The organism is Methanobacterium sp. CWC-01 (genome assembly GCF_030323845.1).
Classification (GTDB): domain Archaea; phylum Methanobacteriota; class Methanobacteria; order Methanobacteriales; family Methanobacteriaceae; genus Methanobacterium; species Methanobacterium aridiramus.
This window is the reverse complement of the sequence record NZ_CP040735.1, coordinates 115,343-172,622: the sequence shown is the minus strand read 5'-3', so window position 1 is coordinate 172,622 and position 57,280 is coordinate 115,343. Positions and strand designations below refer to the sequence as shown.

The following is a 57,280-nucleotide window of genomic DNA, read 5'->3' as shown; positions in this document are numbered from 1 at the left end:
GAAGGTTGGTGGTGGTGGTTTTGCCATTGGTGCCAGTAACCAGTATCTTCTTCTGGCAGCGCTGGTTAACAACCTGGAGGATGTGGGGATCAATTTTCATGGCCACTTTACCCGGCATGGCACTGGCCTCACCTTTTAAGACCTTTTTTAAAATGAAAGAAGTTGTTTTTCCAGCCAAAACTGCCATGTGATATCTTAGGGAATTACCCACGATCTTCCCACCTCTTGGTGATATAAATTGAATGATACCTCTTAGGATAAGTTGGTGATATTAATTGTGTTATGTGAATTAGTATTCCAGAAAGTTCTTTAAAAATAGATAGCCTTCCAGAAGTCCCTGCGAACCTTTTTCCACCGAAAATTCGTGGTAGGAGTCCACCTCATCCTTCAAGCCACCGGATTTGAACATGGCGTAGGGTACTGGTTCTGGGGTGTGGGTCTGTACCGAAAGGGGAGTAAAGTGGTCCGGGAGAATGGCCATGGCAAAATCATGGTGTTGGGGAAGTTCCTTCCATAACTTGCCCAGTATGCGTTTGTCAATTCTTTCAATGGCCCTGATTTTTTCCTCCAGATCACCAGCGTGACCCGCCTCATCCGGGGCTTCTACATGTATGAACACCAAATCATGTTCCTCCAGGGCATCCAGGGCATAGTTTGCCTTACCACAGTAATCTGTGTCATAATAACCGGTTGCTCCGGGCACCTTAATGTTGGTGAGGCCCAGATAAACGCCAAGACCTTTTATAAGATCCACACCGGTAATGGTGGCCCCTTTAAGACCATATTTTTCTTTAAATGATGGCATTTGGGGTTTGAGTCCCTGGCCCCACAACCAGATCATGTTGGCGGTTTTTTGACCCTCCCTGGATCTTTTCTGATTCACCGGATGATTTTCCAGTTTAGCATGGGACTGATCCATGAGTTGATTCAATTCTCGAGCCAGCTTATCATCTTCTGGCTTTAGCAGATGCTGAGAGAGCGGTTCTCCCACCACATCATGGGGGGGAATGGATTGTAAATCTGCAGCCTCTTTTTTGGGAGAAACGAAGAGGTGTCGGTAACTGGTACCCAGATAGAACTTCCCGTACTGGTGGAAGGACTGATTAAGGTATTCTATGATCTCCGAGGCTTCGGCAGTGCTGATATGCCCGGCATTGAAATCGGATAGAAGCCCTTCTTCGGTGTTTATCAGGTTACATCTGAATGCCACTTCTTCCCTACTAAGTTCGGCTCCCATACTGGCGGCTTCCAGAGGTCCCCTGCCGGTGTAGTATTCATGGGGGTCGTAACCCATGATGGAAAGGTTGGCTACATCCGAACCGGCTTCCATGCCTTCAGGGACGGTTTTAAGCAGACCGCAAGCGCCTTTTCTGGCAATTCTGTCCATGTTGGGGGTTTCTGCCTTCTGTAGGGGTGTTTTGCCCTCCAGTTCTTCCTGGGGATAATCGGCCATACCATCCCCTATAACCACTACGTATTTCATGAAATCGCATCTTCAATTGATAGTTAGATTTGATAATTGATTTTATTTAAAAAGATTTTATAAAGTCTATAAAGTCATCCACCGGCTTTCCAGATGTTCAACAGATCACTGAGGATGGCGGATGCGGTTTCAATGGATCCGGCTCCCTTGCCCACCACGGTAACGTCTTCGGCCAGGTCGGTTTTAAGGGTGGCCACGTTAAGAGTTCCCTCTACAGCAAAGGGAGAACCTTCCTTAACCAATCGGGGGGAAACCTCCAGAACATCCTGGGATGCCTCACCAATTAATTTTATCAGGTAACCCTCCTTTTTAGCCAGAGCCATGGCTTCCGGAGTGATCTTGGATATGCCCTCCACCTTCACATCTTTCAGGGTGCTCTTCAGGTTCAAAACCGAATTGGCCAGTATAACTATTTTACAGGCAGCATCCCAACCATCCACATCCTGACTAGGATCAGTTTCGGCTATACCCAGTTCCCGAGCCTCGTTAAGGGTTTGTTCATAGGATGAACCCTCCTTGGCCATTCGGGATAGTATGTAGTTGGTGGTTCCGTTTAATATCCCATAAACAGATTCAATATTACTACCAGCCAGTGTATCATGGGCCAGGTTAATGATGGGCATGGCTCCACCCACCGAAGCCTCATACTTAAAGTTAGCCATGGTCTTATGGGCTGTTTCAGCCAGTTGGGTGAATGATAGTGCTAAGGGGCCTTTATTGGAGGTAACCACGTCTTTACCATTCTCCAGGGCCTTCAGCATATGGCTCAGGGCTGGTTCTCCATCTTTGATGTTGGTGGGAGTTACTTCCACCAGACAGTCATATTCAACTTTATCCAAGAGTTCCAAACCGGAAACACCCTCCACCCCATACTCCGGGTACTTTGATAGTTTCCCGGTTTCTGCCTTGGTTTCTAGAAGTAATTCTGGATCAAGTCCCTTTTCTGATACTGCAGCTCCAGAACGATCTGCGGAAGCCACAATATCCATCTGGAGCCCGTATTTATCCAGCAAATATTCATGCTTAAGGGATATTACCCGGGCTACTCCCTGGCCCACTGCACCAAAACCCAGTATAACTATTTTCATAATAATCACTTAAATTAAATCTCATTTATAACTAAAAAACCCTTCAAGTCCCCTATTTCATTTAGTTTCCTGAACACGTCTTGTTTAAGCCCTTCCCTGGCTTCCATGACAATCTTGGATGCGGATCTTTCTGGTGGATCTGACATTTTAAGGTCCAGATCAGCCACCCGTACTCCGGGAAGCTGATTCAGGAGGTTCACGGTATCCTTAAGGTCCTGGTCCACGATGTTACCCACCAAGATGGTGGTGATCTTCTCCCGGCGCAGGACGCCGTCTACTTCCATTACTTGGATCCCACTTCCCTCCAGATCGTCAATTACCCGATTTAAGGTTTCTTCATCCCCCTCAATGGTGATCTGAACCGGAACTTTTCCTTCATCAGTTTTAACATCTCTTTGATGTATTACCGCCACAATGTTGGCACCAAGGCGTCCTATAGGTTTTAAAACGTCTAATAATTGTCCTGGGACGTCTAAAAGTTCTAAAACAAGATTAAGTCTCATAATATCAACCTAGATTTATTTTAGGGTCTTACCCGGTCCATTTGCCCTTCTCAACTACGACGTTGCCATCCTCGTCTACCTGGGTGTTTCTGAGGATTTTGGTACTGTCCTTTTCCTGGGCCTGATCTTCACGTTCCCGGTTGAGGTTGTCCACAATGTAGTAGGTTTCCTCTAGTTCCGGAATATCCTGGAGTGCCTTACTGAATTTTTTTAATATTTCCTCGGCTTCCTTTTCAATCTTCAAAATAATTCCTCCACCCTGCATTGGATAACGTTGCTTCAAATTGGCTCAGATAATATGTGTAGGAGTTACTTTTCTATTAATTTTAACGAATCTTTCAGTTCATCTACGTAACTTTGATCCTTTAAAACTCTCTTTACAAGTAACTGATGGATACCCGAACCATATTGTGCTGCCTTTTTGGGTCGTTTAACAATAAACTGTGGAACATTTAACTCTGCAGCCACTTCCCGGAGGATGCACTTTCGCAGTTGGTCGGTATGATCACGTATCTTATAGTGAATAGGTATATCCATGGCCCTATTTATAACTTGGAGGTCCAGATAAGGGACCCGCAGTTCCACGCTATGGGCCATGGTCACCGCATCATCCCGTTCCAGGTTCACCTCGTAAATCTGTAGAATGTCATTCCATAATTCATTCTGAAGGGCAGCACCCCCTTCTCCATATATCTGCAGATAACGGTGATAACCACCGAAAAGTTCATCAGCTCCCTGGCCAGATAGAAGAACCCTTAAACCAGTTTTTGCCGCCTGTTCTGCAGCCATATAGACGGTCATTCCCACCCCCAGCTTCATGATGTTCCATTCCTCGATGGCCTCCAGGACCAGGGGAGTGCATCTTCGCACCTCAGATTCAGTTACCTGGTGGGTGTGAAGGGCAAGACCCATTATATCTGCTGCTTTGCGTGAAAATTCAGTATCAGGGGATCCTTTTTTTCCTACTGTATAAAGTTCCGGCTCAACACCAAGCTTCAGACATATCTGGGCCAGGATGGTGCTGTCTACTCCACCAGAGAATACAATACCCACCCTTTCCAGGCCCATAACTCTTTTTTCCACAGAACATATTAGATCATTTTTTAATTGAGATTTAAGGAAATCATGGGATGAATTATCTGCCGGAACCTCGGCTATGGCTGGTTTTTTTATTCGTCGAGGCAGTGAAGTCAGTTCCTGATTGTAGAGCATGAATCCTGGGTCTAAACTTTCTACCTCTCTGATTCCTACCTTCCATAGAGCTTTCCTCTCAGATGCCACTCCAAAAAGATCCTTTTGGGGATGTTTACCAAAAAACAAAGGTTTAACTCCCACCGGATCCCTCACTGCAGCCCAGTTTTCACCGTCTGATACCACAAAGGCGTAGTCGCCATCTAAATAGCTGACTAACTTTGGTAGGGCCGGGAGTAGCTGGCCATCATATTCATCCAGCAGGGAAAGTATCACTTCACAATCAGAGTCGGTCTTAAAGTCGTAACTTGAATTCTCCTTCAATTCTTTGAAGTTGTAGATCTCCCCGTTGGCTACCAGAACTCTTTTTTCATCCATAAGGGGTTGTTGAACTTCAGAGCCCACTATGGAAAGTAAATTCTGGCCCAGAGCCAAGGTTCCATTCACGGGATTGATCTTCCCGGTGGCACCGTAAAATAAATGACCATCGACATAGGCCCCGGAACCGTCTGGGCCACGGTGTTCCAGTCTTTTTAGCATTTCATTAATACTGGAACCAGTTACATCTCCAAATAACCCTGCAATGCCACACATAGAATCTTAATTATCCTCTAATCCAAATCCTAAATCCTTTAACTGACTTCTTATTTTATCAGATAGTTCCCATTCTTTTTTTTCCCTCAGCTGGTTACGAACATCCAGCAAAATGTTTAGAACATCATCAGTCCGTTCCTGTTTTTCTCCAGGCAAGAAATTTATACCCAGAATCTCTCCCCACTCTTCAAAAAGGATCTTAATTCTAGTAATAGACGATTTTGTAAAGATTTCATTCTGCATCTGGCGGTTTATGTTTCGGACGATCTCGAATAATACCGATAGGGCCTGGGGAGTGTTGAAGTCATCCTCCATGGCTTCTATGAATTTCTTATGGGCTTCATCCCAAATTTCAATATTTTTCACGTTGCTGGATCCCTCATCATCTAAATTGCTTTTAAGGAGTTCATCCAATTTTTTGAGAGTTTTCCTGACTCTTTCCAGACTATTATGGGCCTGGATCAGTGCCTCCTCACCAAAGTCAATGGGGCTGCGGTAGTGAGTGGATAACACCAGGAAACGGAAAACATCACCATCCCACCTTTGGAGTAACTCCCGGATGGTGATGAAGTTGCCCAGTGATTTGGACATCTTCTCTCCCTTGACATTTAAGAACCCGGTGTGCATCCAGCAGCGTACCATGGGCTTCAATCCCGATGCTGATTCCATCTGGGCTATTTCTGCTTCATGATGGGGAAATATGAGATCCAATCCTCCGCCGTGAATGTCGTACTGGGATCCGAAATATTCCTCGGTGATGGCCGTGTCCTCAATGTGCCACCCCGGCCTTCCCCTCCCCCAGGGAGAATCCCAGGAAGGTTGCTTATCTATTTTTTTCCATAGAGCAAAATCTCCAGGACTTCTTTTACTGGGATCCGGGTCCACCCGGTGCACAGTCAAGTCTTCCAACTTGCGGCGGGATAGCTTACCAAAATCAGGGAACTTTGATTCTTCAAAATAGACTCCAGTTTCAGTTTCATAGGCGAAACCTTTCTCTAGAAGAATTTTTATTTGAACTATTATCTCCGGGACGTGTTCAGTGGCACGAGCATAGAGATTGACGTTTTTCACGCCCAGGGCCTTCATGTCGGCCAGATATCTTCTTTCATATTCCCGGGCCAGAACGAGGGGATCTGTTCCTTTTTCCCGGGCACGTTTGATTACTTTATCGTCCACATCGGTTATGTTTTGAAGGTAGAAAAGACTGTAACCTTGATAACGAAGGAAGCGGGCTATACAATCAAAGGCAATGTAAGTACGTCCGTGGCCTATGTGACTGTCATCATATACGGTGGGGCCGCAAACGAAGAGTTTAACTCGATTAGGTTTGATAGGATTAAATTGTTCCTTACTCCGGCTCATGGTGTTGTAGATAAACATGATATCAGGTGGATCGATTTTTTAAGCAATATTAAAAAAGGATTAAAGGCCGAGATCGGGATTTGAACCCGAGTATCATGGTCTGCAGCCACGCACCTAGCCGCTCGGTCATCTCGGCACAGTCACTGTTTATTGGATATCAAATTTACTTCTTATAAATCCGAGTGTTATTATTTTCGTTATGCTAATTTCCTTATGGTAATTCTATTCAATACTCAATTTTGTGAATTCCTATTCTTTTTAGATTTCCTCTTAACAGCTTCATCAAACAGGAATATTGATTTTTCCAGGACTAACTTAGTTGCATAGTGACAGTCTTGGCGTAAATTAATAATATGGTGTTCTTTACCTTCAGAGCCAATTAGCATCAGAGGATAGTTCTGGCAAACCTGGGGGCGAGTATCGTAGATCCTACACCTTTTCTGCTCCCAATCGTGGAATTTACAGGGTTGGTCTTCTTTGAACCGGAAATGTTCCTGATAACGATGGTTAGGAATAATTTCATCCTTTAGAGATGGATTGAGAGTGATGATTGCCTTTAATTCGTCCCGGTGGATGAAAATAGGTGATGATTGGGTGCAGCATTTTCCACAGTGATTACACCATTCTGAATGTATCTGGGCCAATTCCAGATTGGAAGGGCCCTGGAAAAGTTTTAAACTGCTTATATCTGCCAGTTCTATTATTTCTTTAAGGTCCAACTTTTTAATACTAAATTTTTTGTATCTTTTCACCGGTCTTTTCTTGCGCATCCACTGCAGAACGTTTTTTTCAAACCGCTTCACTTCATCCTGTTTATCTTCATCCCACGCTTCTTCTTGTAAAGCGGCATTTCGGATACTTTCAAATAGTTCCCTGTCAATTAAATAATCCCTTAATCGGAATTGGCTCACCCCGCTCTATGAATTATCTCACCTTTTTCAGTGCATCAGTAATCTTAGAAATATCTTCAAAATCCAGGTTTAAGCTTGAAGGTAGGCTGAGTCCTTTTCTCGACAATTCCTCAGCATGGGGTAATGACACCTTTTTGTAGGGTTTCATAATAGTTATGGGGTAAAAGAAAGGCCGAGTATCTATTCCTTTTTTCATTAATTCATTTATTATACCGTCCCTTTTCAGATTAAACTCATCCTCGATCAGAATACAGTAAATCCAGTATACACATTTGGCCCAGGGCATCTCGGGATGTAAAGAGATCAGCCCATCATCCCGAAGATCCTTTAGCATACGGTGGTAATAACTGGCGTTTTCCCTTTTTTTTGCAATGAACTGGTCCAGTTTCTGCAACTGGGCTACTCCAATTGCAGCCTGCAGATTAGTCATTCGGTAGTTGAATCCGATGACATCATGCCAGTATCTTCTATTGGTGTTCATCCCATGATCCCGCAGGATTCTCATCTTACTTTCCAGAGTTTCATCACTGGTTATACACATCCCACCTTCGCCGGTGGTTATTATTTTGTTTCCATAGAATGAATAGCAGGATATGTCTCCAAAGGTTCCCACCTTTTTACCCTTGTATAGAGCGCCATGTGCTTCGGCGGCATCTTCGACCACGTAAAGATGATGGTCCTCGGCCACATCCATGATGGGATCCATATCACAGGGATGGCCGTATAGATGGACAGGAATAATGGCTTTGGTTCTACTGTTGACTTTATCCTCCAGGTTATCAGGGTCCATGCACCAGTATTCTGGGTGTGAATCAACAAAAACCGGCTCTGCATTACAATAAAGCACAGCGTTAGCAGTAGCTGCAAAGGTTAGGGTGGGAACAATGACCTCATCCCCTTTACCTATACCCAAGCTTTTAAGAGCCAGGTGGAGTGCAGTAGTCCCATTGGAGGTGGCAATAGCATGTTTAACCTGGTGATAGTCAGCAAAGCCTTCCTCAAATTCGCCGATGAATTTGCCTTGGGAACTAATCCAACTGCTTTTGACAGCTTCTATCACATTATTTAATTCATCTTCTCCTAAAAGTGGTTCCAGGACAGGTATCATACTGATTTTTTATACTGATTTTTTAATGAAATGGATAAACAGGAGTGAAGGTATTTTCATCAACAATCTTTATAATAAATAGATTCTTTTTTATTGATATCTTATTCGATTTTATAATGTCTGCATTTTGTTCTCTAAAACCAGGATTAATCCAATTAAAGCAGCTTTTAAACTAAAATGAGCACTTAAGTCTTAAAATAATAGACTGAATTAATTAAGAAAGAGATAAAAGTATAAAAAAATAGATCTTGGGAGATTTAGCATCATTGCCGTGCCCTGGCCACTTTACGGGCTATTACCAGTTCTCCAATGGCTATGAGGCCTACAAAGAATTTTTCAAGGCCTCCAGTAGCCCAAATAGCTTCTCCGAATGTTGAATTTTTAATTCTTCGTTCATAATCCTCAGGAGTAACTCTTTTTCCGGTTCTGCGTCGGGTTACAATGGCCGATGCTTCCATCAGTTCTTCCCAGGTAACTCCCTTCAATTCTCGGGTCATGGCCTCAAAGATCTTGTAAACCTTAACCTCGTAAAGGGTTGAGAGAGTTTTAACTATATCAAAGGTGCGTACCACTCCCTTCACCACATCCTCATCATCCAGGACTGGAATGCTAACCACTTTATGTTGAGATGCATTGAGCACCGCCAGACGGGCTGGATCATCCTGGTGAACGTGTACGATATCATCTTTACTGTGCATAATTTCGTTAACGTTTTCTTGACCTTCTCTAAGGCCCCTGGTCACATCCAGGGACGTGATCCATCCCACCAGCTTTCCCTGAGTATCAACCACGGGGGTGGTGAACTTACGGTGTTTTTCCATTTTAAGGGAGGCATCCACGATGCTATCACCTGGGCTGACTTCTATAAACTCCTTATCCATTATTTCCTTAACTTTCATCTGGCAACCTCTCTCAGTTTTAGGGCCCCCACTGGGCATTTGGTAGAACAAACTTCACATAATATGCATTTATCTTCATCTAAAGTCACCAGGTCTGCTCCGGCTTTAATAGCGTCCACCGGACAGTTTTCTTCACATACCTGGCACTGCACACAGGTATCCTGATCAATGAGAAGCTCCCTAGTTTTAATTACCGGTCCCAGTTCTCGTTCCAGGTTTATGGCCTTCTCCGGACAGACACTTACACAGGCGCCACAACCTACACAGGCCTTTTTGTCTATGATGGCAACTTCTCCATCTTCAACGGTAATGGCACCAGTTGGACAGAACTGAGCGCAGATAGCGTGAGATTTACATTTGGCAGGGTCCACCATAATTTCTTTCATGCGCAGTTTTCGGTGGGGGGTTTTCAAGTCTTGTATTCGGAATTCAACATCTTCATCCACCTGGGAGGTGCTTTCCATTACATGAACTGCACCCACTGGACAGGTCTGGGCACATATCTCACACTTAACGCAGTTGTCAAGTATGCGGGCCGGTCGGTTAGTGGTGGCTTCTTGTATGGCATCAACTGGACATTCTACAGCGCAGAGATTGCACCTCACACATTCCGGAGAAATGGTAATGAATTTGTCTTCCAGGGAGCCAGCCATGATTTCCGGGTGGAAGTCCTCTTGCTTCTCATCCAGATCCAGTGATTTAAGGGCCACCTGATTTTTCAGGGCCTCTTTTTTCTTTTTAAATATTATCTCCATGGATAACCCTCTATTTTTTGAGAAAACCTAACGAACCTATTTTCATTGATATATTTTTAAGCAACCTACCATATTAATACCCCACCCCATCCTCTCCACTGTACTAATCAGGGGATAAATCATCTGGATTCTTTAAGTGGGGAATATCCCCCTGGTAGGGCAGTCCCCTGCAGGCTCCATACTCCTGTATGCTGCAGGATGCAACGTAGTTACCTAAAACTCCTGCATCTTTTATATCATAACCCTGGAGGATGCCGTGGATAAATCCAGCGTTGAAGGCATCACCGGCGCCGGTGGTATCTAAGCAGGGCACCTCAAAGGCGTAGATCTGGTGATACTCTTCACCATCAGAAACGAAACATCCCTCACTCCCGTTTTTAACAGCCAGAATCTTTATATCGTAATTAAATAGGGTTTCAACCTGATCTTCAAAGTCCCGGCTGGGAAGCAGTACGTCAAGTTCCTGCTGATTTAATAATAGAATATCAGTACTGTTTAAAAGTTTCTCAAGGTTCTTCAGGCCTTGATGGGCGTATAACATTCCTGGGTCCATGCTAACTGTAGTATCCTCAGGAAGTCTTTCTAGAACCGCCTCCTGGGATTTAATTGAATCTCCTACAAATGAACTTAGGTGTAACAGGCTACAATTGGCAGTGTACCCATAATCAATTTCATCAAGCAATACCTGGTCGTTTACTCCGGGGTCGACATACAGGGCCCGTTCACCATCCTCATCCACAAAACCATGCACCATACCACTTCGACCCTCCTGCGCTATGATCAGGCCGCTGGTATCCGCACCCTCCTTTTTCAGGTTGTTTATTAGTAACTTACCTTCCCGATCAGTGGCTACCTTACCTACAAAGCCTGTTTTTAATCCGAGGCGGGATAATCCGATGATGGTGTTGGCAGCTGAACCTCCACAGGACTCGGACACGTTTTTGATGTAGGATTCTTCGTCCGGCCCGGCTAAACGGTTCACTTGGTAAATACGATCCAGATTAAGAGCTCCGAACCCAATAACATCCAAAATCATTTGAACAACCTTTTTAGTTGTATATTATACTGGCCTAGTTTTCCACCATAATTCCCGGCAGAAACTTTTAGAACACTCTTATAATCCAGTAAAACTTCAATTCCTACTTTCATGGCTTCCTCTACTGCTTCCATACTCCATCCATTGATGACAATCTCCGGAATATAATTCACCCCGGGAGGAACTTGAGATTCATCCTGGAGCAAAGTGGAAAGCGAGGGACAGTAAGGATGGTTGGTGGTGGGACCGATCCAGGGGTAGTTGGTCTCTGGCTTGGAAGCCGCGGAACATATGTCAAAGGGAGTGATCACTCCTTCCACCTCCTTGATGGCCCGTAGTGCCTCACGACCCCCATCCAGCACGGCTTCTTTGTCACGACACATGTACCAGAAGTTAGCACCCATAATACCAGTAGCGTAGCCTAACTGACGTTCGATTTTAAAGTCAGGAATGGCTATGGGGACCACAATCATGTTTCTTCCATAAATCTCTTCCTCCCATTCATAACCATCCCCGCAGTGGCCCACCTGTTTCATGGTGTCGATATATCCCTCTGGTGAGGGTGATGCGTTGAACAGGGTGGTGAAGGGTTTCACCAGGATGTCCTGTCGTATCCGGTAGGAGAGTTCCACCTCGAACTTCTCCAGATCATCACTACCATACCAGAACTGGAGAATAGCACCCTTTCTACCGTCAGGGGTGTGTTCCGGACTAACCCAGGATTCTATCCCGCCTTCCACCCGACCAATAACTGCTCCGGGTGTGGATGTGGCGTCGTAGGCGGCTCGGGTGAGAGTTTCCTCATCATCAGCAGTAACCAGGGCTCTGCAGAACATTCCACTAAAGGCCTCGGCGTAGGTATTATCCACCTTATCCAGATTCTTGTTTTTAACCATCCTAACCCAAACCTCCAATGGATTCACCACGTATATGCTTCCGGAACTCTCCACTCTCTGACTTCAAGCGTTCCAGGTTGTGAGGGGTGACCACCTCCAACTGGGTATGGGTGTGGGAGAGTTGAGGCGCCAGCTGGCTGTTTAAAGAATAACTTTGAAGGGCTTCTTGAGAATGGGCAGCGTAACTATCTGCAAATTCCAGTACTTTTTCGGTTCCCTCTCGTTTAAAGAGATCCGCCAGTAATGATAAAATCAGGGTGTTATTGGATATAACTGCCACCGATGCCTCATCCAGGGCGTAATTGTTACCATTGAAGGACACCGCCAGCCCACCTTCATCTTTGGCGAAGTGCAGTGGTTCTACATCGGTGATACTATCACCGATATAAATTAAATCCTCGGCCTGGTAACCGAAACGGCTCATTATATCCTCTACCGCCTCCTTCTTAGCGGATCCTCCCACCGGTTTAATATCATCCATCAGAGAGCTGATCCTCATCTGGGGTAGTTCTTCCCAGAAGATGTGTTCCAGATTTTTAAATTCAGGGTTTTCTACTGCCGATTTTTTAAGCTTCCACAGCTGATCCTTCTCATGGGGGTCTATTTCATATTTATCCAGATCCAGGTGGGTGTAATAACTGTTCTCCAGTGGGAATCCGGTTACCTGGCACAGGGCCTCTAGATACTGCTGGTAACTGGTGCTGACGATGAAACTGGGCAAGAGCTCCTGCAGATGTATCAGAGTCTTTTGAGCTCCAGGCACCAGAAGAACGTTTTTTTCGGAAAAGGTTTCCACGTTCTGGTTGGTGGCACCATATGCCTTTAAAAATGGAGCAATTAATTTCAGAGTGTTTCCAGCATTGTATCCCGGTCTTTCCATCTCCACCAGAATATCATCGTAGCGGCTCACGATCTGAAAGAATTTCTCACCCTGGGGTATGAAGTATCCTGCCAGTTCATATGCGTTGTCATTTAATGATATAGGTCCTTCACAATCAGATACCAGAAATCTATGGCCCAATTAAAGTCCTCCAGTAGTAAATAAAAATTAATCAGCGGTTATTAATTTAACAGCACGTACCGGGCAGATGGACTCGCATTCACCGCATTTAATGCATTTTTCTGGATCAACACTCACCACGTCGTCTTCCAGACTCATGGCATCCACAGGACATTTATTGACGCAAACACCGCAGGCCTGGCAACTTACATGGTCAATGGTAACTTCACCACTTCGGGGTCCTTCCACCCTTCTCCTTTTAAAGAGTATCTGGCCTTCTGACGCCTGAAAATACTCCTCGCTTAGCTCAATGGCCTGAACTGGACAGACTTCTACACATTGGCCGCAAGAAACACATCCTTCCCCAATGTGGATGGGGCTGGGCATTTCCAGTTCAATACAGTCTACCGGGCACTCATTTATACAGGCACCACAACCTAAACATTCCTCTTCCAAGACGGCAATTTCTCTGCGGGGGGAGGTGGCTTCAATTATGTCCCCCACATCCTCCAGTTCCAGATCACCATCCACCAGGGACTTGATTTCATCTTCAACCAGGCCAGTAACATCCTGGGTGAATTCGGCTTCCTGGTGCTGGTAACTGACTCGTCTGGCAATCTTTTCCAGGATGGAATCTATTTTAACTGCTTCCTTGGCCAGTCTTTCACTGTCCTTCTCCAAAAGTTCGGAAACGATTTCCATGGTTTTGATCTTGCTATAATTTTGATAGGCCTTCTTCCGAGAAGAGTACTTGATGGCAGTGGAGGGACAAACATCCATACACTCCTCACAGCGGGCACAGTAGGAAGGGTTGATGAAGGGTAATTTACTGACTTTCCCCACATTTATGGCTCCTCGGGAGGGGCATACCCTGGTACATGTCATGCAGCCAATACAGTCCTTCTGATTCACCACAATGGCCTTGCCACCCACCACTGATCGGGGGAGTATCTCACCATATTTAATGGCCTCGGTGGGACAAACCCGTGAACAAAATCCGCATCTGACACATTTATCTTCATCGATAACACTGTGTGCTTCTTCCGTTCCGGAGGATATTAGCTGTATTGCTCCAGTTCGACAGGCATCTACACAAGAACCGCAGTGAATGCAGAGTTTGGTGTTTATGTTAGGTATATTTTCCAGAACGGGTTCTGACAAAGTGGTTTCCATTTTTATGGCATCATAGGGGCATGCTTCCCGACATAAAACACAGCCAACACATTTTTCGTCAATTTCCACCTGATCGTAGGGTGGAACTTCATGTAGGGCATCCACGGGACAGGAGGATAGGCAGGGACGTTCCTGGCACTTTTCACACTTTTCATGATCAATTTCGTATTCCACTTCCACTTCTCGAAGTGGTTTGTAAACTTTTTTGGATTGGGGTGTGGTTTCGGCCATATTAACCAGCTCCTTGAGGTAGTTGGGATGGTTTAACCGTTATATGAATCACCCCGCCCTCTAAACGAGGTTCATCTAAAAGGAAACGGGCAACATAATAACCTACCACTCCAAATGGGCAGGTCTGATAGCAAGTACTGCACCGCAGACATTTATCAGGATTCCTTTGAACTCCTTTTTCTTTAGTGTAGGTTATAGCACCAGAGGGACATTCAGCTACACATAAACGGCAGTCGTTACATTTACCATCGTCCCAGGTAATAATTCGCATCTTCAATCGGTCCGTCATCTTCTGAATGACGTCCAGGATAAGATCGTCGTTGGACACTATATTCCGGGCTCTTTCCACCAGATCATCAATTGGGAAGTCCACCTTGAAAACTTCTCCCCCTGTAAGTTCTTTAATCTTCTCTTCTTCCTGTTCGATTCTTTCTTCCAGGGTGTTAACCACCATTTGAATTATCTGTTTCTGTTCTTGTACGTTGGATACGAATATGCCTTTAACTGCTCCTTTCACTGGACAGGTCTTCAAACATTCCCCGCAGCTGATACATTTGGCTTTGTCAATGATGATTTTGTTGTCCTCTTCAATTATGGCTCCTTCAACAGGGCAAGTGTTCATGCACTTTTTGCAGCGAATGCAGAGGTAATCGTCAATGGTGTAGGTCTTGTCCACCGGGAGAATAGTGAATTCTTCCCGGATAAGGTGATTCTCACCACAAAGCAGAGTCTTGGGATCGGTGGGGCACACTTCCGCACAGAATCCACAGCGGATACAACCCCGGTTATTTATAACTGGGTAGGTGATTCCTTCTTCATGACTATTATCCTCGCTACGCACCAGTTTAATAGCTGCTGGCGCCGGACAGGCTGCTGTACAGGCGCCGCAGGCGATACAGTTTTCAGGAATGACCTGGGGGAAGTCACGGAATCTTTCGGGAGTTTCCATGATCTCGGGGTTAGTTTTGGCTCCGGCGAAGCTTTCAGCCCAGGATTTTCGGGCGAATTCGTAGAGGTACCAGATTACAGATGACATAGGACATCAACTTAACTTTAAATTATGAATACCTTCAACTTCTCTTTTTTTTCCAGATTCATCCAGTATGATGACCCTTTCGGTGCAGGCAATGCAGGGGTCTACACTGGCGTAGGTAGCCACGGCATCGGCCACGGTGGCCACATCATGCAGCATGTACTTGGCACAGGCATCGATGTTCATGATACTTGGAGTTCGAATGGAAATATTCTGTATTAGATTACCATTGGTCTCGATCATGTAGCTCACCTCACCTCGAGGTGCTTCGTTTCTCCAATCAGCATATCCCGGTGGTATGTCAATCTTTTTACGCACATCACCAGGGGGGATGTTCTCGATGACTTGTCTGATGAGGTACAGGGATATGGTGATCTCGTCGAAGCGATTCATCATCCGGGCATAGTTGTCTCCCTCTTTCCTCCAGATAACTTCAAAGTCCAGATGGTCATGGTAGGTGGGATGGTCCACTCTCCAGTCATGTTTAATACTGGATGCCCTTCCAATGGGGCCTACAGCATGGGCTTTTATGGCATCTTCATGGCTCATTTTCCCTACGTCTTTGGAACGCAGACCCAGAAGCGGTCCCTGATCGAACATCTCCACATACTTGGGATATTCTGCTTCAAATTCAGTGATAATCTTCAAGATACTGTCAAGGTGGGTTTTTTTAGCATCCATTCGCACTCCGCCCACCACATTCCAGCCCATATTAACTCGATTGCCAGTTAAAAGTTCTATGGCATCCATGATGGGTTCTCGAAGGGCTAACATGTACATGAAAAGGGTTTCATGCTCTATAGCTTTGAAATAGGTTGAATTGGCAATGAGATGGCTTTGAATACGGTCCAATTCATTGGTTAAAACTCTAAGGTACTGGGCACGTATCGGGGCCTGTTCACCGGATATCTTTTCAAAGGTCTCGGCAAAGGTTTGGGTGTGTATGTAGGAACATATTCCACAAACCCTTTCTGATAGATAAATAGCTTTTTGCCAGGTTTTACCCTGCATGACACGCTCTATTCCACGATGAACGTATCCATAATCGATTTCTGCACTTATGACCTTTTCTCCCTGAGTTTTAAGCTTTAATCGTAGGGGTTCTTTAAGTCCAGGGTGAATGGGTCCAATGGGTAGTATCATTCTTTTTCCCTCCCTCGGGCGGCAATGGCTCCTGGGGCCACGCTTAAGATGGCGGCTAGTATTTCTGAAGGTCTTGGCGGGCATCCTGAGACTTCCGCAGCTACGGGTATAAAATCAGAGACAGGTGCATAGACGCTACCTCCTTCCTGATTGAAAACGTCGCCAGTTAAGGGACAGTTACCCAGTGCCACCACTATTTTTGGTTCTGGGGCTTTGGTGTAAATTCTTCGAAGTTTCTCCACCCACTGTTCGGTCACAGCACCGGTAACCAGGATTACATCCGCCTCCCGGGGGTTGTTGTGTACGTAGATACCGTACTGTTCTAGATCATAGCGTGGTGATAGGAGGGCCACTACTTCAATATCGCAGCCGTTACACCCTCCGGTGTTAATTAAACATACATGTATGGAACTGCTTCTTATAATGTCTTTAAGGGATCTTACCATTTCTTTACCTCATTAAATATTCTAGAAGGTCTTTCCACCCATCTTCCAGGGCTTTTTTGTAATTTTTATTTTCCCAAATTATTTCCCGGGCTATTTTAGTCTTAATTTCATCTGCTTCCTGGGCACTCAACAGGTTCGTAACATCACAGAGCCAGCAGAGACGGAGATCAGCATCTATCCTTTCTTTCAGGCATCTTTCCTTGGAATTTTCGAAGCGGGCGTGTATTGCTTCTAAACTGGACATGTCCAGTCTTTTTATGAGAATATCCTCCAGATCTTCCTGTGAAATGTCCAGTTCCTTGGAGAAGGGTTTAATAATATCTTCCTGCCAGCGGTAACTCTTCACGATCCGCATCTTCATGGTGCGGAGAAGTTCTTCATCGTCGGGACTGCTATCGATAAGTTTATCCTCATTCATAGGGCCACCGTCCTTAAGAGCCAGATAATTCCACCCACCACCAGGCCGATTATGGTCTCGTACCTACCGTAACCAGGTCTCATTCCCAGTACCATGGCTACTAAAAACAGTCCAATGGCAATGGAAACATAAGAGGGGATAAAGGTTAATAGGGGGCTGTTAAGGGTTAGGAACCATCCAATAATGGCTATTATCATGGCCAGGACATCTATTTTGTCAATGGCGAAGGGACTCTTGTATTTCTGGTAACTGAGCACCAGGCCCACCACAGATCCTAGTACGAATGATATCAAGTATAATAGGTAGGAAGTTTCGTTCATTTAATCACCGTTAAGCGGGTTTGAATAGGTAGATGAAGGATAATGCGAAGAAAACCACAACCAGGATGAAGGCTCCAGTCTCCAGTTTTTCTGAGAGGTGTATGCCTCCCTTACGGTACTGGAATAAGATCAGGACCATCAGGATTAGTACTCCTAAGGTCAGAGGCAGCACCACCATCCACTGCAGTGAAGCTGCCAGCCCGCTGGCCAGAGTGGCTCCGGCTGCTACCAGGGCTGTGAGGAACAGAATATCTCTTTCTTTTTCCATGCTATTAATTCTCCTTTTCTAGATTGACCTTTTAAAGCATTAATAATATGATGGACCCCACGATACCAATGAAGGCCAGGGTCACCTGGACCATTATGGAGTGGTTGGGGTTTAACAGGGGTGTGGTGGCATTTATGAAGGCCACAATGACACTGATGACCACCATACCCACCAGGTATCCCAGTAAACTTAAAGGGCCCAGGAATACAGTTAAAAATATCCAGAGCAGCATGTACCAGGCTATGGATTCGGAGATCATCAGGTATCCCCGGAGAAGACCGAAGTGTTCGGTTTCATATCCACTGATAATATCTTTTCCTTTGGTGATGGCAAAGGGGGAGTAGGGTGCCTTGGATAATATTAACACAAAGAACATCAAGGCCGCCAGGGGGATGGTGAACAGTAATGCCCCGTTCTGGGTCTGGTAAGCGGTAATATCGGAAAGAATCATGGTACCGGTTTTAAGGTAGATGATGATGAGCACTGCAAAAAGGGGTACCTCCGCGGCTGCTGAAAAAACAGCCCTTACGCAGCTGAGCTTTCCATAGGGGGATCCTGATGAGCTCCCGGCGTTATGCTCCACGATCTTATGCAGGGCGTAGATGGCGAATATCAGAAGTAATGATCCCTGGGTCACCGGACCCACGATCACTGCAGAAACCCATATAACACATAGAATACTGGCTATGGCGATATAAAATGGCATAGCGGCGGTTTTAGGGAATGATGACTCTTTAATATAAAATTTAAGGGTGTGCAGTAAATGTTGTATTATGGGTGGTCCGGGTCGCATCTGTATCCTGGCCATGACCTTCCGCTGGAGTCCAAATAGTAGACTGCCTAGCAGGAAAGCAATAGTCACGTTCAGGAGTATGTTAAACATTAAATTCATCTTTTCACCTTAATATCCGATGAATGGTTCTCTGGCACGCTCGTCTTCTTCTTCTTTCTTACTACTGGCCATGATTAAGAGACCAAAGCTAAGGATGGATAGGGGTATGAACAGTATAGCTATGGCGTAAACGATCCAGGCGGGAGGGTTTGCCAGCAGGGCGTATATAATCCCTCCTATGGATATTATGAACATCAGATAACTTGTTATGGTCAGGGTCTTCATTAAGATTCACCTAGTTCTTGCTATTTTTAGAATGGTTTGTTTATTATTAAAAGCACCTCTATGGCCCTTACAATCACCAGTAGGGATGATAGGTGTATGATCAGGATAAAGGGTGATCCTGGGGTACGGAACATTTCGGCCTTGGTGGCGTAGAATGGTGCCACCCCTGTTTCTCCGATGATTCCCATGAGGAGCAGGATGGATCCGAAGGTCATCATGGAGGTTACGTAGGGCATTTTCACCAGTTCCAGGAGACTTAAAGTCCCGGTAGATGCCAGGAGGATGGCGGCTCCACCGAAAAGTGGTAGTGATGCCATCATGGCGATTAGGCCATACTGGAAGGCAGCATTTAAGACATCAACCTGCCTCACGGCAGACACGATACCGATATTCACGATACCAATGAGAGTCACGAACAGGGTGAAGTTGAACAGATCTCCTGTGATCATGGCTCCGGCAGTGGCCAGTCCGCATACAATGGCCAGGAAACGGCGGATCTTAAACTCTTGCAGATCAACTTTAACCTCTTTATCTTTCAAGGTCCCGAACTCGGCTTCTACCTGGGTTTCGGTACGGCTGATGGCAATGAGGGTGGTGAAGGCCAGGGCTCCTCCAAACATGAAGAGGTTGAAGGGAGTCAGGTACAGTACAATATCCCCCAGGGGGATGGTTCCTAAGAGTTGTCCTCCGATAGTTGCTAAGTCCATGTTTTTCTACTCCTTCTTGAATTCTTCACGAGTCAACATTCCAATAAGCCCCACCTTAGAGGCCACCTTGATCAGTAGACCGAAGGCTGATAACATCAGTCCCAGTAACCAGTATGGTGGACCTACAAAGAACAGTAAGAATCCCACTATCCAGAAGACCCAGGCAATACCTGACACGCCAGCTAATCCCTCAAACAACTCTACAGGCAGGCCTCGAGCGCTTTTGGATAATACATAGAACAATATTCCTCCACCAGCCACGGCACCCCCGGTGAAACCGCTGAGGAATATGCCGTAGGCAATCAGTAGAACCGCGATGAAGGTAGGGGCGGTTTTCAGAATTTCCATGTTTAAGGGTAAGGCAGTGGGGGCTAATTCTTTTCTACTTCTGCTGCTCTTGCGTATCTCTCTACTGAGGAGAATTTCAGAAATGGCCATTATTTCAGCTAACTCCACCACCAGTCCTGGCAGGATAAGGGCCTCGGCCAAATCGGTAGCTACTCCTGCCACGAAGATGAGCATGGCCACACCTACTATGTCGGTTAGGATTAATACTGATAAATCGTTCTTTTGAAATGATATGCCCAGAAGTCCAATAAGACCAGTTATCACTCCCACCCAGATGGCCACGGGATACAGGGATACAACTATCTGGGGTACTACTTCCGGGACAATCATTGTTCATCCTCCTCTTCTTCCCGGCGCATAGTGAAGTGTAGGGCCACCCAGCTGGCTATGATAAAGGCCATCATCAGAATGGTAGACTCCAGTATGGTGTCAAAACCACGGGTGTAGTAGAGTATCTCATCGATGAGGCCACCCGGTGATGAATATATGGAGGTACCATAGTAGAGTGTAGTGTCCTTAACCCCTATAGCTATGGGTGTAAGATAAGCTGTTATTTGGCCTAATTCAAGGGCATTTTGGGGATACTGGGCTCTAACAATACCTGTTTCTTCTAAAGGAACTCCTCCCCGGTCGTAGGGAGCCAGCGGATCTTGGTCATCTATTTGGCTTTGTGGTGTAGGACGGGGATATAATTGGTGATCATTAAGGCTTATGGGGATTATGAAACCGGCCAGCAAAATTAAGGCCAGTATTAATGCAAATAATCGGGGGATACGTTTAGGGTTGGCCAGGGAATTCCATATTCTTCCAATATTCACAGCTCCACCCCCATTTCTTCCAGGCGCACAATAGCCCTTAGTAGTATCAGAGTAATGATAGCTGTAGCAGCAATGAAGGTTAGAAGGGCTATGGTATGGTTATATGTTAAAAATATTAATGAAACACCTACTGCAGGTATTTCAGTGTTGATAGTTCGAACCAGGGGATCCTTAACCCCGGGGCCAATCACCGTGGCGATGCTGCCCAAAATTACCAGGGCACAACCCGTGTAGAACCAGATCTGGACTTCAAGCAAGGTTCCCTTCCTCCTCTTCTTGTCTTTGGTTACGAATATCCTGAATCTTAGTTATACCAATCAGGAATATGACCGTGGCTATGGGGTCGAAGATGGCGGCGGCCATGGCCACGTCCAGGTATTTGGCAGATACGATCATACCAATGAATCCTCCCTGGAGGAGGCTGAGCATTATAACTTTATCCACAGGCTTAGGCAGGACAATGATACCTATCGTACCTATAATGAGTACCGCTGCCGATACAGTGGTAAGAGTAATCCATTCCAGCATTTATTTCACCAGGATCTCCTTTTTAACCCTTCCAATAGAGTAAGCTATGGCGTTGGAGCTTATAGTTGAGGCTACAAAATAGGTGATGGCCATTATTGCTCCGAAGGGCGTTTGAATGTATAAAACTATGAGTGCAGATATGGCGAAGCTCATGGCGTTTAAATATAACATCCTTTCCGCCCGATCTTGGGCAATAAGGACTCTCAGGGCCATGAGAACAACTATGATGCCTAATATCTCCATGAACATGATTTCACCTTCTAAGTCAGTTTCGTGTGGCGCCCCATCTTTTGGGCCAGCTTACCCAGCAGAAGGGAGGCTGAAGGATGTGCTAATCCCTGGATGGTGACGATGGCCAGTACCATGCCCACAATATAGAATTCAGGTTTCATTCCCACCAGGGAAGTAAGATATATAATAACGGTGATGCTCAGGGCACCGGTGGTCCCGGCGTATCCTGGGTCCGCACAGAGCCGGTTACCAAAGTAGACTAATGTAGCGGCGATAAGTCCTCCTTCAGGGATGCCAATGGCGTAACTACCTACTGATGCCAGTAACGTCCCGGCTGATGCATCAGGGGAGCATACGATGTTGCCCTGGAAGAACCCACCGGCCAGGCTTCCACCTCTTCTTTTAACGGCCCTTCCAATAACCTCGGCACCTTTTACCCCTGGTTTTTCAGGCAGACCCATCCAGGTATCGATGAATACGAAGTTCAGCCAGCAAATGATGGTGGCCATTATGATTCCAATTATCTCGTTCATTATGAATCCTCCGGTCGGGGTACTAATTTTTCCAGAAGGAATTTACAGAACAAAGCGGTGATAACTCCTACTGAGGCACCAACTATAAGTCCCTGGTATCCCAGTTGATCCAGCATGGCATAAAAACCAAGTGCTAGTATTGCCGTGGGAAAAATAACACTGATGGTCCAGGAATATCTCATTGGTCGTTCAGGCAGCAAAGGAAGCCTTAAAACCAGTCCTAGTATCACTGCCAGGCCCAGGGCCAGGAGATAACTGAGAACATTGACATGAATAATCATGATAAAACCTTATCCTAACTACTGTATATAAATGTTTTTAATCTCTCTTAAAGAGTTTTGCCTATCAAATATTAATAGGAGGATACTAAAATCTATTGGGGATAAAGGGAACAACCGTCTTCTTAAGAAAATAGCATATAAATTGATAGGAAGACAGTTGGGGACATTAACTTTCCACAGCACTATCCGGAGCTTACTATGAATAAAGACAGCTACTTCTCACTAATAATAGTCATATTAATAGTTATTGGGGTCTTATCTGTCACTTACATTATTATAAACCCTCAGCCCAGTGAAAAATTCACGGAATTCTATGTATTAAATGCAGAGGGGCAGGCTGGTAATTATCCAGTAAATTTAACCACTGGTGAAGCGGGTAAGATTTTCATGGTGGTGGTCAACCATGAGTACCAGCAGGTGGACTATCTTTTGGTGGTCAAGCTGGACAACTCCACTATTTACAATGAAGAATTCGCCCTATCCCATAGTGAAAAAAAGGAAATACCCCTGGAATTTGCAGCTCAAACCTCTAGTATTCAGAAGCTGGAGATGTTCCTGTATAAGCTTCCCGACACCAACAACGCCCATCGTTATCTATTCCTGCAATTGAATGTTTCTTGAGAAAGGCCATTATTTACCTTTTTTAGATAAGATGTGCTATTTATGGGTTGCATATGGTGGTGATTGTTATGGATATTGAAGTAGTTAATTTTAAGGATAAATTCCAGAAAGTGGATGAACTTCACAGCTACAAGATAATTGCCCAGATGAACGACTATTATTTCAAAATTGTAAAGGCCAAAAGGGAATTTATCTGGCACCGCCATCCAGAAACAGATGAAGCTTTTATAGTCATAGAGGGGAGCTTACAAATTGATCTTAAAAGTAAAACCTTGAATCTAGAAAAAGGGGATATGGTGGTTATACCCAGGGGGATTGAACATAAACCTTCCTGTAATGCAGAATGCCATCTTTTATTAATAGAACCTGTAGAAACTCTTAATACTGGTGATAAAGTCACGGATGAGACAGATGCTGATTTAGAATGGATATAAATGGTATTTTAATCAGATATGAGATGTATAAAAATTGATTTTAATCGGTAAAGACATAATTAAAGTTTGGAAAAGTTCTAAAAAACCCAAATAATGCAGGATTTCCTCACAGGTTGGTCATCAATGAGACACAAGAAAGTAGCAGTAACTGGTGGATTGGGATTTATTGGTTCCCACTTGGTGGAGGAACTTTCCCGAGAAAACCAGGTACTTATCATAGATAATGAATTCTCCGGCCACGTGGAGAACATAGAACACCTTCCCCTGGATAATATCAGCCTGGACTTGGGTGATATTAACCAGGTAGATCTGATTAGCATTTTTGAGGGTGTTGATTATGTTTTTCACCATGCTGCCTTGGCCAGTGTACCGTTAAGTGTTGAAAATCCTTTGCAATGCAATGAAGTAAACGTTACCGGCACTCTTAAAGTTTTAGACGCAGCCCGTCGAACTGGTGTAAAAAAGGTAGTAATGGCATCAAGTTCAGCGGTTTATGGTGATAACTATAATCTACCTTTATCTGAAAAAGAACCATTAAATCCTAAATCTCCCTACGCAGTAAGTAAAGCTGCAGGGGAATTATACTGCCAAGTATTTAGTGAAGTGTACGGACTACCAACTGTAGCCCTGCGATATTTTAACGTATTCGGCCCGCGCCAGGATCCTAACTCTCAATATGCGGCAGTAATACCTAAATTTATTTTATCTATCCTGATAGGTAAACAGCCAGTGATTTATGGTGACGGAGAACAGACCAGGGACTTCATATATGTCAAGGAAGTTGTGGAGGCCAACCTGAAGAGCGCAGAATCGGATATAACTGGCGTTTTTAACATTGCTAACGGCAACAGCCTCAGTATAAATAAACTGTTCGAAATGATCTCACAAATAATGGGAGAAGATCTAACCCCCCAGTACGAAGATGCTCGTCCAGGTGAAATAAAACATTCCCAGGCCAATGTAGATCTATCTAAATCTTTAGGATTCCGTCCTAAGAGTAACTTTAAAGATAATCTGATGGAGACGGTGCAATACTTCAGGGAGGATCATAAACTAAAAGCTTAAATTCATAGGGCTACATTAAATTAGATATAAATTTATGGATAATACTGTTCGAGGGTATCAGATGAATTGGAAAGATAAAAATGTGCTTATCACTGGTATAAGTGGTTTCGTAGGCTCTTATCTAGGGAGAGAACTAATAAAAAGAGAGGCCAATGTTCATGGCTTCATCAGAAGAAGGGCCGACGGTTCCATGCCTAAAAATTTAAAAGACCGGGGAGTTGCCGATAAGATAAATCTCATAGAAGGAGATTTAATTGATATAACTTCTCTTGCCAATGCATTTGATCAATCCCAACCAGACTATATTTTTCATCTGGCCGCCCAGTCATTTGTGGAGCGTTCCTTTCACAATGCAATAGAAACCCAGTACGCAAACTGTTTGGGAACTGCTAACCTTCTTGAAGCTGTACGTATCAAAGATTTAAGTACTAAAATTGTCTTTGCCGGAACCAGTGAGGAGTATGGCCTGGTTTTATCTTCAGAGGAACAGTACCAGAAAGCAAAGAAAGAATATGGCACAGTTTTCCCTGAACCCGAACATATACCAGAGGTACCAATAAAGGAAACCAATCCTTTAAGGCCCATGTCCCCCTATGCAGTCTCTAAAGTCTATGGCGATTTCCTGATGCGTAATTATTATCATTCTTATGGATTGGATAACGTGGTTTCCCGTGGATTTAATCATGAAGGGGCAGGGAGGGGTATAATGTTTGTTACTTCTGTTATTGCCCGGCAGATTATGAAGCTCAAATTTGGTGAACAAGATCGGATCCTAATCGGTAACCTCAACTCGCTCCGAGACTGGTCACACGTGGAGGATATTGTTAAAGGCTACCTGCTACTGGCAGATAAGGGTCTCAAGGGAGAAGTTTACAATCAGGGATCCATGCGCACCAACTCCGTCCTCAGTTACATCTTACTGGGATTGGAAGAAGCAGGCTGGAACATAAACAAAATTGAAACACTTAATGGTGAGAAAATAATAGATTATCCCACGGAGATGGACGAAGGCTCCATATTTGGTATCAAATTCCCGAAAACCAAGGTTGACCGGATGATTATGGAAGGGGAACTGGAGTACACCATCGCAGATAAGGGTATAGATGTGCACACCGACCAGGGAAAGGTTTTAATTGAATTTAACCCAGAAAGGTTCCGTCCCGCCGAGGTCCCCATATTACTTTCTGATACCAAAAAGATCCAAAAATTAGGAGCTGAAATAAAACACAGTTTAAGCGATATAACCAAACATCAGCTAAATCATTTCTTGAAAAGTGAAAATAGGTTATTATAAATGGTTTACATGCATCAATTTGAGGTTTAAGCCATTAAATGGCTATTTTTTATTTTATATCTTCTTATTCTCTATCTTATATCTTCTTATACCATTCTTCTATGATTGCTATTTAAAAATCCATTTTAGAAACTTCATCTTCCATGAATTCCCGGCATTTACTGGTGGGAGGTAAAAAATCACTCTCTAAATGAATGCCAATGGTGGGTAAGGGAACCCAGAGTTTCCATTTCTTACCCAGAAGTAACTGTTTACGGTTATAGCGCCATGCCAGGCGTATTACTTTATAGTAGAGATGTTCTTTTCGGTTTTTTATGGTCTTAAAGGGATTGAACATGTTGTATTTAGTTAGACTCATCCACACACTGGCATCATGATTACCGTGTGTGTAGCTTTCGAAAACTTCTCTGGTCTTTTTCAGGGTGGTTTTATCAGTCAGGAAGGTGAGGCATGTTGATGACGCGGTTCTCCAGTGCCGGATGGATGAGGCCTTTACCTGGTAAGGATGTTCATGTAACTTTAGAAGGTAGTCATCGGGATGGTCGTAGGGTGATACAAAATTCACATCATCATTCTCTTTCAACAGTTCTAACATCTCACTAAACTGGTTTGGCATGTAAAAGTAATCATCCTCAGCAAAATAAACTGTGTCCGAAAATTTCTGTTCCAGAAGTATTTTAATTTGAAGGGCAAAGGTGGCCAAATTACCCACTCCCTCTAAATTAATCAGCTCTAAATCTTCATCCTCAAAATATTTTTTAAAGAGTTCTTCATACTCGGGAGGGCAGCCATCCAATAAAACGAAAATTTTAGCTTTTAAATCTCCTAAACTATTTTTAAATGATTTCAGACAGAATTCAGATAGTTTATACTTATCATCCTTAAAAACTGGGGGGACTTTAGAAACCCGGGGGTATATCCGGTAGGCTACGCTGAGATCATAGTTTTTCTTGGCTTCTAAAGTCATATTATCACTTTTTTTCCATGGTTAATGGATAGCGGACCAACTCAATCCTGATCCTCAATTTCATGATCCTCAATTTCGGACTGGAAAAATTCAATAGTTCTTCTGATACCTTCATCCAGGGAGATTTCAGGTTTCCACTGGAGACATTCCACGGCCTTAGTGATGTCTGGTTTTCTCATTTTGGGATCATCCCGGGGTAAAGGTTTGAAGATTATTTTGGAGTTGGAACCTGTTTTTTCAATGATTATCTGGGCGAAATCAATTATTTTATATTCATCGGGGTTGCCCAGATTTAAAACCCTATAATCAATCTCTTCCTGCTCTGCCACTAGAACAATACCTTCAACCAGATCATCCACATAGCAAAAACTGCGGGTTTGACTTCCATCACCATAAACCGTTAGATCCATGCCTTTCAAAGCTTGGAAGATGAAGTTAGGAACCACCCTACCGTCTTCCAATTTCATACGAGGACCGTAGGTATTGAAGATTCGGACGATCCGGACATCCAGCCCATATTCCCGATAGTAAGCCATGGATAATGCTTCAGAAAACCTTTTAGCTTCGTCATAAACGGAGCGAGGGCCCACCGGATTGACATTTCCCCTATAACTTTCGGGTTGGGGATGGATCTGGGGGTCACCATAAACCTCCGATGTGGATGCAAATATGTATCTGGATTTTTTTTCCTTAGCTAAGTTTAGAACATGGGATGTTCCAACAGAATCAACCATAAGGGTCTCTATTGGGAAATTTAAATAATCAACAGGACTAGCAGGACAGGCAAAATGTAAAATAAGATCCAGGTGGCCTGCATAATTTAATCCGGTGATAATATCCCTTTCAATAAATTCAAAATTCTGGTTTGAAGAGAGATGTTCCAAGTTTTCTGGATTCCCACTCAGGAAATTATCTACCCCAATAACGTACCATCCTTCTTTAATAAACCGATCACAGAGATGACTCCCAATAAAACCGGCTGCGCCGGTGATGAGAACTTTTTTCATTTAAGGTTTCTCCGATTGATTAGTATTTTCTCTTCCAACACTGTAATACTCAAATCCCTCCATAATCTCGGATTCAAACATGTTCCGACCATCAATGATTATGGGTAGCCTCATAAGATTTTTTACCTTATTTAAGTCTGCATTTTTGAATTCATCCCATTCGGTGATTAAGAGAAGGGCATCAGAGTCTTTTAAAGCCTCATATTTATCTGAACAGTACCTTATGTTCTCATTCTCAGGGAATAAATTCTGGAAGTTTTCCCCGGCCTGGGGATCGTACAATCGCAAATTAGCATCGGTTTCATAAAGTTTTCTTACTATATCGATGGAGGGTGCCTCTCTGATATCATCGGTGTCCGGTTTAAAGGCCAGACCCCAGATGGTTATATTCTTGTCTTTATTAATCCACAGCACATTTTCCACTTTTTCCAAAAATCGTTCCCGCATCTGGGAATTAATTTTCTCGGTTTCCCTTAAAAGACCAAAATCCAATCCATGGTCCTCTGCTATTTTTATAAAGGCCCTGACATCCTTGGGAAAACAGGAGCCACCATAACCGATACCAGCATTAAGGAAGGATCTTCCGATTCTCTGGTCATATCCAATTCCATCGGCGATCATATTAACATCAATCCCCACCTTTTCGCATAATTCCGCCACCATGTTAATGTATGAAATTTTCATGGCCAGAAAAGAGTTAGATGCATGTTTTATAAGTTCTGCCGCAGCCGGTGTGGTTATGAGGAGCACATCACCTTTTTCAGTGAATGGCCTATACAGTTCCTGGAATATTTTATGGGCATTCTCACTTTCAACCCCCACCACAATCCTATCGGGATTGTTGAAGTCATATACACCGGTGCCTTCCCTTAAAAATTCGGGGTTAGAGGCCACATCGAACTGAATATTACCATTAGAATATCTTTGCACCGTCTTTTTAACCCACTGATGGGTATTCACCGGTACTGTGGACTTCTCAACGATCAATTTATAGTCAGTCATGTTCTCCGCAATTTGCCGAGCCACATCCTCAACCTGGGATAAATCAGCTTTCCCCGTTTCACTCTGAGGGGTTCCTACACAAATGAAAATAAGATCACTAAAATCTATGGCCCTTTTTATGTCATTAGTAAATTCTATGGTCCCTTTATCCAGGCATCTATTCAGAATTTCATCCAAACCCGGCTCATAAATATGTGATATGCCCTGATTGAGTTTGTCTAAATTTTTTGAAGTTTTTTTGGCGCATAAAACCTGGTTTCCTAGATCAGCAAAACATGCTGCGGTTACTAATCCCACGTATCCTGACCCTATAACTGTAATCTTCATTTAAATCACTTGTCCTGTCTATTCATTTAATTTTTTATAAAGTTTTTCACACAAATGTGACCAGCTAAAATTCTCTTCCATTAAACACATCTTCTGGTTGGGGTTACTCTCATATTTACGCCAGTTATTTATTAAATCCTCTAATCGGTTAGTTAACATGTCAACATTGTCAATTTCAAATAATTCACCATACTCTGTCACTTTAAGAACATCCCGAGCTCCACCCACATCGGTTGAGACTAAATAATTCCCAAAATAAGCGGCTTCAACCAGGGCGATCCCAAAACTCTCTCTCCGGGAGGTAAAACAGAATATCCTGGACTGAGCATAATACTGGTAAATTTTTTCCCGATCCTCTATAAAACCTGCCAGATAGACCTTTTCCTTTAAATGGGGGTTGTTTTGAAAATATTCATTTACATAGTCCTGAAATTGGTCCTCAAAATCACCAACCAATATTAATTTCCAGTTTCTAAAATCTCTAATTTTAGAAAAAGCCTCTAATAATACTTCCGTGGCCTTTTCTTTGGACCCCAATCTCCCCACTGTTAATATGTAATCTTTTTTATTGTCTGTCTGGATTTGATTCTTTTTTATGTGTATATCCACCCCATTGGGCATATAGATAAGTTTACCCTGGTAATTTAAGTTGCTGTTCAAGAGTCTATGATAATTCTCTTCAGTTTCCACGCTTAAAACATCAACCAGATATTTAAGAATAAAGTTCCGTACGAAAGGCCAGAAACCTTCATCTTCGGCTAAAAACGTGGTTAGATCATAATCAGCATCCAGTTTAGCGTATATTTTACCGTTCCAGTTCATTGACTTGTAAATTAAAAAGTAAATCAGAATGTTCAGTGTATCGTGAAAGTGGAAAACATGCAATACATCAATGCTTCTTGAGTTACGGAGTAGATACAGGATGATGTCATATTTATGATTTTTAAATCTCTTTTTAATGAAATTTAACTTGAAGTTCTTGTTTTTCAAGTCATGATCCATGTAGCTATAATCATCGTTGGGATAAGTGACTATGGATGCCTGGTAATTGAATAACTTGCCCATGGTAAAGGGGATCATGCCCACATCCTTGATTAACTGGAAGTTATATAGATGGGGAAATATACAAACGTAATTTGGTTCTTCCGCATGGTCCAACAGCATCACATCGTGTTATAAGGGTTGAAGATTATTCTAATATGGTTTTAATATGGAATCTTTATCAGTTTATGGAACTTGTTGTCATAAAGTATATATTAAATTGGGGGTTATTAGAACTAATTTCAGCCGATGATAGATTTTAGTTATTTAATATAGTTATTTAATAATGAAATAGCTTATAAATCAATAACTGTATTTTTTTCTTTCACATGGGGATGTTCGATACTATTTGAGTTAAATATTCTTAAAGCAAATAGAGATAAAGGGAATAAGGGAATCAAATGATGTAAAAATATTGCTGGAGCCAGAAACTTTACCGAAGCCATAGACTTCAGCATATTCTTGGCAATGACGAGAACATTAATATTAAACCAGGGATTTAAATGAGCAGAGTACGTAAAATAGCAAAAAATACCACTATGTTATTCATTTCCCAGATTATAACTTACATAATGGGTTTTTTCATAACCATGTACAGTGCACGCTACCTGGGTGCAGAAGGATTCGGTATCATATCCCTGGCACTGGCCATTACCGGTATTTTAGTAGTTTTCACTGATCTGGGGTTGGGAACCCTTACGGTTAGGGAAGTAGCCCGGGATAAATCTCTGGTTGATAAGTATACCAGTAATGTGGCGGTTATAAAATTAATGCTGGCACTTTTTACCTTTATTTTAACTGCAGTTATAGTGTATCTTTTTGGATATACAGATGAGATTAAGGTAGTAGTCTACATAATCACTGGATCCACCCTTATCAATGCCCTATCTGGGATTTTCTATCCCATCTTCCAGTCCTATGAAAAAATGGAATTCCAATCTATTGCCAATGTACTTAACAGTTCCATAATGCTTATTGGGACATTTTTTGTAATTTTTAATAATTTAGGCATATATTCCTTTGCCACACTTTATATGGTGTCGAATATAGTGGTTTTTATCTTCATTGTTTCGGTATACATTCGAGAATTCCAATTCCCCTCATTTAATATCGATTTGGGGTTTTGGAAACCCACTCTGATGATGGCTTTGCCACTCTCTCTGGTAAGCATATTTTCATTGATTGCATACCGAGTCGACACCATCCTCCTGTCCCTACTTAAGGGCAGCACGGTGGTTGGCTGGTACAGCGCATCTTATCGTTTGATGGAGGTTTTCCTGTTCTTACCGGGAGTTTTTGCCACTGCTGTGTTCCCAGTATTTTCCAGTCTCCATCTATCCTCACACGAAACTTTGAAACTATCCTATCAGAAGTCTTTCAAGTATCTGGCCATCTTATCGATACCAGTATCAGTAGGAACCACTGTCTTAGCCCCAGAAATAGTATTGTTAATCTATAAAAGTGCCTTTACCCCTTCCATCATTATTTTACAGATTCTTATATGGGCCATACCCATCACCTTCCTTAATTATATCTTTGGAACTATACTGCCGGCCATGAATCGTCAGAACGTGCTTTTGAAGGTGACTTTCCTCTCCATGATTATTAATATTGCTCTGAACCTGGTTTTAATCCCCACATATAGCTATGTAGGCGCAGCGGTGGTGACCGTAGTCACTGAATTATTCATATTCATTTTATGTCTGTTCATCCTTTCCCGAACCTTCAGTAAAGTGCGTCTGCAGGATGTCTTTTTTAAACCAGTGGTGGCCAGTATTATTATGCTCCTTTTCCTGCTGTACTTTAAAACCAACCTGTTTCTGGAGATCGCCCTGGGAGCACTAATCTATTTTGTGGTTCTATTTGCTATTCGCACCTTCCAAGATGATGATTGGGATATCCTCCGTCAGATAATGGGAAGAAAATAGGGAAAGAAAGTGAGATATGGCCGCTGATTGCTGCAGAACCGGGTGAGGAAAGGAATAAACTAGGGAAGAACTGGGCTGGATGGTTCAAAACCGGATGTTCTATAAAACCTTCCTTAATAAAAGTCCCAGGTTAATAATAATTCCTGAAATAAAGCCTGAAAGCATCCCTTCGTTCTTCTTGAAGTATAAAATGCGGTTCGTATGGAGTTTAGGATATTCAATTCCTTTTTTTTGTGAAGCTGATACCAGGTGCACCATACTCACGGTGGGGTCATAATATATTTTGAAATTAGCTTCATTAACTCTAAAGCAATAGTCAATGTCTTCCACGGTAAAGAAGAAATCTTCATCCAGCATTCCGATGGTTTCAATAACCCTTCTTCTAATAAGCATAAATGCACCGATAACTGCCCCCACGACTCGAGGTTCCTTCCAGGATTCAGAGTCTAGATACCGATCATAACTTCTCAATAGCAAATACTCAACCATCAAACCCTTAATGGATGGTAATCGAGCACAAGTCATTTGAAAAGTACCATCTTCCCCTACCAGTTTTGGAGCCCATATCCCACAATCCAGATTTTCCTCTAAAAATCTGATTCCAGTCTCCAATACTTCATGGCTGATAAAAGCATCATTATTTAGAAGCAGAACATAGTCTCCCCTGCTGATACTGATACCTTGGTTGTTGGCCTTAGAAAAGCCCAGGTTCTTTTCATTTTCGATGATTTTAACATCTCGTGGCAATAACTTTCTCAGGATACTGGCAGTTTCTTGGGCACTGTTATCAACAATAATTGTCTCGGTATGGATCTTAGCTTCTTCTGAAGCTTCAGTTAAATGATTAACACATTTTACTGTTAGTTCAGGGTTTTTATAATTCAGAATAATTACCGAAAGTTCGGGTTCCTTTTCCATACAGTATTCTCCAATAAAGATACTAATTAATGGGATCTCTTTTCATATAATTCTAGAAGTACACATTATAAATTCAAAACCTGTCCGGTCCTTAACTTATGGAAATATTATCACCAAATTAAACTAACCCCCGGTTCATGAGCAAATTCCAACATTAATGTCGCTGTCTCCTCTAACCACTAATATCCAATAAAATCAGATAAAAATAAATGAAAAGTAACAATAAGTTACAAATAAATAATTGAATCCAAATTCACTCTAAAAAATGGTCTATTTCAGGATGTCAGATTAAAAAATTTATATTATCTAAATTCATGTGATACTATGGCACCTCGGGTTTCGGTGATTGTTCTCAATTGGAATGGTTGGGAGGATACGGTGGAGTGTTTGGAGTCGTTGTATCGGGTGGATTATCCGTGTTTTGATGTGGTGGTGGTGGATAATGCTTCGGAGGATGATTCTCTTTCTCGGATTAGGGAGTATTGTCGGGGTGATCTGGGGGTGGAGTCTCCTTTCTTTACTTACACTTCCCGGAATAAGCCCATTGAGGTTTTGGAACTGACTGAAGAGCAGGTCCGGAGCAGTATACCTGAAAAAGAAAAAAATGTTCCTGATCCATCCAACTCCACCCCAGAAGTTCGGAAAGAGCTCGTCCTCATCAAAAACCACAAAAACCACGGTTTCGCAGATGGGAACAATATTGGCATGATATTTGTCATGGAAAACTTCAATCCACAATATATTCTTCTTCTTAATAACGACACAGTGGTGGATGAAAATTTTATGGCTGAAATGGTTAGCTTAGCTGAAGAAGAAAAGGAGATCGGATTTGTAGGATCTAAGACCTTTTTTTATCATGATAAAAATGTTTTACAAGCTGCAGGTGGAGGTTATATTGATCTCATGAGGGGTGAATCTCATGAGCTGGGCTTTGGAGAATTTGATACGGGTCAGTATGATAAGATCTATGAACTAGATTATGTGGGTGGTTCCTGCCTGCTGGTAACAAGAACTGTTATAAAAGATATTGGTCTTTTGGATTCAAGGTTATTCATGTACTGGGAGGATGTGGATTGGTGTTTTACCGGAAGAGAACATGGTTATACATCTTTATATGCATTTAAGTCCAGGATATGGCATAAATACGGAACTTCCAGTGAAAACTATTTAAAAACGTATTATCATAATCGAAACAGGCTTTATTTTATTAGGAAACACGCCGATAAGAAAGTCTACCAGAAATTTTTAAAACACTTTCTCAAGGATGTTATGGTGGAAAGCGGATATCAATTAATCTACCAACGAAACTGGTCCATGTTTAAGGCCTTAATCAATGGAACTGTTCAGGGAATAAAACTGGGCCGGAATATTAGAAAATCTAAAAAATAAAATAAATTAAAAAGAAGCTAAAGCGTTTAAAGGCTAAAAAGGGTGAAAATTTCATGAAAATAGCAGTATTCCATAACTTGCCATCTGGAGGGGCCAAAAGGGCCCTTTATGGTTATGTAGATTACCTGGATAAAGAGGGGCATGAAGTGGATGTTTTTGTCCCCTCCACTGCTAATGAACAGTTTTTACCCCTGAAAAATGTTTCCAGGAATTTAGAAGTCTTTCCAGTTAAAAAAACAGGGACAGGATACTTATATTCATCCTTGAAATACGTTCCACCCATCATTAAATCCATCTCCCTGTGGGATTTAGAAAAAACTCATAAACAAATTGCGGAAAGAATTAACTCGGCCGACTACGACCTGGTCTTCAGTGAACAGGATCAGTTCACCATGACCCCGTTTTTTTTGAAATACATAAAAAAGCCAACTGTTTACTACTGCCCCCAGCCTCCGCGTAATGAAGCCATTTTAGAAGCAATATCACACCGGAAAAGACAAATAAATTTACTGAAAAGGCTGGTATTTGATTACGCAGATAACAAGGATTTGAAGCTGGATAAAAATAATATTTCCCATGCTAAATATATTTTAACCAATTCTTACTTCACCAGAGAATCCATACTAAGAGTCTACGGTGTTAACTCCTTCGTATCCTACCTTGGAATCGATACAGATTTATTCCAGCCCCAGAAAGTTACCGAAGAAAATTTGGTCTTATCAGTGGGAAGCTGCCGCCCATCCAAGGGCTATGACTTCTTGATACGGTCTTTAGCATTAATCGAACCCGAAGTCCGCCCTAGACTGGTAATCGTCTCCAACTTCTCCGAGCCAGGGTGGGAGGAATACCTCCAAAATTTAGCCTCTTGTTTGAATGTTTGTATGGATATCCTAAATTTAATCGATGATATAAAACTGGTTTCACTATACAATAGAGCCAAATTAGTACTTTATGCTCCCTATTTAGAACCCTTTGGACTGGTGCCCCTGGAAGCTATGAGTTGCGGCACTCCCGTGGTGGCGGTAAAGGAGGGGGGTGTTCGAGAAACGGTTATTCACGGAAAGACAGGATTACATACCGAACGTGATGAATCCCTCTTTGCAAAAGCAACCCTGGAACTTTTAAGCAACGATGAAAAAAGATATGAAATGTCAAAAAACGGCATGAAATATGTAAAAAAATACTGGACATTAAAACATGCCGGAGATAGGCTTTCCTGGCATCTAAACCGGTTAATGGATGAAAAATAGAAAGATAACCTTATTTTATAATTTTAATAAACAACTAAAAAAGATCAGTGCATTATCATGTTTCCTCGGGTTTCGGTGATTGTTCTCAATTGGAATGGTTGGGAGGATACGGTGGAGTGTTTGGAGTCGTTGTATCGGGTGGATTATCCGTGTTTTGATGTGGTGGTGGTGGATAATGCTTCGGAGGATGATTCTCTTTCTCGGATTAGGGAGTATTGTCGGGGTGATCTGGGGGTGGAGTCTCCTTTCTTTACTTACACTTCCCGGAATAAGCCCATTGAGGTTTTTGAACTGACTGAAGACCAGATAGAGGGAGGTTTAGGTGAAAATGATGGGAATAGTTTTAATTTTTATAATTCTAGCTCTTTATATAAACTTACCCTCATAAAAAATCGGGAGAATTATGGTTTTGCGGTGGGTAATAATATTGCTGTGGAGTATGCCCTGGAGATGTTTGACCCGGATTATGTTCTCCTTTTAAACAACGACACCATAGTTGATCCCCAGTTTCTACGTGAAATGATCAAGGCAACCGGAGAGGATCGGATTGGGATTGTCGGACCAAAATTATTGAATGCCACCGATCCCCATATCATTGATTCAGCCGGTCACGTGATTAGTTGGGGTAGGATAGTGGATCGTGGACATGGGGAGGTTGATGAAGGTCAATATGACCAAGATGTTAACGTTGTTGGGGCCATGGCCGCTGCTGCACTTTATAAAAGGGAGATGCTTTTGGATATAGGCCTCCTTGACATTAGTTACATAACCCTGGGAGAAGATGCCGATTTATCCTGGAGAGCTTATAACAATGGTTGGAAAGCTGTGTTCTCACCTAAAGCAATAGTATATCATAAAAGAGGCCGAACCATAACTAAAAAATCAGTGCTACCCGGCATGACCATTTTAAGTACCAAAAACACCACCAGATATGTGGTTAAAAATGGTAATAACAGTCACAAATTCCTCTATCTTTTCACACTCCTCAAAGAGGGATTGTTTGTTCTGGGCGGAAGTATTTTAAGGAAAAATAATGTTGATGCCCGTAAATATTCCACTGTACTTTTACACTCCTATTTTATAATTTTTAAAAGTATTTTTAGCTCTAAATAAACTTACTAACAACCAGATAATTACTAATAACCAGATAAAACAGATATCAAGTATATGGACACTTGATTATGGTAAATATGAATGTGCCATAAATTATGGAGCAAGCCATGAATCCTAAAGTTTCGGTGATTGTTCTCAATTGGAATGGTTGGGAGGATACGGTGGAGTGTTTGGAGTCGTTGTATCGGGTGGATTATCCGTGTTTTGATGTGGTGGTGGTGGATAATGCTTCGGAGGATGATTCTCTTTCTCGGATTAGGGAGTATTGTCGGGGTGATCTGGGGGTGGAGTCTCCTTTCTTTACTTACACTTCCCGGAATAAGCCCATTGAGGTTTTTGAACTGACTGAAGACCAGATAGAGGGAGGTTTAGGTGAAAATGATGGGAATAGTTTTAATTTTTATAATTCTAGCTCTTTATATAAACTTACCCTCATAAAAAATCGGGAGAATTATGGTTTTGCGGTGGGTAATAATATTGCTGTGGAGTATGCCCTGGAGATGTTTGACCCGGATTATGTTCTCCTTTTAAACAACGACACCATAGTTGATCCTGATTTCTTGAGTAATCTGGTCATAGTGGCGGAGAAGGATGAAAAAATAGGACTTTTGGGACCACTAATTTATTATTATGATGTGGATGGTCAGCGTGATGTAGTGGCCAATCTGGGAGGTAAGGTGAATATTTCTCAATACCCCGGTTACTATGATCTGGTTGAAGTTAACCGGTTGGAAGACTTCCCCGGCTCTTTAATCGAATGTGACTGGATCTCCGGGGCAGCCCTTCTAATGAAAACCAGAAAAATACCCATCCACACCCTTAACCCGGAGCTCTTTTTTGGATGCGAAGACATTGATCTAGCAATTAAACTAAAAAAAAAGGGTTATAAATCTTTAGTAGTCTTAAATTCATACATATGGCACAAGGAAGCGGTTTCTCGAAAAAAAAGGAGTTCAGATTCGGTAAATAGGGCTTTAATGGAAATTAAATCCAACTTAACCTTTCTCAAAGCCCATAATCATCATTACCATCGATACTTGCCCCTTTATGTGCTTCAAATAATTAAATTGTACCTGACAGTCTTATTGAAAGGTTAAGAATAAAATTTTAAGTTTTTTTCATTTTTTCATGTTTATTTAGAAATTCCATGGCCTGATTGAAACCTTCCATCATGTTTTGATAGGTAAATCCATCCTCAATAATCTTTTTAGAAGCTTGTCCCATCTTCTCTTCCAGGGCATCATCAGATAAAATTCGGTACAATGCTTCAAAGAGAGCTTCAGAGTTTCTTTCCTCCACCACATATCCATTAATCCCCTCTTCGATCATGAAGGTGGTTCCCACTGCATCACTGGTTACCACCGGTTTTCCGAAATACATGGCCTCGTTAACCACCAGGGGACAGGCATCCGCGTAGTGGGTGGTTATGGATGGGAGAACAAACACATTGCAGAGCAGGTAATAGGCCCCCAGAAGTTCATTATCGATGTTTCCCATAAAATAAACTTTGTTTTCTAACTTCAGGTTTCGAGAAATATTCTCCAGCTCTTCCTGGCATTCGCCCTCACCTAAAATAAATAAAACCACGTTTTCCATCTTTTGTCTTAATTTTGCAAATGCAGGAAGCAGGTACTGAACCCCCTTAAGATCGATGAGCCGTCCCACGAATAAAACAATCTTTTCACCCTTTAAATTATTTTCCTGGATAATCATATCCCGATGATGGTAATCCTGGTCTTTCAGGGTGATGTTACTTACATTGGGCATGATAAATATTTTTTCAGTACTTACCCCTAAGTTAGAAAAAAATTCGCAGTGTTTAATGCCTGGCACTAGCACTGCGTCTGCATGACGACCAAAAAATCCTGCAAAAAATTTTACCAATTTTCTTTTGAGAGAATGGACATTCCAATCCCAATCTTCTCTCCACAGGATAAAAGGCCTTTTTTTAAGTTTAACAATGAGAAAATAAAAAATGGTTTCAATTAGATCGGAGGGAGTATCCCAACTTCCCCCTACAAATACATCATAATCCCCCATAACTCTTTTAATAGCACCCCAGGCTAACCCCAACCTTTTAGGCACCACCCTGTAATTCACGCCATCCATACCCGGAATTTTCTGGGACAACTGGGTTTGGTAGGTCTGGTTGTACCCTTCCACATTGGTGAACAGAAATTCAACTGGATAAGATTGGCTTAAAGCTTTAAAGAAGGGTTTTCGGTACCACATAGCGGTGTGATGTACAAAAAGTATCCTGGATTTTTGGTGGTTATTGTCCTGGTCAGCTACCACCATACCTGGCTACCCCCATTATCATAAACTCTACTCTTTCTTTCAAACAAATTGGAATAGGGTGACAATTCTACACTGATAATGTCATTGCCAATATCTATAATCCTATTGTTACGGACATTGACGTGTCCTAAGAAGATATAACCCTCCTCTATGGTTTGGTTCCAACCAAAGAAGGAGTCATTTATTTTCCTATCCTGAATATTTTCCCCATAAGCTGTGAAAAACCTGGAAACCTCTCTTCCATCGGAATATATTGTAAGATTTTCCTGTCCATAATTATATAGCCACTGGGATGATTTAATCTCAGTATTATAGATGAACAGTTCCTGGCGGATGATGCTGTCATTTTCGTACTGTGCAGAGTAGGGAGTGCCTAGTAGGCTATAATGTAGGTAGGTTACACAGGTAAACAGGGAAATTAAGAGAATTAAAATTACTACCACATCCCATTCTGGTTTTTTTATCCATCTAGCAATGGTTATGCAGCCAATGATAAAAACCGGTGCTAGAAATATGATCAACTGGAAGAATAACCGGGAGGCATCGTAGGCAATGGATATGTAGGGCAGGGCCACGAATAAAACCAGAAGACTTATGGATATTACTATTCCCAGTAAAAATTGGGTCCCGAATTTTGATCTATAGTATTTATATTTGCGTAGGAGGGTGTAAAGGCCCACCAGTATAGTGGCAAACATAGCGTCGTGGACCAGGACGCTGATGGTGTTGGGAAGTGATTTAAGAACCACACCCAGAACACCGAGTACGTAAGCTCCCCGGGTGGATATTAGTGCCGATGTTGTTCCACCACCCCCGGCTGCAGCCGCCGCCACGGTTCTGCCCACTACCTGTGCTCCACTGGCAAACTGAACCTTGGCCACCAGGAAGTACCAAATCAATATGAAGGTCAGGGAGATAAGGATGATATCCATGTTGGTGAAGACCAGTTTCCGGTCTTTAAACAAACCCTTAAAGAATGGTAAGAGTAATATGGGCAAGATGAGCACGAAGGCCACGTAAGCTGTGGAATAATGGGAGATAAGAGTGGAAACAATGAAGATCACAGTTAGTACCTTTTGGGCTGATTTATTGATTTCAAAGTCAAATACCACCATGATGGTCAGGAAGAAAAAGAGAATGGCAATCTCCTGCCGTACTGCACCTAATAAACTGATGAAGAATAGCTGAAAAACAAAGAGAATTCCAGCAAAGAAGGCATATCTCCTGGAGATGTATTTATTTGCCACCAGGTAGACGATCAGTGGAATTATGGAGCCTATAAAGGCCATGAAAACTTTAAAGATATACTCTCCCTGCACTCCCGAAAGCACATGGTAGATGAGGGGTAGAATGTTTACACTGATACAGGCATTGTAAGCATTATAATATGCATTAAGATCCCAGTGGAAGTTGGAAAGACTTAACTGGAAACAGTAGTACTCCAGATGGACATCCCGGCCCATGAGGTAGGAGGAGGTCAAACCGTACATTAAAAGCAAGCTGAGGCTAATTAACCACAATGCCAAAGGATATGTAGCCCAGTGAACCCTTTTTTGCAAGTAAACAATGGCAATTAGGTATAATGGTATCAAGAACAGCATGATTAAAAGCAGGATATTATTCTGGCTGATGTTCATAAGGTAAGTTCCCAGAATGGCCAGTAACGGTAATAAAAAAGGAAATATCAGGGGAGAAATTAATTTATCCTCTAAATTCATCTTAAAATTAAAAGCATCAGTAATTTCAAAGTCATCTTTATTCCGCCAGTAAGCCACAATGGCTAAAACAATTAAAACAACGTTTAAGGATATCAGTACGGGTGCTAAGGATAATGGTTCAGGGACCAGCGGATATATGGTGTTGAGTAAAAGACCCACACTCATCAGGAAAAAAATGCTCAAACCCACCCACAAGACGATTTTTTTTAAAAAGTCCATTTGTGTGGGCTTTATGACTAAATATATCAATAAACCAGGAACAATGCTGAAAAATAAAAAGCTTAAAACCGGTTTTAATATAAACAAGTCTAGGATGATGGACAAATCTATTAAAAGAAGCATTAAAAGCAGTATTGCCATGAAATTTTTGATATTGAGCTTACTTGATTCAAACATCCTTTGTTCACCTGATGACTGGAAGACTTCTATTTCATCTCTTACACCCTCAATTTGGATATTGGATTTTATGATTTATTGCTTTTGTAATTCGAGATTTTGAGGGATTAAAAATAGCTTGAATTTAGGTTTTATTTGATATAATGGTATTATATAGTTTTTCCATTTTTAAGGCAACGCTCTGCCAGGTGTATTTTTCTTCCACCAGTTTTCTCCCTCTGGTTCCCATCCCCTTCTGTAACTTTCCATCCTGAAGTATTTGAATTATTCCAGCTGCAAGTTTTTGTGGGTCTTTGGATGGGACTACCATTCCGGCCTGGACTTTTTCTAAATCAGCAGCCACACCCACTATTTTAGTGGTGATCACTGGTGTTTGGCAGGCCAGTGCCTCCAGGGCCACTATTCCAAAACCTTCCTGGAGTGATGATATGGATGGCAGCACAAAAACATTGGCTTTACTGTAATATTCAGCTATTTTTTTGTCGGGTATGAATCCTGCAAAGTCAACGTTGGCTTCCAATCCCCAGGAATAAACCAGATCCTGGTAGAAGTTTAAAAGAACGCCCTTTCCACCTATAATTAATTTAACACCTGGAATTTCTTTTTTAACAATTAAGATAGCCTTTAATAAATATTCCAACCCCTTGTACTTGTGAAATTCATCAAGAAGGCTCAGGAAGAAAATTGTGTTTTCTTCTTTTTGAGCTTCAGGCCCGAATTTATCCAAATCAACCCCGGTGGGTATAACTTCCAGTTTATCCTCATAATTTTTTAAATGGGAAGAGGACTGCAGATAACCCGCTTGGGTTATAACTATCTTTTCAGCCTGTCTAAGTACTATTTTGAGGGCAGTGGCATTATAAACCTGTGCAATTGAATTTGCAAGGCCTCTGCCGATGATGTCATTATGGTAGGTGACAATTAAAGGCTTTTTCTTTATTTTAGAATAGAAGGCACTCCAATCAGCACTCCAGGGAGTGGGTATGTGGGTATGTATTAGATCACAGTCTATTCTGGATAGTGAGAGTGGGAGATGGGGCGTGATATTGGTGTTTGCAATTTTACCGGTATAAGACAATCTTTTTACTTTAATACCATCCACAGTATCTTCGTCAAGTGATGGGGGTTCATTAGCACAGATTACTTCCACTCCATTCCCGGCTTTAACCAGTTCCCGGGATAGATAATATACGTAGTTTTCCACACCACCGGTAAAGGGATAGAATCTAACTGGAGTTTGCAGTATCTTCATAATGGTCACTTTGTATAGGCACGCTAAAATATTGATTGGGACTTATATGGTAAATTCGGTAAATCAGGTGGATTTAATAACCTCCTGGTAGAAATCCTCCAGGTTCAGCACTATCTCATCCCAATCATAGCCTCGGGCAAATTCAACACACGCCGCTTCCAAGTTTTTCTTATTTTTTAATCCAGTGATGATTCCATCAGCCAGGGCAACTTCAGATCCTTCAACGATAAAGCCGTTTTGATTATTCTTTACCAGCTCTACTGCAGCATTCATGGGATGTTCAACCACCACCACTGGCAATCCACAGGCATTGGCTTCCAGGACTACCATACCAAACCCTTCTCTCTTACTGGGAAACACGAAGACCTGGGATGACTTCATAATCTTTAGAAGTTCATTGTGGTCCTTTAGAAAGCCGGTGAATTTTATATTCCTTTTCAACTGGAGTTCCGAAGCTAATAATTCAAGATTATCACGTTCTGGACCGTCTCCAGTTATAAAACATTTCAGATCAGGATGAACCTCTTTCACCAGTGGCAGGGCTCGGATCAGAAGATCCACACCCTTTTCTGGGATTAGACGGCCTGCAAATATGACATCTGATACCTGGGGGGATGGTTTTAATCCTTGTATTCTTTCAAAATCCAGGCCGTTGGGAATTATCCGGGCATCAATCTTTCGCTGCTTCTGCAAATCCTGGAAGGTTCTGTAAGACACAGTAATGAGATTACTGGTCAGGTGGACCATCAACTTTTCTACCACCCTACCCAGGACACCCATCCTTCCCAGGTAACGGTACCAGTATTCTCCCCACACCTCATGGAGAGTTATAATCAGTCGGGAACGTCCAACTAGAGAGTGGAACCAGGCAGTGAAGCAGGAAAAGAAGGGAAAGCCCTGACAGTCCACCACATCAAATTTTTCCCTGAATAACGGTCTTAAAAGTTTTAATGCGAAATAAATGGCCTCTTTTATGGATCTGCGACTCCCACTGTAGATGGAGATGGGCTTTGAAACTCCATGGAATATTATTCCATCTTTCACCAGATCTTCCTGGTTAATTTCGTCCCACCACCAGCCCAGGGTGTACCAGTGCACCTCATGTCCCTGGAAAGCCAGTCGCCTAGCCACTTCGTATACCCTCATCTCCGCCCCTCCAGTTACCCAGGGATAGGCAACGTCGTAGATGAAGGCTATTTTCATTTTAAAAAACTCCTGATTAAATAAATAACATACTCGGATCTTGAACTAGTTCTTATCTAATTTAATCTTTTCATCCTTATTCAGTAACAGTAAGCTCAAGAACATGCCTGAGAATATGGTTTGGATGCCTAGAATGGACAGTATCATGGCAATCATGGCCTGCTGTATCTGGGATAGGGCACCAAAACCCCCGGCACTCCAGTTATAAAGCACGTTAAGACCAATTATTACTCCACAAAGCAGGAGTAAAAGCCCCAGAAGCAGTTCCTTTTCTAGGGAATGGTAGCTTATGAGCTTCTTTTTTAATCGAGAAGAAGTGACACCGTAGGATTCGGCGAAAGCCCCAAAATAGAGCCAGGAAAGCAGCAATTGATAACCGATGAGAAGTAACAGGCTGCCTAGGATCAGGGAGTGCATCCGGGATTGGCCGGCAAACCATACAAAGGAGGCCAGGGTTACACCTACCACCAGAGCAATAACTCCTGGAATGAGCAGGAAGGGCCCGGGACGGTATAGCATCATGAATCGGAGGTGTCTCCAGCCATCTGAAAATGAGCTGAGCTTCGATTCCCCCTCTCTAGGGTAATAGGTAATGGGGACTTCGGCTATTCTTAACTTTTTCCGGGATGCTTCGATGACCATCTCTGAGGCGAATTCCATTCCCGCCGTTCTAAGGCCTAACTTTTTCCAGGCCTCACTGGTCATGGCCCTCATACCACAATGGGCATCAGAGATTCCAGTTTTAAATAATATATTCAGCACCCAGGTGAGAAATGGGTTGCCAATATATCGATGAAGAGGTGGCATGGCTCCCTTTTTTATGTCTCCTTTTAACCGGGATCCCATTACAAATTCTTTGCCATCATTGATAATAGGCTGGATAAATTCATAAGCTTCACTGAGGGGATAGGTGCCATCTGCATCCCCCATTAAGATAATATCTCCAGTGGCTTCGTTAAGACCTCTCCTATAAGCATTGCCGTATCCACGATGGCATTCGTGAATAACTCTGGCTCCGGCTTCTTCAGCCTCCCTGGCAGTATTATCCGTGGATGCGTTATCCACCACAATTATCTCGGTTTCCAGGCCCATTTCCTCTAATTTCTCTTGGGGTATTGACTGCACTGTTTTTCCAACAATACCTTCTTCATTAAGGGCGGGGATAACCACAGAAATCTTCATATCATCACTCTTAAGACAAACTCTTTGATTTTATTATTTATTCTTTTTAGATATGGGTTTTTAAAATATAAGCCTTTTTCATTATCTAGAAAAAAATGTGATACGTTCAAAAATCCCTATCACCGGTAGAAAATCAGGTAGGATACCACCATCAGGATGATGGCCAGTATCACCATCACCATGGCACTTCCTTTATCAGTACCAAAGATGATGGGTATGGGTCCAATCATCACCACTCCCCCACCACGTACTTGTGAAGTGCTCTTAGTTGACTCTTCACCTTTGGCCGGAGAAAGGAGGAGTGATCCCACAATTAAGACAAAGATTCCCAGGATTATGGCCATTATCCCAATAGTTACTAAATATTCACCCCGGATTATCAATAAATCACATCTAATCTTTTTTTATCCGGTATTCTGGTTCACCCGTTTCATCCCGGACTTCCAGTAACTGCAGTCTGCACATGATATCCAGGGACTTTTTAAAGTCTTCCGGGCGAGATGATTCGCTAAAATAATTTAAATAGACCAAATCTGGAAGTGGATCTTCTGCATGGTATAGCGCATCGGTTAAATCCTTAATCATGGATAGATTCATCCATCCACCTGCCTGACTAAGGGCGTGGTACAGATAAAAGTAATGGAACATTTCCAGTTCTTTTTGTGGATCCAGGTTTAGATCTTCCTCTATCTGGCCTTTTATTCCCTCAGCTAGGGATTTAACATGTTCCACTTCATCAGGAGGGATGATCATCATGACCTGCAACTCCTCCCTGATAAAAGAGCTCCCCCGGATTATGTGCATTCGATCTTCCTGAAAGAGCATTCCACCGGCATCTTCCAAGTATTCAGCCAGTTCATCGAACCTGTATACTCCACCTTTAAATCTTATGATCCGGTACATTTTTAAACCTATAAACCCGTAATCATGGCTTTATCCACTTTCCAGAACCGTTATGCCTGTTTTTTCACCTAAAAATTCTAGATGAACAATCCATCGCGGTTTCTCATGATCTAACTGGAGTTTACACCTACCAAGGATTTCATTTTCAATCCTGATTATTAGTTTCTGGCAGGAATTAATATATCTTCGCTTCCTCAGGTAGCAGCGTACTGTGAAGGTCTCTCCTGGACGAGCCTTAGATCCGATGCAGTTAACTGCCCGTTCTGTTATTTGGTTACCGCAGGTTTCAACTGTACTTTCTATGTATATGGCCCGGGATATAATTTTAGTAGGGCTTTCACGCAGGAAATGGTAGGTTTCCAGGGGATTATTTTCCATTTCCACCATTACCGTGTTGGGAAACTCTGATTCCTTAATAAAAAAATCTACTCCTCTATTTTGGAGTAATTTTTCTAGTTCTAGTATTCCTATGAGTTCCTGGCCATTCCACCTGTTCCTGTTGCTGTCGAAGTGTATCAATAGGTCAAATTTTTCACTTCCCATCTACATCACCTTAGTAATACCTTAGCAATATATATTATTAATACGTATTACATATATATTTAATAGTATGATGAGTGTGGAGCTATTGTTAACAACGGTGGTATTCCTCCTAATCCTGACAGGAATAATTGGAATTGTTGAAGAGAGGTCTGAAACCGCTCATCTAACCCGGGAAGCAGCTGAAGCCAGGATAATTGCAGAAAGAGTTGCACAATCACTGGAAGATGCATATTCTGGTGGGGAGGGTCATGAAATTATGGTGGAAATTCCAGCAGAAATTGATGGGATGGACTACCTGGTAAAGGTTAACTCATCTGGAGTATTTGTGGATATGGATAATCGAATTTGCTTCAGCTCGTCTTCTGTGCCCAGAGTCACTGGCCCCAAGCATACTGAGGAACAAATATTCCTCTACCCCACCGTTACCTACAGGATCACCCACCAGAGGGATAAGGATGGAAACCACTTCCTGGTTATTAGTGAGAAACTCTAAAAAAACTAACAAGGAGGAAGATGATGGATAGCAGAGCACAGATTTCCATTGAATTTATGCTGATAGTGGCGATGATCCCCCTGATGGTGTTATTATTTGGTTCATTAACCAGTGAATCCAGTGAACTCACTATAGCCATGGCCGCGGCACGCAATGGTGCCACCCAGGGTGCTAATCTGGACAGTCTGGCCTTTTACCCGGATCAGGCTTTCTCCAATTATACCCATAAAAACCAGCGCTTGCTTTTACCATCCAAAATCCAAATCCTTAAAGTTGAATACAATAATCAAGGATATAATTCGGTGTATCAGAGAACCAAAATACAGATCAGAGTACATGCATCTGATCCCACCCTAAAAAACCAGGACGACAAAAACTGCATGGGGGAACGCATAAACTATTATGTGCGTAAAAGTATATCAGGCTCTTTCAAGACTGATTACATGACCAACAATGCATTTAATCCGGTTTTTTCTTACAGGTATTATTACACCACTGCCGATGTTAAATGGTGTTGACCTTTTACGCATAAAACCATTAAAACATTAGATTAAACTGTTTTTTAAGAAATAGGCCAGTAAGATTCCCAGTAATCCAAAGAACATACCAATACCCCACACCAGTATCACCACGTTCTTTTCTTCCATGGGACGTCTCAAAATCCAGCGTATCAGGGAGTTAAAACCCCCTTCTGGCACTTGCAGTTTACCATCCTGTCCTACCTGGGTGGGTTGGTGGTTCTGTCGTTCCATAACCCCCACACTGTAAAATTTGAGCAAACTATCAATGATGTTGGGTAGGAGTACGATAAGAGCAATAATCTTAACCCGTCCAATAAATGCCACCACCACGATGGTGGCTCCAATGATGAGGGTGCCCACGTCCCCTGGAAAAACCCGGGAGGGGTGGCGGTTGTAATATAAGAAGGCCAGGAGTGCTCCTAGCATGGCCATGCTGATTAAGGCCACATCTATTTTGCCCATGATAATGCAAGAAACCGAGAGAGAAGTCATGGCAATGGCTCCTAATCCGGATTCGATACCATTCAAACCAGCCAGCATGTTGGTAAGGTTGGATGCGATGGTAACGGCAAAAGGCATGGACAGCATGTAGATCAGGCCTACATTCGGTGGTGCGATCCAGATTAGGGGTAATCCCGCCAGCCAGAGCAGTATTAACTTCTCCCGGGAGGAAAGCTGCACCAGATCATCCACCATCCCCACAATACCCACCAGTAAAATTACCAGCAGGCTCACAATAAGTTGTTCCTGAAATTGGGGATATAAATAAACTCCCAAAAACATTCCTATGGCGAAACCGAATAAGATCCCAATACCACCCATCTCCGCTACCAGTGGCTTGCTGGGTTTGTGTATATCTCGACCCACTATCTCAGCACCTTTAAGCTTCCTTATGAGCCGGGGCATGCTTAAGAAGGTAATTAAAAAGGCCACAATTCCACAGATACTGGAGGAAATTAAGAGGCCCTGATACTGGGTTATGACGTTGAGGTCCATACTCCAATCACCTTAAGAAGATATTTCATCAACATTACTACTCACCAATCTATAAATTGATCATCTTTTCATCAAAAAGTACACACTCCGCAGGGGAATGTCCAGTTGCTCAGCTATTACCCTGGCACTCATTCCTGACTTATGGAGTTCCTTCACCCTATTCACAGTTTCATCATCATACTTTCGGGGTCGACCAGGGGTCAATGTTTTCTGGATGAGGTGGTAGATGCTTTTTAAGGGGATGTCAGTTTCATGGGCTATCTCCCGTGGTGTTTTACCCTGGGAGAGAAGTTCATTTATCCGTTTAACTTCTTTATCACCATATTTAGGTGGTCTTCCACTTCTTTTTTCTGGTTCTACTATTACCCCCAGATTTTCAAGAGCATCCAGATATTTGGGTGAGGTACGGACGTACAAACTGGGCGGACATTTAATCTTCACCAGATCCGGGTGCAGCTCTAAAAGCTCCATAATCCGCTGGATAGTCAGGGGCTGGGACACATAAACTTCCTCCACCATACTCACCCATCATCAATATACATCTTTATTTATCCTGTAATCTTGGATCATCCCCGGACCAGTTCCAGAAACTTCTGGGCTTTGCGGGTGGTTGGCTTCTGGAGGGTAACCAGGTTGGATTTCTGTTTTTTTACCTCTTGGAGCGTAACATCAAAGATCTGGGCAGCTCTGGGAATAGAAACCTGTCCCCTGATATTTAAAATAGCCGCCCCCATGGCTGGATCCATTTTAATATGTAAACCATGGGTCTTTTTCTCCATAGAGAACTTGAAGGATATGATCTTATCCATGTTCAGTATTGGTTCAATATTTTCATCTAAAACGCCTTTCATATTGTTGGCAGTTCGGGATGGGAATTCATGGAATGCTTTCAATTGATTAATATCCAGTGATGGTCTTAAATAGGGGAAGGGACCGGAGTGTTTGCTGCGACGGTCGAAGGACGTGGATAAATAGTAGCGCATCAGGTCCCATAGTATTAGAGCCCTGGGAATTTCCAGAAAAATCTCTTTTTGCAGTTTATCCCTCAGCTGCAGATCCTCTTTCAAGTCATGATTCATCTGGCCCTTACTATCAGCCAGGCCTTCTTCCTGGAGTATCTCCATTAAAAGATCTTCCTGGAGGTTTCCATCTCCATCCCATTCCTTCTGATCTTTAGCCATACCCTCTGCCTTTTTAAGAGAAGCATCATAGGTTTGTAAATTATTTTCATTTTTAAGTTTTTGCTGCAGAAGTAGGGGTAGCAGTGATTTTCCAAGATTTTCGGAGTGCCCCACATATCCCAGGGCCAGGGCGGTTTGAACGTGCTTATCATTGATGATTGCCGGTCTTTTCCGGTGAAACTGCATGAACTCGATGCGGGCATTTTTCCCATAGGTTTCCCTGATCTTCCTCTCATAGTTCAACTGTTCCTGGGCGTCGATATTAACCCGTTTACGAACCCAACGACCATCCTCCATTACTTTAATAACCATGGAAAGGGTTTTAACAATACCGCGTTTTTCCTGTTTTAGAAGGCGTACCAAACCCCGAAAGGCCTCTCTCCCAAGGGGCGATAGTTCCGACATTTTAACCATGTAATCCCCGGAGAGAGGAAGGTAATTAAGAATACCTAACCGGTAAATCCCGTCATTACTAATGGTTATGTTAAACTGGGAAGAGCCGCACTCACATTCAGCCGGGTTCAGTTTGCTCAATTCATGCCCACGGTAACGGGCCTGGCAGGAATTACAGGTAACTATAGCATATTCTTCAAGGTGGCCCAAGCCAATTTTATGCGAGGCTATGGCAGATTTAACCCGGTCTAAAATATTCTTCTTGGCAGCGGCCCGCATACGAAAAAACTGGGTATGACGGCTCACATCATGGAGGTCATCCATCTTCATCTCAGAAGACTGCGCCCTAGCATACTTCAAGGATCGGTAGGGGGCCTTATAACCCTTGAGCTCCATATTATCCCTAAACTCGTAAAGGGTGTCCAGGTTATCCTTAAACTGCCAATATATTTTTAGGAAGGATTTGGCATCAATGGCCAGCTCCCCATTAAATCCCGGTATCTGGGATAAAAATTTCTCGGCCCGACTAATAAGAAGGGATTCATTCATTTAATTCCTTCACCCACCTCGGCGTTCCCGGGGTTTAATAGGTTGAGACTGTCCTGGGTGGCCAGAACCATGCCCTCTGATTTTATTCCAAAGAGCTTGGCTGGCTTGAGGTTGACCAGCACAATTACCTTCTGATTTATAAGCTCGGCTGGCTGGTACTTCTTGGCCAGTCCAGCCACCACCTGTATATGTTTATATTTAAGATCCACCAACAACTTCAGCAGGTTTTCTGAGCCTTTCACAGTTTCTGCTCCAGTAATCATACCCACCCGCAGGTCCATTCGGGCAAAGTCTTCAATACTTATAAGATCCATAACTTCTTTCTCCTCTAAATTTTCATAAAGAGCTTCCTTCTCTTTTTCAATTACTTCATCATCTATTTTTGGGAATAAAGGTTTAGCAGGGGCTAGTTCATGTTCTGCTGGTATAAATTGGGCTGCATCATCCCAATTAAACTCATATCCATCCAGGTTCAGGATATCCATTATATCTTGGGCTTTACCAGGAAGGTAGGGGAATAAAAGGATGGCCATGGCCTTAGCCGCCTGGTTACAAAGATACAGGCAGGTGGCTGCCTCCTGGGGGTTGGACTTCACGGTCTTCCAGGGCTCATGGTCGTTGAAGTATTTATTACCAGCCTTAGCCAGGCCTATGATCTCCCGCAGTCCCTCCCGGAAGTGGTAGTTGTCCAGATGCCCGGAAACCCTTTCCGGCAGGGCTTTCAACTGTTCTTCCAGGGCCCGGTCAGTGTCATTCCATTTTTCTGGCTGGGGAATCTTTCCTCCATAGAAGCGGTGGGTGAAGGAGAAGGTTCGGTGCAGAAAGTTCCCCAGAATATCTGCCAGTTCATCGTTAACTCTCCTCTGAAAGTCATCCCAGGAAAAATCAGTGTCCCTGGTGAGGGGGGCGTTGGCAACCAGATAATATCTTAAAAGATTGTAATCAAATTTTTTCATGAATTCAGAGGCCCATATAACCCAATTTTTACTGGTGGACATTTTAAGTCCCTCCAGAGATAGGTACTCCCCGGCTACTATGGTGCGGGGAAGTTTACATCCGTAACCCAGAAGCAGGGATGGCCAGAATATGCTGTGATGGTATATTATGTCCTTGCCAATGAAATGCACGGCACCATCATCCCAGTAAGGCTCCCAGGCTTTACCTTCTTTCCGGGCCCACTGTGCCGCCGAGGAGATGTAACCCAGGAAAGCCTCACCCCACACGTATATGATCTTACCCTCTGCACCTTCCAGGGGCACCGGTATGCCCCACTCCATATCTCGGGTGAGGATCCAGTCCTTAAGTCCCTCCTTAACCCACTGCAGGGCGTAGTTACGAACATTTGCCGGGAGTTCGGGATTAGATTCAATCCATTCCTGAACCTGTTTCTGGAAGTGGGTGAGCTTAAAGAAGTAGTGTTTGGACTCTCTAACTTGTGGCTTGGAGTCACAAATAAGACAGGTAGGATTTAACAGTTCCAGGGGGTCTAAATGCCGACCGCAGGACTCGCAATGATCGCCCCTGGCCCCTTCCGCCTGGCACTGGGGACAGCTCCCCTCCACATACCTGTCCGGGAGGAAACGATCACATTCCGAACAGTAAAGTTGCTCTATAGTTTCTTCGTAGATGAAGCCCTTTTGGTAAAGGTCTAAAAAGAAGTTCTGGGCGATCTGATAGTGCAGGGGGTCCGTGGTGCGGGAGAAGTTGTCGAAGGAGATATGGCAGGCATCCAGGTCACTTTTAATCATCTCATAGTAACGTCCAGCAATCTCCACCGGGGGCTTACCCTCATTTTCAGCCTTCACCGCAATGGGAGTGCCATGTTCGTCGGTGGCACAGACAAAAAGAACTTCACGACCCTTCATACGGTTGTAACGGGCGTAAATATCGGCGGGTATGTAGGTTGATCTAAGGTGTCCCAGGTGACAGGGACCATTGGCGTAGGGTAAAGCACAGGTGATAAAGACCTTATTCAAATTTATTCCTCCCATATACAGGTTTTAAATCTCAATAAACTCATAAAACGTATTTTATAATTTTAAAAAGTATAAGTACTGATTAAAAGGTAAATCTCCCTTTGTTCATATTTGTATATATAAATTTGTCACCTTAAAATTTGACACCTCGCCAATACATCAAGTACTTTATTTTAGAAAACCAAGATCAGATCATGGTAGGGGTTTCTTTTATAAATCCACTCTCCATTGAGGGCCGGGAAAGAGTAAGGCAGTTGGGAAGTCTTGAGACCCTGATAAATGATAACTCCGAGCTTATAGAGCTGGTTACCCGTAGTAAATCACAGGATATATCGCGGGACCAGGATATCCCCCGCAATTATCTAGAACTGGCCCTTAAACGATTGGAATGGTATGTAAAAAAACGTAACGATCCTAACTTCAATTACCGAAAATTTGCATTTCTGTTCCAGGAAGATATCGAAAAATATGATATCATCTCTTTTTACCTTCTCTCCCAGGCTATAGGGGTTAAATTCGGACCTAATTCTCGTGAGAGTCGTTTGATGGTGGAATCCCAGGGCAGCCTGATCCAGAATCGGTTGGAAGAGTTAAACAGCCGGGATCGTGTTGAACTCGTGCTAAAAACTTTACAGGAGCTTTTAAGCCAGGAAACTGTTAAGTGGATCTTCTTTGAGCACCTTTTAAGTTCTCGACGGATACAACTCTCCGATCTGATCCTGGACCAGGGGGAGGTGATCCTGGATCGTGATGATTTCAGGGAACGTTTCGGGTCACGGCTCAACCACCGGGACCCGGATAAGATGTACCAACTTCTCATTGGAGAAGAACTTCAGGAACTAATCCTGATCCGGATGGTCATGCAACAAACCGAGAATTACATGGCCGAAGTCCATGAGAAAGCCCGGTTGATGGTGGAACCCAACCCTCTGCTACTGGAATTAGCTGATAGAGTTACTGAAATCCTAATACAGCCCACTGCCAGTTTCGGGGCTTCAGGGAAGGGAGGTGGATACTCCTACAGTGGACCTCTAAACCGGGAGGCATTCCCTCCCTGTGTTAAAACTGCCCTGGAGGGCATTAAATCCGGGGGAAGAAACGATGCCATTGTACTTTTCATCACCCCCTTCGTATCCTACGCCCGTTTATGTCCGGATATTTTCAAACAGAATGTCACCGTTCAGGTCTCGGATAAGGACCCTCAGCTGCAGGTGGTTCACAACGAAGTGTTACCCCTCATCTACGAGGCTGCTGAAAGGTGTGTCCCACCTCTTTTTGAGGACCAGCCCCAGGAAAAAATCAACATCAACGCCAAACTGGGATTTGGAATGCACTCCACCCTCAAGCAGGAAAATGAGGGGGAAACAAAATGGTACACCCCCATGAGTTGTGAGAAGATCAAACTGCACCTGCCTCACCTGTGCCGTCCGGATGAGGATTGTAAAAAGATCGGGAACCCCCTAATCTACTATAACCGCAAAAACTGGATTTTAAGACAGAAACAACAAGAATCTGATGGTGAACAGGATAAAGGGTCTGCTGAAGAAAGTAAAAAAAAGAACCAGGATAATGGCTGGATTGACGCTTAGCTGGAATTGAAGCTTTAAATATATAAATAAATTTTACAGGAAACGATCATGGAATTTCAAAAAGCCACCCCCGAGGAGAGGCGTCGGTACTATCGGGAAGAATGGGACATTAAACAGATCCCCCGCTTCATACGTGATTCACTCTACCAGCGGGAGTTCGGCTTTGACCATCATGGAAGAGGGCCTAACGACCGTTACCGGACCTTCCGCAATGAGGATCACCTGCGCAAGTTCATGCGTTATCGCACCCCCTTTGCCGCCTACACCTCGGTAGCCTTCTACCAGAAACCCAATCGAAGGGAGGGCTGGCTTAAATCAGAGCTGGTTTTCGATGTGGATGCCAAGGATCTGCCCATTCGATCCTGCCAGTGTGACAGTGTCTGTGAGTTGTGTCTGGACCAGGCCAAAAATATAGTATCCGACCTTAAAGACACCCTGCAAGGTGATTTGGGCCTTAAAGAGATTCATATGATCTACTCTGGTCGGGGATATCACCTCCGGATCCAGGACGAAGAAGTGCTGGGCACCGACAGTGAAGTGCGCTCCCAGATCGTCAAATACCTGGTGGGGGCCGAGGTACCCCGCAGCGAGTACGGCCATGAGGGAATGACCTACAACTTGGAACACTTCACCGTACCCTTCGGCTATCCACGGGTATTTACCCAGCGGATAAAACAATCCATACTGCACCTCACCGAGGATATAACACTGGATGAGGTTAATAAAAAACTCCTCAAAGACGTGATAAAAAACCGTCACCTGCTTCTTGAAGACCAGTGGGGTCCTTTCCGAAATGCCATCGGGCCTATCCGATATAAAAGGCTGACAAAAGCCCTGGCTTTTGTTAACCTGGGACTGGTGGATGCCAAGGTATCCATTGATCTGAAACGTATACTGAGACTTCCTTCCTCCCTGCACTCCATGGTGAGTATGAAATGTACCGAGATAAAAAACCTGGAGACCTTCGACCCCTTCCAGGATGCCGTGCCCCAATTTGTATATGAAAGAAAGGAATCATGATTGGCGGATAACCGGTATTATTGAGGGTAATGGAAAGCGAAAGATTAAATGGATTATTTGGTGTTATGTGAATAGATTAATTCGGTTTCCTTAATCCGGTTTTCAATAAATATCCCCTGGAAACTCGTTTTTATGCAGGTAGTGATAGAGCCAATTCAGAACCTTCTGGTCTGGGGTTTCGTCTTCTAAAAAATCTGGAAGAGACAGAAGCTGGTATCCATCCATCAACTGGTCTTTGAGATGTCGGCCGGTCCGCAGATGCCGGATACCATCCCGGGAGATAACATACTTTAATAATGACTCAGCAGTGGTGTGGTCACGTCTAACTAGGGCAACCCAGGCATCTTCTTCCACCCAGCAATGGGGCTGGTACTTTTCCTGGAAGATTCTACTGTGCACCCGGTTCCACACCTGGGGGCCATAGTGTCGCTTGAAGGGGGGGAGATTGTAGACCTCCAGTTCCAGGATTATGAACACCTGGCTATGATAACTAACCGAATCACTACCCCACACCCGGAAACCCGATCTTTTCAGGATATTCACCAGGGAATGCTCGGTCTTCCTGATCTGGGGATAGAGAGCATCCTCCGGTAATTCAGGGGAGTGAAATTTTAAAATAAGGTTCTCCGTCCCACGAGATATGAGCTCCTCTTTAAGGAGCTTTGCATTGATTTTCCGTTCTTTATCAAAAAAGAAGTCCGGACTGGGGTTTTCAATATACTGGGAGGCCGCCACCACAAACTCGGCCATCTTCTGCCTGGTTAAAGCGGCAGCAACGTTACGGTTCTCATCCACCGGATCCACCACCACCAAGGGATCATGAAAGTTACTGGCGGTGCCATGTTCTTCCAGATCCACCATATAACCGGGCATCCACTCTTTAGACGCAGCTTCCAGCACCCTAAGGAATGTCCCATACTCGAGGATAAGTAGTTCTGCCAGATAACCCGGGAATCCTCCCACCTTGAATTCGGAGCCGTAGCAACCCACCACCTGCATGAAACGCTTGAGTAAGAGCACTTCACCTGTCTGCTCTGGCTTTAGATTAGCCTTGATATATTCAGTGTGGAGCACGGTCCGGTCCACGGCAGATTTAAGTTCACTACCAATCTTGATGGCATAGCATGGCACGAAGTCAACCTGGTAACCATTTATGAATCCAGTGACGTAGGGATGGGATGCATATCGTTCTTCATAGTCGCTTTCCATCTTCTCTATGCAGTGGTGACCCAGTTCCAGACCTTTATTCTTTAGATAATCCTGGGAACAGCTCAGGGGAAAGGTTATGAAAATATCCACATCAGCCTTGCCGGCCAGTCTGGTGCCCTTGGCCACCGAGCCCACCAGGATAGCATTGGCGGGGATGCCTTGTTTATGGGCTTCCTGGTTTATGATCCCAATGAGTTCACTGGCCAAACCTTTCACCTTCCTTTTTTCTTCCGGGGAGGGCTCTATTTTTTCAAGAATTAGATTGAGATCAGGCAAAAATTCGACACCTCACAACTAACCCAGGGGGAACTCCTGAAGGTCGGTGTAGATGGGTCCCACCGGGGTGAGATCACTCTTTTTGAGCACTAGTTTTTCTACTGGGAGGGGGCCAATATCTACCCTCTCCAGTTCCCGGATTTTACTAATGAGGGCCTCCCGATTCCGAGGCCCCTTCACCCGGCCTATGGTAAGGTGGGGTATGTAGCTGCGTTCCTTCCTGAAACCCATCCTCACCCAATCTTCATCCAACCTCTGCTGTAAATGGGAGAATTCCTGGGGGTTATCCACTCCCAGCCATAATACCCTAGGCCGGTCCAGTTTGGGAAATACACCTGTACCCTTGATGTACATCTGGAATGAGTGCTGGTTTTCCAACCGGGTTTCGGTCAGGCTGGCAATCTGCTGGGCCTGGTCCGGGGTGATGTCCCCGAAGAACTTAACGGTGAAGTGCAGGTTTTCCCCATCCACAAATTTAACCTGGGCATCAGCCGTTTTTATAGCTTCCTGCACCTTTAAAATTTTGTTTATCAACCTAAAATCTATCTCTACGGCCATAAATGCTCTCATTCTATTCACTCCTGCACTCCTTTTTTGGCTAATGAACTTCCCTACTTAGAAGTGGACTCATTCCGTGCTGATAAGGATACTATCTATTTCATAGCTGCATATTGATACAACAGAATAAAAAAAGGGAATGAGTTAATTTGAACCCTATTTCTCGATTATGCTCTCTTCGATGGCCATCCCGAAGTGACGTGCCGATTCGTCCAGATAAACCATGATCTTGTGACCAATCTTCAGA

The 57,280-nt window shown here is 43.3% G+C and carries 64 protein-coding genes and 1 tRNA gene (2 of these 65 cut by a window edge); 13 read left to right on the top strand and 52 right to left on the bottom strand.

What is annotated here, in order from left to right:
- From FGU46_RS00850 to FGU46_RS00695, 32 genes are all read right to left on the bottom strand, one after another.
- On the bottom strand, positions 1-211 hold the beginning of the coding sequence (locus FGU46_RS00850) for a Mur ligase family protein (RefSeq protein ID WP_286475563.1). It extends 1,196 nt beyond the left edge of the window; 211 of the gene's 1,407 nt are visible here — the first part of the coding sequence; its start codon is at positions 209-211; its stop codon lies beyond the left edge, outside the window.
- A 78-nt stretch (positions 212-289) separates the two neighbouring features.
- Positions 290-1,483: a cofactor-independent phosphoglycerate mutase gene (locus FGU46_RS00845; RefSeq protein ID WP_286475560.1), complete on the bottom strand. Its 1,194-nt coding sequence runs from the start codon at positions 1,481-1,483 to the stop codon at positions 290-292.
- A 74-nt stretch (positions 1,484-1,557) separates the two neighbouring features.
- Positions 1,558-2,571, bottom strand: a complete 1,014-nt coding sequence (locus FGU46_RS00840) for a homoserine dehydrogenase (protein WP_415926579.1) — start codon at positions 2,569-2,571, stop codon at positions 1,558-1,560.
- Between the two features lie 14 nt (positions 2,572-2,585).
- Entirely contained in the window at positions 2,586-3,074 is a 489-nt protein-coding gene (locus tag FGU46_RS00835) for an amino acid-binding protein (RefSeq protein ID WP_286475556.1), read from the bottom strand.
- Between the two features lie 28 nt (positions 3,075-3,102).
- Positions 3,103-3,318 carry an Asp-tRNA(Asn) amidotransferase subunit GatC gene (gene gatC, locus FGU46_RS00830; protein ID WP_286475555.1) on the bottom strand — a complete coding sequence of 72 codons (216 nt, stop codon included), beginning with the start codon at positions 3,316-3,318 and terminating at the stop codon, positions 3,103-3,105.
- Positions 3,319-3,383: 65 nt separating this feature from the next.
- Positions 3,384-4,859 carry an asparagine synthetase B gene (locus tag FGU46_RS00825; protein ID WP_286475551.1) on the bottom strand — a complete coding sequence of 492 codons (1,476 nt, stop codon included), beginning with the start codon at positions 4,857-4,859 and terminating at the stop codon, positions 3,384-3,386.
- A 6-nt stretch (positions 4,860-4,865) separates the two neighbouring features.
- Entirely contained in the window at positions 4,866-6,239 is a 1,374-nt protein-coding gene (gene cysS / locus FGU46_RS00820; RefSeq protein ID WP_286475549.1) for a cysteine--tRNA ligase, read from the bottom strand.
- Between the two features lie 47 nt (positions 6,240-6,286).
- A tRNA-Cys gene (locus FGU46_RS00815) sits at positions 6,287-6,357 on the bottom strand.
- 97 nt (positions 6,358-6,454) lie between these two features.
- Positions 6,455-7,132, bottom strand: a complete 678-nt coding sequence (locus FGU46_RS00810) for a YkgJ family cysteine cluster protein (RefSeq protein ID WP_286475548.1) — start codon at positions 7,130-7,132, stop codon at positions 6,455-6,457.
- Between the two features lie 13 nt (positions 7,133-7,145).
- Positions 7,146-8,240 (bottom strand): DegT/DnrJ/EryC1/StrS family aminotransferase, encoded by a 1,095-nt coding sequence (locus tag FGU46_RS00805; protein WP_286475545.1) that lies wholly within the window; start codon positions 8,238-8,240, stop codon positions 7,146-7,148.
- A gap of 263 nt (positions 8,241-8,503) precedes the next feature.
- Positions 8,504-9,139 (bottom strand): CBS domain-containing protein, encoded by a 636-nt coding sequence (locus tag FGU46_RS00800; protein WP_286475543.1) that lies wholly within the window; start codon positions 9,137-9,139, stop codon positions 8,504-8,506.
- Positions 9,136-9,894 carry a 4Fe-4S binding protein gene (locus FGU46_RS00795; protein ID WP_286475541.1) on the bottom strand — a complete coding sequence of 253 codons (759 nt, stop codon included), beginning with the start codon at positions 9,892-9,894 and terminating at the stop codon, positions 9,136-9,138. Before FGU46_RS00795 ends, FGU46_RS00800 begins: the two co-directional genes overlap by 4 nt.
- Positions 9,895-9,997: 103 nt before the next feature.
- Positions 9,998-10,930, bottom strand: coding sequence for a carbohydrate kinase family protein (locus FGU46_RS00790; protein ID WP_286475539.1), 933 nt, complete (start codon positions 10,928-10,930; stop codon positions 9,998-10,000).
- Positions 10,927-11,826 (bottom strand): formylmethanofuran--tetrahydromethanopterin N-formyltransferase, encoded by a 900-nt coding sequence (locus FGU46_RS00785; protein WP_286478467.1) that lies wholly within the window; start codon positions 11,824-11,826, stop codon positions 10,927-10,929. The genes FGU46_RS00790 and FGU46_RS00785 overlap by 4 nt, the downstream gene beginning before the upstream one ends.
- A 1-nt stretch (position 11,827) precedes the next feature.
- Entirely contained in the window at positions 11,828-12,847 is a 1,020-nt protein-coding gene (locus FGU46_RS00780) for a hypothetical protein (RefSeq protein ID WP_286475537.1), read from the bottom strand.
- 27 nt (positions 12,848-12,874) lie between these two features.
- Complete coding sequence (locus tag FGU46_RS00775; protein ID WP_286475535.1) at positions 12,875-14,230, bottom strand: 4Fe-4S binding protein; 1,356 nt, start codon at positions 14,228-14,230, stop codon at positions 12,875-12,877.
- A 1-nt stretch (position 14,231) separates the two neighbouring features.
- Positions 14,232-15,266, bottom strand: coding sequence for a 4Fe-4S binding protein (locus FGU46_RS00770; RefSeq protein ID WP_286475529.1), 1,035 nt, complete (start codon positions 15,264-15,266; stop codon positions 14,232-14,234).
- 6 nt (positions 15,267-15,272) lie between these two features.
- On the bottom strand, positions 15,273-16,406 hold the full coding sequence (locus FGU46_RS00765; RefSeq protein WP_286475526.1) for a hydrogenase large subunit: 1,134 nt from the start codon (positions 16,404-16,406) through the stop codon (positions 15,273-15,275).
- Positions 16,403-16,852: an NADH-quinone oxidoreductase subunit B family protein gene (locus FGU46_RS00760; RefSeq protein WP_286475524.1), complete on the bottom strand. Its 450-nt coding sequence runs from the start codon at positions 16,850-16,852 to the stop codon at positions 16,403-16,405. Before FGU46_RS00760 ends, FGU46_RS00765 begins: the two co-directional genes overlap by 4 nt.
- A 4-nt stretch (positions 16,853-16,856) precedes the next feature.
- Positions 16,857-17,270, bottom strand: a complete 414-nt coding sequence (locus FGU46_RS00755; protein ID WP_286475522.1) for an EhaM family protein — start codon at positions 17,268-17,270, stop codon at positions 16,857-16,859.
- Entirely contained in the window at positions 17,267-17,590 is a 324-nt protein-coding gene (locus FGU46_RS00750; protein ID WP_286475520.1) for a DUF2104 domain-containing protein, read from the bottom strand. The genes FGU46_RS00755 and FGU46_RS00750 overlap by 4 nt, the downstream gene beginning before the upstream one ends.
- Positions 17,591-17,600: 10 nt before the next feature.
- Positions 17,601-17,858, bottom strand: coding sequence for a hydrogenase (locus tag FGU46_RS00745; RefSeq protein WP_286475518.1), 258 nt, complete (start codon positions 17,856-17,858; stop codon positions 17,601-17,603).
- A gap of 31 nt (positions 17,859-17,889) precedes the next feature.
- Positions 17,890-18,750 (bottom strand): respiratory chain complex I subunit 1 family protein, encoded by an 861-nt coding sequence (locus FGU46_RS00740; protein ID WP_286475515.1) that lies wholly within the window; start codon positions 18,748-18,750, stop codon positions 17,890-17,892.
- A gap of 9 nt (positions 18,751-18,759) precedes the next feature.
- On the bottom strand, positions 18,760-18,975 hold the full coding sequence (locus FGU46_RS00735) for a DUF788 domain-containing protein (protein WP_286475513.1): 216 nt from the start codon (positions 18,973-18,975) through the stop codon (positions 18,760-18,762).
- 26 nt (positions 18,976-19,001) lie between these two features.
- The gene (locus FGU46_RS00730) at positions 19,002-19,682 is read right to left on the bottom strand and encodes a proton-conducting transporter transmembrane domain-containing protein (protein WP_286475511.1); all 681 of its coding nucleotides are present in this window, start codon (positions 19,680-19,682) and stop codon (positions 19,002-19,004) included.
- A 6-nt stretch (positions 19,683-19,688) separates the two neighbouring features.
- A complete protein-coding gene (locus FGU46_RS00725; protein ID WP_286475510.1) occupies positions 19,689-20,360 on the bottom strand; it encodes an EhaG family protein in 672 nt (223 codons plus the stop codon).
- Positions 20,357-20,848 carry an EhaF family protein gene (locus tag FGU46_RS00720; protein ID WP_286475508.1) on the bottom strand — a complete coding sequence of 164 codons (492 nt, stop codon included), beginning with the start codon at positions 20,846-20,848 and terminating at the stop codon, positions 20,357-20,359. The genes FGU46_RS00725 and FGU46_RS00720 overlap by 4 nt, the downstream gene beginning before the upstream one ends.
- On the bottom strand, positions 20,845-21,105 hold the full coding sequence (locus FGU46_RS00715) for an EhaE family protein (protein ID WP_286475506.1): 261 nt from the start codon (positions 21,103-21,105) through the stop codon (positions 20,845-20,847). The genes FGU46_RS00720 and FGU46_RS00715 overlap by 4 nt, the downstream gene beginning before the upstream one ends.
- Complete coding sequence (locus FGU46_RS00710) at positions 21,098-21,376, bottom strand: EhaD family protein (protein ID WP_286475504.1); 279 nt, start codon at positions 21,374-21,376, stop codon at positions 21,098-21,100. Before FGU46_RS00710 ends, FGU46_RS00715 begins: the two co-directional genes overlap by 8 nt.
- Positions 21,377-21,625, bottom strand: a complete 249-nt coding sequence (locus FGU46_RS00705; RefSeq protein WP_286475502.1) for a DUF2109 domain-containing protein — start codon at positions 21,623-21,625, stop codon at positions 21,377-21,379.
- Positions 21,626-21,636: 11 nt separating this feature from the next.
- Entirely contained in the window at positions 21,637-22,140 is a 504-nt protein-coding gene (locus tag FGU46_RS00700; RefSeq protein ID WP_286475500.1) for a hypothetical protein, read from the bottom strand.
- A complete protein-coding gene (locus FGU46_RS00695) occupies positions 22,140-22,421 on the bottom strand; it encodes an energy-converting hydrogenase A subunit A EhaA (protein WP_286475499.1) in 282 nt (93 codons plus the stop codon). The genes FGU46_RS00700 and FGU46_RS00695 overlap by 1 nt, the downstream gene beginning before the upstream one ends.
- Positions 22,422-22,619: 198 nt before the next feature.
- On the opposite strand from FGU46_RS00695, the gene FGU46_RS00690 reads away from it, so the two are divergent.
- From FGU46_RS00690 to FGU46_RS00675, 4 genes are all read left to right on the top strand, one after another.
- Positions 22,620-23,042, top strand: coding sequence for a DUF1616 domain-containing protein (locus tag FGU46_RS00690; RefSeq protein WP_286475496.1), 423 nt, complete (start codon positions 22,620-22,622; stop codon positions 23,040-23,042).
- Positions 23,043-23,110: 68 nt separating this feature from the next.
- Entirely contained in the window at positions 23,111-23,476 is a 366-nt protein-coding gene (locus tag FGU46_RS00685) for a cupin domain-containing protein (RefSeq protein WP_286475494.1), read from the top strand.
- A 123-nt stretch (positions 23,477-23,599) separates the two neighbouring features.
- The gene (locus FGU46_RS00680; RefSeq protein WP_286475492.1) at positions 23,600-24,541 is read left to right on the top strand and encodes an SDR family oxidoreductase; all 942 of its coding nucleotides are present in this window, start codon (positions 23,600-23,602) and stop codon (positions 24,539-24,541) included.
- Between the two features lie 61 nt (positions 24,542-24,602).
- Complete coding sequence (locus tag FGU46_RS00675; RefSeq protein ID WP_286475489.1) at positions 24,603-25,835, top strand: GDP-mannose 4,6-dehydratase; 1,233 nt, start codon at positions 24,603-24,605, stop codon at positions 25,833-25,835.
- 112 nt (positions 25,836-25,947) lie between these two features.
- Here the strand turns inward: FGU46_RS00675 and FGU46_RS00670 are convergent, their stop codons facing one another.
- From FGU46_RS00670 to FGU46_RS00655, 4 genes are read right to left on the bottom strand one after another with little or no spacing between them, the layout of a single operon-like run.
- The gene (locus FGU46_RS00670; RefSeq protein ID WP_286475487.1) at positions 25,948-26,802 is read right to left on the bottom strand and encodes a glycosyltransferase; all 855 of its coding nucleotides are present in this window, start codon (positions 26,800-26,802) and stop codon (positions 25,948-25,950) included.
- Between the two features lie 41 nt (positions 26,803-26,843).
- Entirely contained in the window at positions 26,844-27,809 is a 966-nt protein-coding gene (locus tag FGU46_RS00665; protein WP_286475485.1) for a UDP-glucuronic acid decarboxylase family protein, read from the bottom strand.
- Entirely contained in the window at positions 27,810-29,138 is a 1,329-nt protein-coding gene (locus FGU46_RS00660; RefSeq protein ID WP_286475483.1) for a UDP-glucose dehydrogenase family protein, read from the bottom strand.
- Positions 29,139-29,156: 18 nt separating this feature from the next.
- Positions 29,157-30,302 (bottom strand): glycosyltransferase family 4 protein, encoded by a 1,146-nt coding sequence (locus FGU46_RS00655; RefSeq protein WP_286475481.1) that lies wholly within the window; start codon positions 30,300-30,302, stop codon positions 29,157-29,159.
- Positions 30,303-30,682: 380 nt separating this feature from the next.
- On the opposite strand from FGU46_RS00655, the gene FGU46_RS00650 reads away from it, so the two are divergent.
- Positions 30,683-32,107: a flippase gene (locus FGU46_RS00650; protein ID WP_286475479.1), complete on the top strand. Its 1,425-nt coding sequence runs from the start codon at positions 30,683-30,685 to the stop codon at positions 32,105-32,107.
- A gap of 99 nt (positions 32,108-32,206) precedes the next feature.
- Here FGU46_RS00650 and FGU46_RS00645 read toward each other — a convergent pair whose 3' ends face one another.
- A complete protein-coding gene (locus FGU46_RS00645) occupies positions 32,207-33,025 on the bottom strand; it encodes a glycosyltransferase family 2 protein (RefSeq protein ID WP_286475477.1) in 819 nt (272 codons plus the stop codon).
- A 324-nt stretch (positions 33,026-33,349) separates the two neighbouring features.
- Here FGU46_RS00645 and FGU46_RS00640 point away from each other — a divergent pair, with 324 nt between their 5' ends.
- From FGU46_RS00640 to FGU46_RS00625, 4 genes are all read left to right on the top strand, one after another.
- The gene (locus FGU46_RS00640; RefSeq protein ID WP_286475475.1) at positions 33,350-34,414 is read left to right on the top strand and encodes a glycosyltransferase family 2 protein; all 1,065 of its coding nucleotides are present in this window, start codon (positions 33,350-33,352) and stop codon (positions 34,412-34,414) included.
- A 53-nt stretch (positions 34,415-34,467) separates the two neighbouring features.
- The gene (locus FGU46_RS00635) at positions 34,468-35,664 is read left to right on the top strand and encodes a glycosyltransferase family 4 protein (protein ID WP_286475473.1); all 1,197 of its coding nucleotides are present in this window, start codon (positions 34,468-34,470) and stop codon (positions 35,662-35,664) included.
- Positions 35,665-35,721: 57 nt separating this feature from the next.
- Positions 35,722-36,777: a glycosyltransferase family 2 protein gene (locus tag FGU46_RS00630; RefSeq protein WP_286475471.1), complete on the top strand. Its 1,056-nt coding sequence runs from the start codon at positions 35,722-35,724 to the stop codon at positions 36,775-36,777.
- A 107-nt stretch (positions 36,778-36,884) separates the two neighbouring features.
- Positions 36,885-37,874 carry a glycosyltransferase family 2 protein gene (locus tag FGU46_RS00625; protein WP_286475469.1) on the top strand — a complete coding sequence of 330 codons (990 nt, stop codon included), beginning with the start codon at positions 36,885-36,887 and terminating at the stop codon, positions 37,872-37,874.
- A 10-nt stretch (positions 37,875-37,884) separates the two neighbouring features.
- Here the strand turns inward: FGU46_RS00625 and FGU46_RS00620 are convergent, their stop codons facing one another.
- The 8 genes from FGU46_RS00620 to FGU46_RS00585 form a co-directional block, all read right to left on the bottom strand.
- Positions 37,885-39,075, bottom strand: a complete 1,191-nt coding sequence (locus FGU46_RS00620) for a glycosyltransferase family 4 protein (protein WP_286475465.1) — start codon at positions 39,073-39,075, stop codon at positions 37,885-37,887.
- Positions 39,066-41,189 carry a DUF2206 domain-containing protein gene (locus tag FGU46_RS00615; protein WP_286475463.1) on the bottom strand — a complete coding sequence of 708 codons (2,124 nt, stop codon included), beginning with the start codon at positions 41,187-41,189 and terminating at the stop codon, positions 39,066-39,068. The genes FGU46_RS00620 and FGU46_RS00615 overlap by 10 nt, the downstream gene beginning before the upstream one ends.
- Positions 41,190-41,313: 124 nt before the next feature.
- Positions 41,314-42,441: a glycosyltransferase family 4 protein gene (locus FGU46_RS00610; RefSeq protein ID WP_286475461.1), complete on the bottom strand. Its 1,128-nt coding sequence runs from the start codon at positions 42,439-42,441 to the stop codon at positions 41,314-41,316.
- A gap of 63 nt (positions 42,442-42,504) precedes the next feature.
- Entirely contained in the window at positions 42,505-43,644 is a 1,140-nt protein-coding gene (locus FGU46_RS00605; protein WP_286475459.1) for a glycosyltransferase family 4 protein, read from the bottom strand.
- Between the two features lie 45 nt (positions 43,645-43,689).
- On the bottom strand, positions 43,690-44,826 hold the full coding sequence (locus FGU46_RS00600) for a glycosyltransferase family 2 protein (protein ID WP_286475457.1): 1,137 nt from the start codon (positions 44,824-44,826) through the stop codon (positions 43,690-43,692).
- A gap of 119 nt (positions 44,827-44,945) precedes the next feature.
- The gene (locus FGU46_RS00595; protein ID WP_286475455.1) at positions 44,946-45,209 is read right to left on the bottom strand and encodes a TIGR00304 family membrane protein; all 264 of its coding nucleotides are present in this window, start codon (positions 45,207-45,209) and stop codon (positions 44,946-44,948) included.
- Between the two features lie 10 nt (positions 45,210-45,219).
- Positions 45,220-45,729 carry a methyl-coenzyme M reductase family protein gene (locus FGU46_RS00590; RefSeq protein ID WP_286475453.1) on the bottom strand — a complete coding sequence of 170 codons (510 nt, stop codon included), beginning with the start codon at positions 45,727-45,729 and terminating at the stop codon, positions 45,220-45,222.
- A gap of 30 nt (positions 45,730-45,759) precedes the next feature.
- Positions 45,760-46,272, bottom strand: coding sequence for a THUMP domain-containing protein (locus FGU46_RS00585; protein ID WP_286475451.1), 513 nt, complete (start codon positions 46,270-46,272; stop codon positions 45,760-45,762).
- Positions 46,273-46,339: 67 nt separating this feature from the next.
- Between FGU46_RS00585 and FGU46_RS00580 the strand changes: the two genes are divergently transcribed.
- Positions 46,340-46,765 (top strand): hypothetical protein, encoded by a 426-nt coding sequence (locus FGU46_RS00580; protein ID WP_286475449.1) that lies wholly within the window; start codon positions 46,340-46,342, stop codon positions 46,763-46,765.
- A 20-nt stretch (positions 46,766-46,785) separates the two neighbouring features.
- Positions 46,786-47,283: a hypothetical protein gene (locus tag FGU46_RS00575; RefSeq protein ID WP_286475448.1), complete on the top strand. Its 498-nt coding sequence runs from the start codon at positions 46,786-46,788 to the stop codon at positions 47,281-47,283.
- Between the two features lie 27 nt (positions 47,284-47,310).
- Here the strand turns inward: FGU46_RS00575 and FGU46_RS00570 are convergent, their stop codons facing one another.
- Genes FGU46_RS00570 through metG form a run of 4 tightly spaced genes read right to left on the bottom strand, consistent with a single transcriptional unit; the run spans position 47,311 to position 52,381 of the window.
- Entirely contained in the window at positions 47,311-48,282 is a 972-nt protein-coding gene (locus tag FGU46_RS00570; RefSeq protein ID WP_286475446.1) for an MraY family glycosyltransferase, read from the bottom strand.
- 60 nt (positions 48,283-48,342) lie between these two features.
- Positions 48,343-48,801, bottom strand: a complete 459-nt coding sequence (locus tag FGU46_RS00565) for a helix-turn-helix domain-containing protein (RefSeq protein ID WP_286475444.1) — start codon at positions 48,799-48,801, stop codon at positions 48,343-48,345.
- A gap of 47 nt (positions 48,802-48,848) precedes the next feature.
- Positions 48,849-50,405, bottom strand: coding sequence for a DUF530 domain-containing protein (locus tag FGU46_RS00560; RefSeq protein WP_286475442.1), 1,557 nt, complete (start codon positions 50,403-50,405; stop codon positions 48,849-48,851).
- Positions 50,402-52,381: a methionine--tRNA ligase gene (gene metG / locus FGU46_RS00555; protein ID WP_286475440.1), complete on the bottom strand. Its 1,980-nt coding sequence runs from the start codon at positions 52,379-52,381 to the stop codon at positions 50,402-50,404. Before metG ends, FGU46_RS00560 begins: the two co-directional genes overlap by 4 nt.
- A 140-nt stretch (positions 52,382-52,521) precedes the next feature.
- Here metG and FGU46_RS00550 point away from each other — a divergent pair, with 140 nt between their 5' ends.
- Both FGU46_RS00550 and priS read left to right on the top strand, forming a co-directional pair.
- Positions 52,522-53,970: a DNA primase gene (locus FGU46_RS00550; protein WP_286475437.1), complete on the top strand. Its 1,449-nt coding sequence runs from the start codon at positions 52,522-52,524 to the stop codon at positions 53,968-53,970.
- A 48-nt stretch (positions 53,971-54,018) separates the two neighbouring features.
- Entirely contained in the window at positions 54,019-54,990 is a 972-nt protein-coding gene (priS, locus tag FGU46_RS00545) for a DNA primase catalytic subunit PriS (protein ID WP_286475435.1), read from the top strand.
- 102 nt (positions 54,991-55,092) lie between these two features.
- On the opposite strand, the gene cca is transcribed toward priS, so the two are convergent.
- The 3 genes from cca to FGU46_RS00530 form a co-directional block, all read right to left on the bottom strand.
- Positions 55,093-56,475 (bottom strand): CCA tRNA nucleotidyltransferase, encoded by a 1,383-nt coding sequence (gene cca, locus FGU46_RS00540; RefSeq protein ID WP_286475433.1) that lies wholly within the window; start codon positions 56,473-56,475, stop codon positions 55,093-55,095.
- A gap of 18 nt (positions 56,476-56,493) precedes the next feature.
- Positions 56,494-57,045, bottom strand: a complete 552-nt coding sequence (gene thpR / locus FGU46_RS00535) for an RNA 2',3'-cyclic phosphodiesterase (RefSeq protein WP_286475431.1) — start codon at positions 57,043-57,045, stop codon at positions 56,494-56,496.
- A 144-nt stretch (positions 57,046-57,189) separates the two neighbouring features.
- Positions 57,190-57,280, bottom strand: the 3' end of a protein-coding gene (locus FGU46_RS00530) for a 3-dehydroquinate synthase II (protein WP_286475428.1). 1,034 nt of this gene lie beyond the right edge of the window; the window shows 91 of its 1,125 coding nt (coding positions 1,035-1,125); the start codon falls outside the window, past its right edge — the gene reads right to left on this strand; it ends in the stop codon at positions 57,190-57,192.

Excerpts from the sequence above, each read along its gene's own strand:
- FGU46_RS00730 (WP_286475511.1), bottom strand. The coding sequence starts at position 19,682 with ATGGACTTAGCAACTATCGGAGGACAACTCTTAGGAACCATCCCCCTG.
- FGU46_RS00630 (WP_286475471.1), top strand. The coding sequence starts at position 35,722 with ATGTTTCCTCGGGTTTCGGTGATTGTTCTCAATTGGAATGGTTGGGAG.
- FGU46_RS00635 (WP_286475473.1), top strand. The coding sequence starts at position 34,468 with ATGAAAATAGCAGTATTCCATAACTTGCCATCTGGAGGGGCCAAAAGG.
- FGU46_RS00785 (WP_286478467.1), bottom strand. The coding sequence starts at position 11,826 with ATGGTTAAAAACAAGAATCTGGATAAGGTGGATAATACCTACGCCGAG.
- FGU46_RS00650 (WP_286475479.1), top strand. The coding sequence starts at position 30,683 with ATGAGCAGAGTACGTAAAATAGCAAAAAATACCACTATGTTATTCATT.
- FGU46_RS00660 (WP_286475483.1), bottom strand. The coding sequence starts at position 29,138 with ATGAAGATTACAGTTATAGGGTCAGGATACGTGGGATTAGTAACCGCA.
- FGU46_RS00655 (WP_286475481.1), bottom strand. The coding sequence starts at position 30,302 with ATGCTGTTGGACCATGCGGAAGAACCAAATTACGTTTGTATATTTCCC.
- FGU46_RS00750 (WP_286475520.1), bottom strand. The coding sequence starts at position 17,590 with ATGAACGAAACTTCCTACCTATTATACTTGATATCATTCGTACTAGGA.
- FGU46_RS00680 (WP_286475492.1), top strand. The coding sequence starts at position 23,600 with ATGAGACACAAGAAAGTAGCAGTAACTGGTGGATTGGGATTTATTGGT.
- FGU46_RS00740 (WP_286475515.1), bottom strand. The coding sequence starts at position 18,750 with ATGAATTTAATGTTTAACATACTCCTGAACGTGACTATTGCTTTCCTG.
- FGU46_RS00825 (WP_286475551.1), bottom strand. The coding sequence starts at position 4,859 with ATGTGTGGCATTGCAGGGTTATTTGGAGATGTAACTGGTTCCAGTATT.
- FGU46_RS00770 (WP_286475529.1), bottom strand. The coding sequence starts at position 15,266 with ATGTCATCTGTAATCTGGTACCTCTACGAATTCGCCCGAAAATCCTGG.
- cysS (WP_286475549.1), bottom strand. The coding sequence starts at position 6,239 with ATGTTTATCTACAACACCATGAGCCGGAGTAAGGAACAATTTAATCCT.
- FGU46_RS00580 (WP_286475449.1), top strand. The coding sequence starts at position 46,340 with ATGATGAGTGTGGAGCTATTGTTAACAACGGTGGTATTCCTCCTAATC.
- FGU46_RS00625 (WP_286475469.1), top strand. The coding sequence starts at position 36,885 with ATGAATCCTAAAGTTTCGGTGATTGTTCTCAATTGGAATGGTTGGGAG.
- FGU46_RS00790 (WP_286475539.1), bottom strand. The coding sequence starts at position 10,930 with ATGATTTTGGATGTTATTGGGTTCGGAGCTCTTAATCTGGATCGTATT.
- FGU46_RS00685 (WP_286475494.1), top strand. The coding sequence starts at position 23,111 with ATGGATATTGAAGTAGTTAATTTTAAGGATAAATTCCAGAAAGTGGAT.
- FGU46_RS00575 (WP_286475448.1), top strand. The coding sequence starts at position 46,786 with ATGATGGATAGCAGAGCACAGATTTCCATTGAATTTATGCTGATAGTG.
- FGU46_RS00690 (WP_286475496.1), top strand. The coding sequence starts at position 22,620 with ATGAATAAAGACAGCTACTTCTCACTAATAATAGTCATATTAATAGTT.
- FGU46_RS00835 (WP_286475556.1), bottom strand. The coding sequence starts at position 3,074 with ATGAGACTTAATCTTGTTTTAGAACTTTTAGACGTCCCAGGACAATTA.
- FGU46_RS00615 (WP_286475463.1), bottom strand. The coding sequence starts at position 41,189 with ATGTTTGAATCAAGTAAGCTCAATATCAAAAATTTCATGGCAATACTG.
- FGU46_RS00755 (WP_286475522.1), bottom strand. The coding sequence starts at position 17,270 with ATGAATGAGGATAAACTTATCGATAGCAGTCCCGACGATGAAGAACTT.
- FGU46_RS00565 (WP_286475444.1), bottom strand. The coding sequence starts at position 48,801 with ATGGTGGAGGAAGTTTATGTGTCCCAGCCCCTGACTATCCAGCGGATT.
- FGU46_RS00760 (WP_286475524.1), bottom strand. The coding sequence starts at position 16,852 with ATGGTAAGATCCCTTAAAGACATTATAAGAAGCAGTTCCATACATGTA.
- FGU46_RS00845 (WP_286475560.1), bottom strand. The coding sequence starts at position 1,483 with ATGAAATACGTAGTGGTTATAGGGGATGGTATGGCCGATTATCCCCAG.
- FGU46_RS00765 (WP_286475526.1), bottom strand. The coding sequence starts at position 16,406 with ATGATACTACCCATTGGACCCATTCACCCTGGACTTAAAGAACCCCTA.
- FGU46_RS00745 (WP_286475518.1), bottom strand. The coding sequence starts at position 17,858 with ATGGAAAAAGAAAGAGATATTCTGTTCCTCACAGCCCTGGTAGCAGCC.
- FGU46_RS00640 (WP_286475475.1), top strand. The coding sequence starts at position 33,350 with ATGGCACCTCGGGTTTCGGTGATTGTTCTCAATTGGAATGGTTGGGAG.
- priS (WP_286475435.1), top strand. The coding sequence starts at position 54,019 with ATGGAATTTCAAAAAGCCACCCCCGAGGAGAGGCGTCGGTACTATCGG.
- FGU46_RS00775 (WP_286475535.1), bottom strand. The coding sequence starts at position 14,230 with ATGGCCGAAACCACACCCCAATCCAAAAAAGTTTACAAACCACTTCGA.
- FGU46_RS00665 (WP_286475485.1), bottom strand. The coding sequence starts at position 27,809 with ATGAAAAAAGTTCTCATCACCGGCGCAGCCGGTTTTATTGGGAGTCAT.
- thpR (WP_286475431.1), bottom strand. The coding sequence starts at position 57,045 with ATGAGAGCATTTATGGCCGTAGAGATAGATTTTAGGTTGATAAACAAA.
- FGU46_RS00610 (WP_286475461.1), bottom strand. The coding sequence starts at position 42,441 with ATGAAGATACTGCAAACTCCAGTTAGATTCTATCCCTTTACCGGTGGT.
- FGU46_RS00570 (WP_286475446.1), bottom strand. The coding sequence starts at position 48,282 with ATGGACCTCAACGTCATAACCCAGTATCAGGGCCTCTTAATTTCCTCC.
- FGU46_RS00585 (WP_286475451.1), bottom strand. The coding sequence starts at position 46,272 with ATGGGAAGTGAAAAATTTGACCTATTGATACACTTCGACAGCAACAGG.
- FGU46_RS00705 (WP_286475502.1), bottom strand. The coding sequence starts at position 21,625 with ATGTTCATGGAGATATTAGGCATCATAGTTGTTCTCATGGCCCTGAGA.
- FGU46_RS00645 (WP_286475477.1), bottom strand. The coding sequence starts at position 33,025 with ATGGAAAAGGAACCCGAACTTTCGGTAATTATTCTGAATTATAAAAAC.
- FGU46_RS00675 (WP_286475489.1), top strand. The coding sequence starts at position 24,603 with ATGAATTGGAAAGATAAAAATGTGCTTATCACTGGTATAAGTGGTTTC.
- FGU46_RS00795 (WP_286475541.1), bottom strand. The coding sequence starts at position 9,894 with ATGGAGATAATATTTAAAAAGAAAAAAGAGGCCCTGAAAAATCAGGTG.
- FGU46_RS00800 (WP_286475543.1), bottom strand. The coding sequence starts at position 9,139 with ATGAAAGTTAAGGAAATAATGGATAAGGAGTTTATAGAAGTCAGCCCA.
- FGU46_RS00805 (WP_286475545.1), bottom strand. The coding sequence starts at position 8,240 with ATGATACCTGTCCTGGAACCACTTTTAGGAGAAGATGAATTAAATAAT.
- FGU46_RS00590 (WP_286475453.1), bottom strand. The coding sequence starts at position 45,729 with ATGTACCGGATCATAAGATTTAAAGGTGGAGTATACAGGTTCGATGAA.
- FGU46_RS00710 (WP_286475504.1), bottom strand. The coding sequence starts at position 21,376 with ATGCTGGAATGGATTACTCTTACCACTGTATCGGCAGCGGTACTCATT.
- FGU46_RS00670 (WP_286475487.1), bottom strand. The coding sequence starts at position 26,802 with ATGACTTTAGAAGCCAAGAAAAACTATGATCTCAGCGTAGCCTACCGG.
- FGU46_RS00840 (WP_415926579.1), bottom strand. The coding sequence starts at position 2,571 with ATGAAAATAGTTATACTGGGTTTTGGTGCAGTGGGCCAGGGAGTAGCC.
- FGU46_RS00735 (WP_286475513.1), bottom strand. The coding sequence starts at position 18,975 with ATGAAGACCCTGACCATAACAAGTTATCTGATGTTCATAATATCCATA.
- FGU46_RS00725 (WP_286475510.1), bottom strand. The coding sequence starts at position 20,360 with ATGATTGTCCCGGAAGTAGTACCCCAGATAGTTGTATCCCTGTATCCC.
- FGU46_RS00600 (WP_286475457.1), bottom strand. The coding sequence starts at position 44,826 with ATGAAGATTTCTGTGGTTATCCCCGCCCTTAATGAAGAAGGTATTGTT.
- FGU46_RS00695 (WP_286475499.1), bottom strand. The coding sequence starts at position 22,421 with ATGATTATTCATGTCAATGTTCTCAGTTATCTCCTGGCCCTGGGCCTG.
- FGU46_RS00560 (WP_286475442.1), bottom strand. The coding sequence starts at position 50,405 with ATGAATGAATCCCTTCTTATTAGTCGGGCCGAGAAATTTTTATCCCAG.
- FGU46_RS00605 (WP_286475459.1), bottom strand. The coding sequence starts at position 43,644 with ATGAAAATAGCCTTCATCTACGACGTTGCCTATCCCTGGGTAACTGGA.
- FGU46_RS00700 (WP_286475500.1), bottom strand. The coding sequence starts at position 22,140 with ATGAACGAGATAATTGGAATCATAATGGCCACCATCATTTGCTGGCTG.
- FGU46_RS00620 (WP_286475465.1), bottom strand. The coding sequence starts at position 39,075 with ATGGTGGTAGCTGACCAGGACAATAACCACCAAAAATCCAGGATACTT.